The following is a 48,038-nucleotide window of genomic DNA, read 5'->3' as shown; positions in this document are numbered from 1 at the left end:
CATAACCTCAGAAGAGCAGCCCAAATGGCCAAATAAGCAACGATTAACGGATACAGTTACACGGTTGCCCCCCTGAGATTCACCACAATGAGATGCATCTGCCAAAAAACGATTTTTTCAGGAGTAACTAGCTAATGCCGGGTGGGTTTTCTTGCTATAGGAATTTTCGGATCGCCAAAATCGCAGCCAGATGCATTCCTTCGTGAAAAATGGTGCGTACCAGCACTTGTTCAAGTGTGTGCATGCCCATTTCCGTTGCAGGAAACTCTTCCTCCAGCCGATGCCCGTATTGTTCACGGATGCAGGCCGGCTGTTCGGCCAGAAGCTTTTTCAGGATATCCAGAGTAGGGGGAGCCGTTTGCCAATCGGCCGGCCGCGTGCCGTAATCAAACCATTCCCGAAATCCATTGGGGATGGGGGCGGGTTCTTTTGTCAGATGTTGAATCCACAGGTATTGATCCAGGTAGAGATGCCCCAGGTTCCATCGAATGTTGTTTGAAAAGCCCTCCGGGATGACGTCTGCCATTTCTTCGGTGATGGACTCGACTGCCTGCAAGGTTTCCTGTCTGTACGCTTCCAACTGATTGCATAGAACTTCATGCCGTTTCAACACGCAAAACCCCTCCAGATACTGTATTCTTCCATGATGATTCGAGAGTCCACACGCAGTTCCCTCTTTTTGGAATTTTGCTTTAGCGCCTTTGAAAACGCGTATGTTTTGTCCATCTGGTTCATAAAGTACGGTAGAGTCAAAATTATGCGAATAGGAGGCGTTATTTGCGATGATTTATGCACAACCCGGACAACCTGGCGCGAAAGTGAACTTTCAACCGCGCTATGAAAACTTTATCGGAGGAAAGTGGGTACCACCCGTAAAAGGAGAGTATTTTGAAAACGTGTCACCCGTGACGGGTAAGGTCTTTTGCGAAGTGCCGCGCTCTACGTCAGAAGACATCGAGCTCGCGTTGGACGCAGCCCATGAGGCAAAAGACGCCTGGGGCCGTACCTCGGTGGCGGAACGGGCTGCCATCCTGAACAGGATTGCCGACCGGATGGAGGCCAATCTGGAAATGCTCGCCGTGGCGGAGACGTGGGACAACGGCAAACCGGTCCGCGAGACGCTTGCCGCTGACCTGCCGCTCGCCATCGATCACTTCCGCTATTTCGCCGGATGCATTCGGGCACAAGAGGGCACGATCGGACAAATCGACGAGCATACCGTCGCCTACCACTTCCATGAACCGCTCGGTGTTGTGGGGCAAATCATCCCGTGGAATTTCCCCCTGTTGATGGCGACCTGGAAACTGGCTCCTGCGCTTGCAGCCGGTAACTGCGTCGTGCTCAAACCGGCTGAACAAACACCGGCCTCCATCATGGTCTTCCTTGAACTAATTCAAGACCTGCTCCCGCCAGGAGTGGTAAACGTGGTGAGTGGCTTTGGGCTCGAAGCAGGCAAACCGCTTGCCGCAAGCAACAGAATCGCCAAGATCGCGTTTACCGGAGAAACGACGACCGGCCGTCTGATCATGCAGTACGCTTCTCAAAACATCATTCCGGTGACACTGGAGCTGGGCGGCAAGTCCCCGAACATTTTCTTCGAGGATGTTTGCGACAAGGATGACGCCTTCTTTAACAAAGCTGTCGAGGGTTTCGTGATGTTTGCGCTGAACCAGGGCGAGGTGTGCACATGCCCGTCCCGCGCCTTTATCCAGGAGTCCATCTACGATCGCTTTATGGAAAAAGCGTTGGCCCGCGTAGCCGACATCAAACAGGGCAACCCGCTTGACACCTCGACGATGATCGGGGCACAAGCTTCCACGGAACAACTGGAGAAAATCCTTTCTTATATCGATATCGGCAAACAGGAAGGCGCCGAGTGCTTGATCGGCGGTTCCCGCAACTTCCTGGAAGGGGATTTCACCGACGGGTATTACGTCAAGCCGACTGTGTTCAAAGGACATAACAAGATGCGCATCTTCCAGGAAGAAATTTTTGGTCCAGTGGTGTCTGTCGCGACCTTCACCAATCAGGCAGAGGTGCTGGAGCTGGCCAACGACACCCTGTACGGCCTGGGTGCCGGCGTCTGGACACGAGACGTGAATACAGCCTACCGGATGGGCAGAGCGATTCAGGCCGGGCGCGTCTGGACCAACTGCTACCACGCCTATCCGGCGCATGCGGCATTTGGCGGCTACAAGGTATCCGGTATCGGCCGCGAGAATCACAAAATGATGCTGGAGCACTACCAGCAAACGAAAAATCTGCTCGTCAGCTACAGCCCGGATGCCCTCGGCTTCTTCTAAATCGCGGGCAGGGAAGGGGAGAGAGGATGGGCTCGATACCCAAAGTTCTGGCGACTGACGAGGCGCTTGCCTTGATTGAACGGTTGAAAAACAGGTACGGACCGCTCTTGTTCCACCAATCGGGCGGCTGCTGCGACGGGTCTTCTCCCATGTGCTATCCTCGGGGCGAATTTTTGATCGGCGATCACGATGTGCTGCTTGGGGAAATCGGCAGTGTGCCGTTTTACATGAGCGCTGCCCAGTACGAGTACTGGAAGCACACACAGCTGATCATCGATGTGGTCAAAGGAAGGGGCGGGATGTTCTCGCTGGAGGGACCGGAGGGCGTGCGCTTTCTCACGCGCTCCCGCGTGTTCACGGACGAGGAGTACCGTCTCTTGAAAGACAACGGTGAGCTTCCTTTGTAAAACCTCAATAAGTTTGGCAAGCTGATCACAATGCTTGCCAAGGTACTCTTAAAGTTTGGCAGAAGTAATCAGAAAAAGCTTGTTAAATCAACGCCAAGTCTCAGGAAGTGTGTCAAAGCACAAAATGCAACGAAACTTTGAGAGATCGTAACGAGAATGAAAGATATCGCAAATAACGGGGAGACACTAATGTCGGCTCCGTTTAACAAAAATACGGTGTCGACTTCGGGGTACGAAGAGATATGCACCTCGATACGCTTCGTCAACGCCAAGGTGGCAACTCACTTTCGCAAATGTTAAAGGATTTGAAAAAGTGATAAGAAAAAGGGCGAGTAACTTGGTTGCTCGTCTTCTTTTTCTTTACTTCAACCATTTTTTGGTAAGGTCAAATGGGGCGATTTCAATATGTTAAGGAAGGCGGAGATGGTGCTGTGAATCAAACTGCTTTTATCAGCTATAGCTGGGACAACCAAGGGCATGAAAATTGGGTTTATCAGCTTGCAAACAAACTCAGGGAAAACGGTGTAAATGCGACTTTTGACGAGTTCGAACACAAGGACAAAACAACAAATCTATATCGAATGATGATAAAGGCTATTCGAGATTTTGATCGTGTAATTGTGGTTATAACTGAAAATTATGCTTAACGCGTCGACAAAGAGTAAGGTGGGTGTGATTTCGAGACGGACCTTTCTTTGCCTGTTCTTCGAGAAAATCCTGCTAATCCGGAGGGTTGGTAAAATTGCTATTGACAACGACCATCCACGTATTGAGATGATCGACTTTGCATATGCTTTTGATTTCTTTTACCACTTTAAAGATAGAGGAATGAATCCGTTCCTCAAAGAGCATTTTTCATTAAAAAGCGTTGTTTAGAACAAGGGAGTCCAAAGGTGACTCTCTTTATTATTGGGTGTGCAAAGTCTAAGAAGGAATGTTTTCAAGCAATTCCACGAAGCTTCGCTTGAAACTCAACGACAAAGAATACGAAAGTCCATTTGTGGGAATTTTGGAAAGGATTAAAAGGCAATCAAACCCTCCAGGACATGTGCCAAGCGGGATTAATTTACATGGGGTAACTGTTGTTCGTCTTTGCTATTGTATTTTTCATAATTTTTTGAATTACTTAAAATACGAGCTTGATCCTTTTGATCAAATAAATCAAAATCAGACACTAGTGATATATCTATTCCAGTTTGTCGATTGTATAGGAAATATTTACTTGGTAAAATTGAATTGGGAGGGTTGTAAATGCATGAGTTTGAATGGTTACCAGGGATATTATCCAAAGCGGACTTGCTTCAAATTTGTCACATTTTTAATTTAACGATTGATGGATTTCGAAAGGAAAAACTATTCAGTCGACCGGAAGAACAGCTTAGAAGGCTTGTTTCTGAGGCTTTGAGGAGAGGTATAGGTGAAAAGAAAGAATCAAAAGGGAAAATTCCGATTCATGAATTCTATACTCAAATTGCAGATGGAATTTTGAAAGAAAATCCCGAACTAAAAAATACGGATATTATGGAATTTTTATTTCAATTGGAATACAAGTTAAATGTAAGACCATATCAGAAGCTAGCTTTGCTTTATCAGGTCTTTAACAATTTCTACAATAATCAATTAGAATTAATACAAAAAAATGCAATTGAAAAACAAGAAATATTTCATGGGATAGGATATCGATCAGAAAATTTCTTCGACAGAACAATTCAAATATTAAAAATTGACGATTCTTATCCATCGCTTGAAGAATATGAAGCATTTATAGAGGACTGTGGTTATAGGGAAAAATACGAACAAATTAAATCTAATATTAAAGGGATGGATGAAAGAACAATCTTTGCATTCGTAGTGAATTTGCAAAATTTCGAACGCTTTCTTGCACAAGTCGCTTTGATATACTCTTATACTGATGATTCCAGATTTGATCAACTACAATCCTCAATTTATAGATATTTTGTGAAGGAAAAAGAAAGTCAGAGTCTAGAAGCACTCCATCAATTACAGCATCAAGTAAAAAAAGCAAATGATGAAATAGAGAGTTTGAAAAAGAGGTTAGATGTGGAAGTAGCTAATAGATCTTCATTAATAGAACAAATGGAGGAATTGTTGGGAAACTTTGGAAAAATGAAAAATGAATTGAATGCTAAAGAAAACCATATAAAGGGGTTGGAGAAACAATGCAGTATCAATAAAAACAGATTAAGTGAACTGGAGAAAATTAAAGAAATATTTGAAGAGTTAATACCAGTTAACAATCAAGCCATCATTATCACGGATGTGCCAGATACTCGAATTAAAAAAGTGTTTACGAAAAATATATTTTCTAAAAGCTATCTTTATAATGCAAAACGAAAAGGGGATATTTCCCATATCAAAGAAAAAGCATTGTTAATCGATCGTCTTTCGTTCACTAATACAAGAGAATGGGTAGAATTACGAAACTTTTTTATTGAGAATGGAATTTATTACGAAGAATACAGCGATTACATAGAATTAATAAACCATTATATTAGGTTATCTAACAACGGATACGTGGAGGAATTTGAGGTATGATACAAAACGAAATTAATGAAAAAACGAAACGAGAAATAAGTAATTGTCTAATTTTAGGTCGTCTTGCGGACGAAAGCGATGCAAATAGAATTCCTCCTCTGGGGATCGAACGAAAATCGGTCACAAAGAGCCATCGTAATGAGGATATTATTGTATTCTACTTGCAGGCAATTAGTGATGAACCAAAACTCCTCAAGGAAAGATTAGGGAAAGATCAAAAGGAATGTTATGTTTCTTTTGACGAGCGAAACGGCAGGTATCTACAAAACATAAAATACTATGAACAATCTGACAAAGTTCAGTTTTTAAGAGAGCATCTAGAAGGGAAGCTTATATTATTTAGACCAAAATTATCCAAGAGGAATGATAATAGTGATCATCCCTATCATTATAATTTCGAAATAGTGCTGGTTTCCGACGATAGATTGGAATCGAGCTATTATGTAACAATTCCACAAGTGAAAAAAGGGGTTCCATGGGTACGGTTTGAAAAATCATTAACAGAGAAAGCAGCAATACAACTGCCTGATTATCCAAACCTTATGGAAGTTCCAGAATTTATCTTGTGTGATGGTCATTTATATTTCATACCGGAGCAGGATATTTTAGAGGCTAGTCCTATCAATATCAACACCTTTTATTCAAAGAAGCCACATTTAATTAAAAAGCTTCCTTTAAATGAGTTTTCCGAGTTTTGGGACAACGTTAAAAGTACTTACCGTGATTTGGGCTTCATTACAAATGATTATGCGGGAATACTAAGAGATCACTTTCATTCTCATGGTCAACAATTAATCCCACAAGACTTACCCAAAAAAGAAGAGAAAGAAAAGAATAGAATTGAGGTTAAACCAAAGAGTTCACTTTCTGAAGTAGATTTTATCGCCAGATTAAAAAGTTTTGCTGCGGAAGAGGGTTTAGTCTATCAGGAAGAAGAGGCTTTAGTAAATTTTCATACCGCGTTAAAGACCAGCAATATTGCAGTGTTGGGTGGAATGAGTGGTACTGGTAAGACTCAACTTGCTCTATTATATGCCAAAGCACTCGGGCTAAAACAAAATGAAAACCTTTTAATTGTTCCGATTTCCCCTTCTTATACGGAGCCATCCGATATCTTAGGTTATCTGAATCATCAAATCGGGATATTTATGGAAAGTGAGACAGGGTTAGTATCTTTTTTAGAAAAAGCAAATCAAAATAAAGAACAGTTATTTATGATTTTATTTGACGAAATGAATCTTGGGCAAGTAGAACATTATTTTAGCCCATTTATTTCGCTTTTAGAACTCCCAGGGGATCAGAGGTGCTTACGACTTTTTAGCAAAGATGCGACCTGCTATAATCGCCAACTTAAAGAAGGTATTCCGATTGGAGATAATGTTCTTTTCGTAGGAACAGCGAATTTCGACGAAACGACAAAGGATTTCTCCAATCGAATGTTAGATCGAATAAATATTATTTTTTTAGAAAAGCTTACTTTTGGAGAAGCTTTCGTCGGAAAAGAAAAGGATACAGAAGACTATGACAGAGCGACTGTTGTAAATCGCGATATTTATAGAAAAGAATGGACTAAAGAAGACTTTTCATTGGAGGAATCAGAAATATCATTACTTGATCGATTACATGAACTTATGCGCGAGTATGACTCTCAAACGGGAGTTAGCTTTCGCATTGCGATGGGAATCGGGAGATATCTTGCTAATATTCCGCGAGACCACGATGGAAACCCTTTCATAACAAGAAAAACAGCTTTTGATTACCAGATCAAACAACGAATTCTAACGAAAATACGTGGGCATCGTGAGCAAATTCAGGATCTAGTTGGCTTTTTTGATTTGGAAAGCAATCGATACCAACCAGGATTAATTGCGAGACTTCTATTAGAAGAACGTGATGGTGAAGACGAATTCAAGACATCGTTTAACTTTCTCGTTCAAAAAGCGAAGGAACTGACGAGGAACGGATATGCATTATAATTCTAGTGATCTGCCATTCGTGTTGGAATTATTTACTGATGATTCTGGTGCAAATAAGAAAGAATTTAAGGAATTTTGGGATCGGCACCATGTTCCTAGATCCATAAATGACTTAATTTCTATTAAAGAGGGAATTCAAATTGGTATTCGTCTATTCGCAAAGGAGGGGATGGAAAAAGATGTAAACGCGAAGGTTATTATTCAGACAAGTATATATGACGAACAAGGAAAGCAATCGGAATTAACCGTGCCGTTAACGGATAAAGAAAATCGACAATATCTTTATACCTATTACGATAATCAAGAGTTTCCTTGGCGATTGGGTGTGTACCTTTTAGAAGTATATTATCAAGAAAAGGTATACTCCTCTGCATTTTTTGTAACTCCTATACATTTATCCTTGGCACAAGTGCAGCATATGCACCTCCTTTTAGAAAAAGAAATTGAGGGAATATGCTACGAACTAATTTATACATCAAAATCGATTGGCGATGAGCAACATTTTCTTAAAGCCAAAACGTATTATGATTACGTCTTGTGGCTAATAAACGAAAAAGAAAGATTATTTACGTCCCTTTCTCAATTAGAGCGAAACTTGTTGGAACAAGTAAAAACAGAATACAGACTTGACCCATTTCAAAAAAAAGTAGATCACAAAAGTTTGCGATGGAAAGAGGTACACGCTTCACCATTCGAATTAAATAAGAGGAAAGTCTTAACTGTTGATATTCCTGTTAATCAATGGATAAAGCATGTTCTGTTATCTTGGAAAATTGAACTACACAATATTCAACAAGAAATATCACGCGATTATCAAGAAATTCTTGTAACAATTCGTGAAAAAGAAGATCAGATGCGGCGTGAAGAGGAACGAAAAAAAACATTATGGAATGAAAGGGATATCTCCCAGGAATCAAAGGATTCGATGCGTACAAAAATTTTTCGATTGGAAGGTGAGATAAAAAAAGCTGAACGCCAGCTGAGTATATTAAATCAATGGAATCTCTTAATTAAAGATGTCTTAGCACGGTTCAGCTTTCTATTGTCCTTCACCCCTTTAGAGGGTGTAAAGAGAGGACAAAAGAAACCGGCTCTTAAATACCAAAATTACCGTATAGTTACTGACCTTTACGAAGCCGGAAGAAAAATTTTATTTACTGAAGGAGTATCTAAACATATTATTCAGATACTCAAGCCTACATGGAAGATATACGAACAATTTGTGTATCTTCAAGTAGTAGATATGATTAGAAAGTATGGATTTGTACCAAGAGGTGGTTTTAAACTCGATGATTTGCAGGATATTCATTCAGGATTCTGTATGGAATTAGAAAAAGAAAATGCGTTGATTAATGTTTGGTACGACAAAAGTATTCATTTACGTGAAGACGCCCTTGCGTCAGGGGATAACTTTTTCTCTACGCGGGTGATTCAGCCGGACATCCGAATTGATTTATATAAGAAATCAGAATCAGAGGTACCAATTTTTATCTCATGCATTGTGCTGGATGCTAAGCACCGTAGATACAGGTCTTTGCATAATGAAAATTATACGAGTATTGTATATAATCAGATGACCAAATATCACCATATTTATTATTTGGGCGAAAATACGGTGCATAACCGAAGAACTACGGTCGTGGATAGTGTATTGTGTATCTATTCAAGAGATAGAGAGGCTAAGATAAAACAAGAGGTACTCCCGCTCGTGTTTATACAGTTCTTTCCGGATATTGACCAAGATAATATTCTCGGATATAAGGAGCTAGATAATGAAATTACACACTGGCTTGATGAAAAGTTCGAAGGCTATGGATTATATTAACTCAACTTTCGCACCTTGAAAAACGTCCTCCGATCATGTGGTGCATGAATAGAAGGGCAATCAAGTTGTAACCTTGACAAATCTGATTAGCAAAAAGAAATACACCACTCATTTTGGTAAAATTAGTGTGTCCAGCACTAACCCAAAAGAAAGGTGTACTAGAATATGATAATCAAAAAAGATCTCTCTCAGCAACTCCCATAAACGTTGCTCAACGCGTTTTCTCTGTTGAAAATCGGCCATCATCTCCGCAAGGCAGGGATTATCAAGGGGGTTGGCTATTCCTGTTTGGAATTGTTTCAACTTGTTTTTCTCTTGGTTTTCCAGCATAAGAACTGGTTCCGCTTGCTAGAAAGCGAACAACGTACTGATTTACCTGGAAAAGATACGATCTATCGCTTTCTCAATGATCCCCGTTACAATTGGCGAGCCTTTCTCCATTCGCTTAGCGGAACATTCATCAAAACATTGGGTTCATTGACCTCCGCCAAACGAGTACGTGTATTCATCATAGACGATTCCGTTTATTCCCGTTCTCGTAGCAAAGCACTCGAACTGCTTGCTCGTGTACACGATCATACAACAGGCAAATTTGTTAAGGGATTTCAGATGCTGACTCTTGGCTGGTCAGATGGCTTTACCTTTGTACCTGTTGGTTTTACCTTGCTCAGTTCCCGAAACGAAGCGAATCGATTGCAAAACATTCGTGAAGACATTGACAAGCGAACAAATGGATACAAGCGTCGGAAAGAGGCTTTGCAAAGCAAACCAGCAGCAGTCCTTACCTTACTCGACCATGCTCTACAGATGGGAATCCAAGCTGATTATGTGCTTATGGACACATGGCTTACCCATATTATTTGTTATGCGATGAAGTGAAAGACATTGATGTAAAAACGGCACTTGTGCAACTCTGGGCTTTCATGCAACGTCATTTGGAGAATTCGTCTCAACAAGAGGGGCTTCTTAGTCAATTACAGCAATGGATTGCCGCTCTTCCCAGCTACATCAAGAGTTGTTTGGCAATTTCGTCCTGCGAAAGTTGAGATATTAATATTTTTTCTCTTGGTTATATCCATTATTAACGTCGTTTTCTTTATTGGTACGATCGAACCGAAGAAACGGGAACTCAATGAGGTCCCGTTTCTTAACGTTTCTTCTACAATATTCATTTCAAGAACAAATCGTCCGACAAAATAATTCGGTTTCATTAATTCGTTATGAATAACAAGTTAACTCAGCGGTGAGAGAAGAGTGGCGTACTGCAATCTTACTAAAGTTTGTGAAATGTTAGGGATAACTTTGTTCTATTTTGAAGTTGGTAGAGAAAGGTATGATTATAGAGTCCCTCTATTCACGGATATGAATCTAGCTCGTTGAAAGGGAATAAGTGGAAAGATTTGTATCTGCAGTTTTTTATTCCCGAAGTGTGGATGACGTTACGAAAAGCAACGTTTTCGAGATACGGATATTCGGTAAAGTCAAATTAATATACTTGTGATGAAAGATGAAAATTGCGTCTCGTTTGAATGTCAAGGAGAAAAAACTTTGATCTTCGGAAAAAAGACATTTAAAGGTTAAAAGAATCAATCGTTTTAGCTCGCATTTAAAGTGAGGGTTATACAATAAGAGAAGCCGCGAGGGAATGTCATGTAGGAGTTCCAACCATAGAAATGGATTAAAAGTGGCAGAGTAATCGTTACTTTGAGCAGGGTTAATCAGAATGGAAGTGTCACTCGTTAAATTAGTTTAGAGCAAATCAGCCACTTTAGGGATAAGCATGTTATATAGAAAACAGCCATCTATTTAGGGGGCTGTTCTTATTATACATTCATTTTTTTACGTTTAATGCAAAAATGATTTTTTGTCATACTTCGCGATGAAAAACTTACATTTTGTCAAACATATTGATCATCATTGACACACTTTGTGAAACATCATCTAGATAAATACTGGATTTTTCGCACTTTCTTTGACAAACTACTACACTATCACGACCGGGTATCTTGGGCATCAGCCACAGGATACCCTTTTCCTTTGCAAGAAAAAAGGCGTGCAAAACCTCATCAGTTTGCACGCCATTGCTGTTTATTGAGGAATCGATACTTTTTGTCCGATAAACAAGTACTTGTTTGGATCCAGGTTGTTCGCTTTTATGATCGCATCGACAGTGGTGCCGTATTTCTGGGCAATTTTCCACAGCGTATCGCCGGCTTGCACGACGTGAACGACTGGTTTGGGCATCGATACGCTGATCAGGTATTTAGCCACATGGCCAATGTGAAACGTGCTGCCGTTTTGGTACTCGATCCAGTACCAATCGCCAAAAGATCCTTTTACCTTTACAGGAGAATTGGCAGGAATGACAACCATGGTTTCGTACTGAGTGCCAGGGCCTTTGCGCATATTGACATTCTGTCGGGCGGTGCCGGTCAAGTCCTGTGCGATCAGCGCATTGCTGCGAAGTGTAACGTACGACTTAGACACATAACCCTTCAACACAGCGGTGACCTTGCGATACTCAACTTGATACCATCCGGCTGTTTCCCCGACAATTTTTACTTCCGAACCAACAGGCACCACGGTGGTTACACCGTACTGCGTGCCCGGTGCGGTACGCATGTTGACATTGCTTGTGGTCCAGCCGAACTTGTCCGATACCACCATGATTTTGTCTTGCGCTTGAAGCGTCCCTCTGTTCCCAGCGGCGTCCATCATTTCGAGCACCGGGTAATAGCTGCCGTGGGCGACGTCAAAGCCTGTATTGGTTTTTCCGTCCCACACGACGTTATTCTCGCCCGCTTGGCGCAGTCCCAGGTCAAATCGTCGTACGCGTGATCCCTTTTCATCCACGATGTGGACGGTGACATACGCCTCTTCGCTGATTGAGAAAGGAATGCTCCATCGAGAGGTACCGTTCTCAGGAGCGAGACTGCTAATCGGTTCAACCTGTGCAGATGGAGGTGTGATATCTTTTTCAACCGCCACCATGGTGTACAACATGTTGTTCGCTTCCCGTACAAAGAGCATGCTGTCAATCACACCGACCGGAGTCACTCCTGATCCACCGGTTGCGGTCTGCAGGACAGGCGTTGCATGAAGCAGGGTGCCATTTGCCGAGTGAAAGAATTTCAGTTTGTTGTTGTTGGCCAGAACGATCTTATCGGAAGTAAGCAGCATACTGCTTCCCGAAACAATGGAGGTACGTCCCGCCTGGGTAACGAAATCGGCATAGAAAACCTCCCATTTTTTTTCGCCGGTATTTTTGTCGACCGCCATCAAATGGCCGTTCTTGTCAGCCGCGATTACCGATTCATTGTTGACGGAGAGAGGTCCTTCGAAGTAGGTGGAAACAGGATACTGCCAAAGCGTATTTCCTGTTGCAGCATCAAAAGCTGTAATGGAACCGGGGTTTGTTCGCCTTGAACTATCGTGTCGATCCAGGTATACCTTTTCATCTGTGTACACCGGAAGATTGCTTGATTGTATGCCGCTTGAACCTAAAGCAGCGGTCCACAGGACTTGACCGGTTGCTTCACTAAAGGCATACATGGTGTAGTCCATCTCGGCACGGTTTGTCATGGTTACATACACACGATTGCCGCCAGCCGATAACTTGCTAAATGACAGTTGATCCGTAGGCTTGATCGTATAACTCCATTTGTCAGCTCCCGTTTCCAAGTCAATGGCGACAATTTGCTGATCATCCTTGATAGCGAACAGAGTGTTCTGGCTAATTGCCATTCGACCGCCGACAGGTTCCCTTGACCATTTGACGATAGGAGCGCTGCCATCATCGGTTATGGCGTACAGCTTGTTTTCGCTGCGTGCATAAATCACACCGTTTTTGGCAACCAGCTCGTAGAAGGGGACGTCGCCTTCGGACGCAAATTCCCAGCGAACCGTGTTGGTTTTCACGTCGATGACATACAGCTTTTTCCCACCAATTCGTTCAATGGTGTACAATTTTCCATCCTCAATGACAAAATTGGCGGAAGCATTGTCAATCGGCTTCTGTGAGAGAGTCAGTTCAATCGGAAGGGTTGCGTTAGAGTGGTTGGTATTGCCGCTGTCAGCGTAGCGCGTGTTCCAATCCATCGGTTCACTCGCAGCCTTGAGAGGCATTGGCATGATGGTACCTGTCAAGCAGACGGCAAGAATCAAGGAAAAAATTTTCGTGCGCATCTCGTTCTCCTTTTGAGTTCAATAGTGGTTAAAACATATTCATTTTCGTTACAATGACGCTTGCCGTCAAACACAACATTTTGGTAAAAAAAAAACGAGCCTTCGAATCGGTTCGAAAGGCTCGTTTGTACAGTTTAGGCGCGGTCGGATAAGGCCGGTTGCACAGTCTGCGTCTTTCCGATGCGCATGACCATCCCGGAAGCAAACAGGCAGAAGAGTCCGGCTGTGAGGAAAGTGAACGTATAGCTGTCCAGCCACGTGTGAAGCACGCCTCCGCCAAAAGCGGCAACCCCTGCGCCCACCTGATGGGCAGCCAAAATCCATCCGTACAGGATCCCGGCCTTTTCCTTTCCGAAGATGTCGGTTGTCAGCCGCACGGTAGGGGGTACGGTGGCGACCCAGTCCAAACCGTAAAACACGATAAACAGACCCAAACTGAATGTCGACGAGTTGAGGGCGGACGGCAGCAGCAGGAGCGAGAAGCCGCGCAAGCTGTAGTACCAGAACAAGAGCCAGCGGTTGTTCCACCGATCTGACAACCAGCCGGATAGCGTGGTGCCGATGATGTCAAAGATGCCAATCAAGGCCAGCATGCTGGCCGCAGTCACTTCGGGAATGCCGTGTTCGATACAGGCAGGAATGAAATGTGTGCCGATGAGTCCGTTGGTTGACAGTCCGCAGATAAAAAAGCTGCCTGCCAGAAGCCAGAAGTCAAACGAGCGAAGTCCTTCACGCAAGCCGCCAATAGCGGCTGAAAACGGATTGGCGGAGGCAGGTCCGGTCTCCGTCGGCTGCTCCGTTGCTCCGTAGGGCAAAAGCCCCTTGTCACTGGGCTTGTTTCGCAACAGAAGTGCGACAACAGGTACCATGAAGAAAGCGGCGATGGAGGTAATCCAGGAAGCCGCCCGCCAGCCTTCGGAGACGACCAGATGGGCGAGCATCGGCAAGAAGACCAGCTGGCCTGTCGCTCCGCTTGCGGTCAGGATTCCGATTACCAGTCCCCGGTGAGCGGTGAACCAGCGGTTGGCGATCATGGCGCCGAGTACCGATGCCGTGCAGCCGGTTCCCAGTCCGACCACGACACCCCATAACAGTGTCAGCTGCCACGACGTGTGCATCTGCGTCGTCAAGGCCGTGCCGGCACCCAACAGCAGCAGGGCGATGACGGTCACCCGCCTGATGCCGAAACGATCCATGAGGGCTGCCGCAAACGGACCGACCAGACCGTACAGAATAATGTTGACTGCCAGCGCCAGGGAGACGGTGGAACGCTCCCACCCGAACTCTTCCTCGAGGGGCACCATCAACACTCCCGGAGTGGCACGGATGCCTGCTCCTATCAGAAGAATCAGAAAAGTGATGCCGAGGACAATCCACGCGTAATGAAGTGTCCGCGGTCGCGGTGATGCCGGCATTTTATGATGATTGTCCAAAGCAACAGACCTCCCTGGGGGGGCTTTTTCACCCGATAACGATCATGATATCCTTAACAAGTTACTATCTTTTTTTCGGAAACTCAAGGGCCAAATGTGCTTTTCAATATGAGCCAATCGCAGAACAAGGAGAATAGGTCCATGGTAGAACTCACACTTGAGGAACTTGAACAGAAGCTTGCAAGAGAAACACAGCCGTTCGCCGTCTTTTTCTACACACCGCTGTGCGGTACCTGCAAGCTGGCAGAGCGTATGTTGGCAGTCGTGCTGCACCTGATGCCGACGCTGTCTCTCTTTCGGGTCAACATCAATCATGTGTCCGATCTGGCTCAACAGTGGCAGATTGCCAGCGTTCCAGCGTTGGTCCTCCTCCGGGACGGCGCAGTGGCGGAAAAGCACTATGCGCTTCGTTCCGTAGACTATCTCTATCAAATACTGAAATCCTTGAAATAGACAAACACCTAACCCCTCCACGCTGAATACATGGGAGAGAGAGACAAAAGTGGAGGAGGAGGCTCATGCAGATACACGTCGTCCAAAGAGGACAAACACTGACAGGGATTGCGGAGGCGTACGAGACTACCGCCCAGGAAATCGTACGGGCCAACGAGCTGTCTGACCCCAACCAGTTGGTCGTGGGGCAGGCGCTCGTCATTCCGATCGTGGGCAGCTTCTACTGGGTGCAAAAGGGCGACACTCTTTATACGATCGGACAAAAGTTCGGAATCTCCGCGGCCCAGCTGGCACGGGTCAATCGCATCTCCCTGTATCAGCCGCTGCAGATCGGCACTCGCCTGTACATTCCGCCACGGCCCAGGCGGGCAGCCGACTTCAATGCATACGCCGAGCCGACAGCAAGACGGGTATCTCCAGCGTTGGAGGAAGATACCCGCAAAGCGGCCCCGCACCTGACGTATCTGGCTCCGTTTAGCTTTCGAATCAACCGGGACGGCTCACTGACGCCGCCGCCGCTTGACAACTTCCTGGAGATTGCCCGTGCCAATCGGGTCGTCCCTATGATGGTCATTACCAATCTGGAGGGCGGGCAGTTCAGTTCGGAACTGGGGAGTCTGGTACTGAACAACCGGGACGTGCAAAACCGACTGATCGAAAACATCATCAGCACGGCCAAACGGTTGGGATTTGGCGATATTCACTTTGACATGGAGGCGCTGCCTGCGACGGACCGGGAAGCGTACGCTCAATTTTTGCGGCGCGTACGTGACCGGATCAAACCGGAAGGCCTGATGCTGTCTGTCGCACTCGCTCCCAAGACCAGACGCGATCAGCCGGGCGTGTGGTACCCGGCACACGACTATAGAGCCATTGGGGAAATTGCTGACTTCGTCGTAATCATGACGTATGAGTGGGGGTACAGCGGAGGCCCGCCCATGCCAGTGTCGCCAATCGGCCCGGTGCGCCAGGTGTTGAACTACGCGTTGACGGAGATGCCGGCCAGTAAAATCCTGATGGGTCAAAACCTGTACGGATACGACTGGACGCTTCCCTATCGGCCGGGAACCACAGCTCGCGCCCTGAGTCCACAGGCGGCGATCGATCTGGCGAGACGGGAGAATGTCAACATTCAGTATGATTACAGGGCGCAGGCGCCGTTTTTTGATTACGTCGATGATCAGGGACGCAGCCATCGAGTCTGGTTTGAAGACGCGCGCTCCATACAAGCCAAATTCAATATGGTGAAAGAGTTGGGGCTGCGAGGAGTCAGCTACTGGAAGCTTGGGCTTCCCTTCCCGCAAAACTGGCTCCTTATCGAAGACAATTTCCGCGTGCAAAAACGCAGATAAAACCAGGAGTCTCCCCGAACAAGGGAGACTTTCACTTCGCTGGCGGGAAGTGGTATCATGAAGGGATAGAGGAGGGGATTTCTATGGGAGAATGCAAACTGGACCACAACCTGGAGGACGTACGGAAAAAAATGGCAGAACAAAGCCCGTTTTTACCAACGTCCATTGCACAGCAGCTGGAAGCGTACTTGAAGCCGGATGTAGGACAAGCGACCTTGAACGAAATCTTTCACTTGTTGAAAAAGTACGACCTCGCGTCAATGGAAGAACGCGCGGACCGCGAGCGCAAACTGCATGAGCTGCTCGGTTGATCACATATTTAGGGAATGCGTTTACGGCCGGCAAATCCTTCACTCACCCCGTGATAGTGCGTGATGGAGGATTCACCCTGCCGCCAGCAGAGCAGCACTTCGTCTCCGTTTAGCACCGCAGGGAAATCAAACAGACCGATGTCTATGTCCTTCACCTGAATGCCTTTTGCCAACATCTGGTTGATGTGCTGCTGCATTTCCATCTCCATGAAATCCAGGCGGCATTCCAGTTTAAAGATTTCATCGTCGGTTTCCGCGGAGGGCTGACGTTTTTTCAGCTGTTGCAGCTCGTAGTAGGTTCTATAAAAATTGCGCTTGATTTCCTGTAAAAGAGCGAGTTCGGTTTGTACATACGGCAGCATTTGATTTGCTTCATCGAGGGTAAAGTACTTTTTTTCCATTTTTTCGCACCTCCTCCCTTTATTATACGCAAACGGGGCAGGAGGATGGAATAGCTCATGTCATTTGCAAAAACGGAGAGTGCGTATGAACGGTCGACTGTATTACGAAGACGCCTATGTGCGTTCATTTACGGCGCAGGTCGTACATCGCGGTGTGGAGGAGGACGGTACGCCATACGTTGTGCTGAACCGTACCGCGTTTTATCCGACCGGCGGTGGACAGCCGTGCGACAAGGGGACACTGCAAGGGATAGAAGTGCTGGACGTGGAAGAGGTGAAGGATGAAATTCGGCATCGCCTCCGTTCTCCGCTTTCAGAAGACGTAGTAGAAGTGGAGGGGGAGATCGACTGGCAGCGCCGGTTTGATCACATGCAGCAGCATGCGGGCCAGCATATCCTTTCTGCGTCGTTTGTGGAGGTGGCTCAGGCGGAAACAGTAGCGTTCCACCTGGGGCGGGAGCGAGTCACGATTGATGTGCAGCTCTCCGAATTGACGGAAGATATGGCCGATGCGGTGGAAGCGTTGGCCAATCGGATCGTCACGGAAAACCGTCCGATTCAAACGCGGTTTGTTGACGAAGCAGACCTGGCCGACATCCCGCTTCGCAAACAGCCGTCGGTCACAGAGAACATCCGGCTGGTCATCATTCCCGATTTTGATACCAATCCATGCGGAGGGACGCATCCTGCCCGCACGGGAGAGGTAGGACCGATCAAAATTCTCGGATGGGAACGGCATCGCGGCAATATCCGCGTAGAGTTTGTCTGCGGATATCGCGCTATCGAGGAATTCGCCCGCAAGCAGCGCGTTCTGCGCCAGCTTATGCGCCAGCTGTCGAGCAGCGAAGCGGAACTGACGGAACAACTGTCCCGTTTGATGGCGGAGCGGAATGAGCTTCAGCAGGCACTGCAAAGCAAGGAAAAGCAGCTGTTGGCATGGGAGGCGGGCCAACTGCTGGCAGAAGCGATTCCGATCGGCGGGGTAAAAGTGGTAGAGGCTTCTTTTTCGGAACGAAGCATGCAGGAGCTGCAGCAGCTGGCTCAGCAGATTGTTGGTTTGTCGCCTGACACCATCGCTTTGTTGGCCGTTCAAAACGAGAAGCTGCAGCTAGTCTTCGCCCGTGGCGAGGCAGTCGGCGTGGCTATGAACCAACTGCTGAAAGAAACCCTTCCGCTGATTGACGGAAAAGGCGGAGGAAATCCGGCCATAGCCCAGGGCGGCGGAAACAACAGCCGTTCGGGCGGTGAAGTGCTGTCCCACGCACGGAGCCTTTTACAGTCCCAACTGGAACAGCTCGCGTAACGATCACATATCAGAGGAGAGATAGGTATGTCCCAATGGAACCCGGGCGATCTCGTCCGCGTATCGTACAAGACCGGTGAGTACATCGCCGAAGTGCTGGAAGTACAAGAACCAAAATTGCTGGTCAAAATCGTTGCCGTCCTAACCTTTCCGACACAGGGGGACCTGCACAATCCGTACGAGGTGGACGTGCCGCTTTTCCATCAGCGGCGGGCCCTCTCTTATCAGGAAAAGATTATGGTTCCCACGCAGACAGTCCGCCCGTACCACGGAAATGTTCCCGACTACAAACAATCGCTGCAGAAGGCGTTGCAGACAGAGATTGATAAATTACAGAAGATGATGAAGTGGGCGGAGCGCTCTCTGCACGAGTTGGAGCAGGTCCAAAAGGAAACCTTTACAAACCAACCATAGAGTGATAGTGTTAGATACAAGTGATCATTCACAACTGCATACGAATACCAAACGGGGGCCGAGCAGAGTCGGCTGAGATTGTAACGAATGTGTTACTGACCGTTGAACCTGACCTGGGTCATGCCAGCGGAGGAAGAGGTAGAAGTGATTCATGAAATCGCGTTGCGACGGGATGCTGTTTGCTCCCGCGACGGATTTCGGTGTTGCGCGTACAACCATCCGATGGCGGATGGTTTTTTTATCGTGTAGGAAAGTTTAAGGGCTTCACCGTGTGAAAGCGTCCTGAAATAAACTTTCCGGAACGCATAAAAAGTTTCCTCTAACGAAGAACCAGCTTCTTCGAGAGGGCTTCAATCGAAGCTTTTTTTATGCCATCCGCAAGTTTGGTGGATGGCGGCTTCCTCTGTCAGCCCTGCGGTCAGGTTTGACGGAGGAAGCCTTTTTCTTTTGATTTATGCCGAAAAGGAGGGTGCCTATGCTGCTGCAGCTGAACGGCAAACAAGTCGAGCTGGCTGATGAGATCACCACCGTCCGCGAACTCCTGAATGCTTACCAGCTTCAGGAAAAGATCGTCGTGGTGGAGCGCAACGGTGACATCGTTGATCGTTCCGCATACGAAACGACGCCGATCGCAGACGGAGACCGAATTGAAATCGTACATTTTGTTGGAGGAGGATAATACTCATGCTGAAAATCGGTTCCTATGAATTTCGCTCTCGTTTGCTCCTGGGTACAGGGAAATTCCCCAATCTGGAGATTCAAAGCAAGGCGGTAGAGGTGTCCGAAACGGAAATCCTGACGTTTGCCGTCCGGCGGCTCAATTTGGAAAACCCGCATGAGCCGAACTTTTTGGAACAATTGGACTTGAAGAAGTACACCCTTTTGCCCAACACGGCGGGTGCCTATACTGCCGAAGAGGCGGTTCGCATTGCCCGGCTGGCCAAAGCGTCCGGCTTGTGCGACATGATCAAGGTGGAAGTAATCGGCGATCCGCGTACGCTGCTTCCCGATCCGATCGGCACATTGGAAGCATCGCGAATCCTGGTGGAAGAAGGATTTACGGTTCTGACGTACACCAATGACGATCCGATCCTTGCCAAGCGGCTGCAGGAGGTGGGCGTTCATGCCGTGATGCCAGGCGCTTCCCCGATCGGCTCCGGCCAAGGAATCCAGAACGAACACAACCTGCGCTTCATTATTGAGGACGCCAAGGTTCCGGTCATCGTCGATGCCGGAATCGGATCACCGGCAGACTGCGCCAAAGCGATGGAGCTGGGCGCGGACGGCGTGCTGCTCAATACGGCGGTGGCGCTTGCAGACGATCCCGTGCTCATGGCGGAGGCGATGAAACTGGCGGTAGAAGCAGGCCGGAAAGGATTCCTGGCCGGCCGAATCCCGAAAAAGCGTTACGCTTCCGCGAGCAGTCCGACGGAAGGGATGATTGAGTAACATGGAAAGGGTTGTTGCGGCCATCGAAGAGCGAAGGGAAGAGCTGTTTTCCCTTTTGAAGACGATGATCTCGTTTCCCACGGTAAGTCCTCCTGCCCGCAATACGGACGCAGCCCAGACATGGATGGCTGAGAAGCTTCGCTCGCTTGGCTTTGAGGTGGACCGTTGGACCGTCTTCCCCGGCGACGACAATGTTGTCGGAACGCTGAAGGGAACCCGGTCATCAAAGACGAGGAGTCTGATTATCAACGGCCATATCGACGTTGCGGAAGTGGGTGACGACAGCGGCTGGACATATCCGCCATTTTCCTTGACCAGAGGAAGGGACGGACGCCTCTATGGACGGGGTGTCGCAGACATGAAGGGCGGTCTGGCCGCAAGCCTGTTTGCCATTCAAATGTTGAAAGAATACGGCGTCGAGTTGGGCGGCGATTTGATTTTCCAATCGGTTATCGGCGAGGAGGCAGGGGAGGCAGGAACCCTTTCCGCATGCGAACGGGGCTACTCTGCCGACTATGCAGTAGTGGTGGATACAAGCCGCTTGCACATGCAGGGGCAGGGCGGCGTGATCACCGGCTGGATTACGGTTGAAAGTCCAACCACTCTGCACGACGGCATGCGAGCCCGAACGATCCACGCCGGGGGAGGCGTTCACGGAGCAAGCGCCATCGAAAAAATGATGAAAGTGATTGCGGTTCTGCAGGAACTGGAACGTCACTGGGCCGTGATGAAACGGTATCCCGGATTTCCTCCTGGGACCAACACGATTAATCCGGCCGTCATTGAGGGTGGGCGTCACGCTGCCTTTTTGGCAGACAAATGCGCCCTGTGGATTACCGTGCATTTCTATCCGAACGAGTCCTATGAAGAAATCGTTCAGGAGATCGAGCGTCACGTGCTGGCTGCCGCGGCCGCCGACCCCTGGCTGCGGAACCATCCGCCGACGTTTCGTTGGGGAGGCCGCTCCATGATTGAGGAGCGTGGGGAAATCTTTCCCTCCCTGGAATTGGATGTGAATCATCCTGCGTTGAAAAAACTGAGGGATGCGTACGAGAGCCAGATGCACCGTATGCCTGACGTGGATATGTCTTCCACCGTAACCGATGCCGGCTGGTTTGCTCACGCGGGAATCCCGGCGGTCATCTTCGGCCCAGGCGAACTCTCGGAAGCTCACGCCGTGAATGAATCGGTTGACCCGGATGAGCTGGTGCGCTTCGCCCAAATCATGGCACGGTTTCTTGCCGACTGGTGCAACACCCCGAAGGAGTGAACAAGATGGCAGCCTTTACCGACCGTTTGCGGAAGAATGTTAATCCGATCTGGGAACGGACTCATCAGCATCCGTTTGTCACCGGATTGGGTGACGGAAGCTTGAATCCGCAATCATTTGCCTTTTACATGAAGCAGGATTATTTGTTTTTGATTGAATATGCGAAACTGTTTGCCGTTGCCAGCACCAAAGCGCACGATCTGGCCACCAGCGCCAGATTTGCGGCTCTTCAGGAAGCGACGCTCAACTCGGAGATGTCGCTGCACCGTCAGTACGCGGAGCGCTTCGGAATTTCGAACGAAGAATTGGAAGCAACAGAGCCCTCTTTTGCGATGCTCGCCTACACCAGCTATATGCTGAAAGTGGCGTACCAGGGGTCGCTTGGTGATTTGGTCAGTGCCTTGCTGCCCTGCATGTGGAGCTACTGGGAAATCGGCAAGCGGCTGGCCGATATCCCGGGGGCATTGGAGCATGAGCTGTATGGAGAGTGGGTTCGCACCTACAGCTCGCCTGAGTTCGGGGAGCTGGCCGAATGGCTGATCGCCATGATGAATCAGCTCGCGAATGGAAAAAGCGAGCAGGAGTTGGCCCGATTCGAAGAGCATTTCCTGACGACTTCCCGGATGGAATACCTGTTCTGGGAGATGGCGTATCGGGAGGAGCTTTGGCCTTGAGTGAAAAGCTAGCCTTTTCCGACGTCAGCTTCTCCTACGGGACCCAACCTCTCCTGCGCCGATTCCATCTGACCGTAAATCAGGGGGAATTCGTCAGCCTGATCGGCCCGAGCGGCATCGGAAAAAGTACGCTGTTTCAGCTGACGGCGGGGCTGCTGCAGCCTGATGAGGGAACCATCCGTCTTGACGGCGTGCCTTCGGGCGAACGACTGGGGAGGGTCGGTTACATGCCGCAGCGGGATATGCTGATGGCGTGGCGAACGGTTGCAGAAAACGCAGCGCTTCCTCTGGAAATTCAAGGCGTTCCGCGCAAGGCGGCTTTGGAGCGGGTACGGGCGGAACTGCCGCGATTCGGTCTGGATTCCTGGGCAGAAGCGTACCCGTCCCAGCTTTCGGGGGGCATGCGTCAGCGCGTTTCCTTTCTTCGTGCCATGCTGACCGGGGCAGACCTTTTGCTATTGGATGAACCGTTTAGTGCGCTGGACGGTATCACCCGCATGGACATGCAGGAATGGCTGCTTGATATGTGGCAGCAAACCGGGACCACCCTGCTTTTGATCACCCACGATATCGACGAGGCTATTTTGATGGCCGATCGGGTGGTGGTGCTGCTGGATTCGCCCATTACCCGCGCGGTGGAATTACCGGTGCCGATCCCGCGGCCGCGGGAGGCTGTCTGCCGTAACCACAGCAGCTTCCTTGCGCTTCGGGAGCAGGTGTGGGCACTGTTGAGGCGTCAGAAGGATCCGTTGATGGGGAGGTATGCCTGATGAAGCCTCGCAGCCAGGTCGTTTGGTTTGGCGTATCCCTGTCGCTGTTGATGCTGGGCTGGGAAGCGGTGTGCCGTCTGTTTGCCATCCCGCCGTTCATTCTGCCGCCCCCCAGTGCTGTATTGCTTTCCCTGTGGGAGCTACGCGACCTGTTTTTTGGCCTGCACCTATGGGCGACGCTGCGCGAAGTATGCATCGGCCTTTCGCTGTCGGTGGTTTTTGGGGTTTGCCTCGCAGTGGCCATGCACGGGAGCAGGAAGATTGAGCGGCTGATTTATCCGTACATCGTCATTTCCCAAACCATCCCGATCATCGCCCTTTCCCCGGTGTTCATCCTGTGGTTTGGCTACGATCTGTCGGGAAAGATCGCGGTGACCATTCTGTTCACCTTTTTTCCCATCGTGGTGAATACCTATGACGGCTTGTGTTCCGCCGATCGGGACATGATTGATTTGCTGCGGACGATGGGAGCAAACCGACGCCAGATATTTGCCAAGCTGCAGCTGCCCGCCAGTCTGCCTGCGTTTTTCAGCGGGTTAAAGGTAGCCGCCACCTACAGCGTGGCCGGCGCAACCATCGGCGAGTGGCTGGGCGCGAGCGAGGGATTGGGCTATTTTGGCCGCAGAGCATCCGGAAACTTTCAGGCACCCGCCTTGTTCGCCTCGGTCCTGCTTTTGTCGATGCTGGGCATGCTGCTGTTTTGGCTCGTAGGGGTCGTCGAACGAAAATGGGCCCCCCATGCTCGAGTCGCGAAAAACAAACAACCAAGTAAAGGAGTCCAGCCATGAAACGCTTTTGGAAATCAACCCGAATCGTATTACCCGTGATCCTGGCAGCAGGTCTCGCCGCGTGCGGCAGCCAATCGGCAGGCACCGGACAAACCGCTCCGGCCGCAAACGAGCCAACCGAACTCACGATTGCGCTGGACTGGTATCCGAACGCCGTTCATTCCTTCCTCTACGCGGCTGAGGAACAAGGGTATTTTAAAGAAGAAAATCTGAAGGTAAACCTCCAGATGCCGTCCGACAGCAACGACCCGTTGAAAATGGTGGCAGCCGGCAAGGTGGATGCCGCGATCAGCTACCAGCCGCAGGTCGTACAGGCCCGCTCCGAGGACATTCCGGTCGTATCCATTGCGGCCCTCGTGCGGCACCCGCTCAACGTGATTATGACCCGTCAGGACAGCGGCATCCGTGAAGCGAAAGACCTGGCCGGCAAAAACATCGGTTATCCGTCCATCCCGCTGGATGAATCGATCGTCCGCACCGTGGTGAAAAAGGCAGGCGGGGACGACTCCGGTCTGAAGTTTACCGACATCGGATTCGACATCGTCCCGGCGCTGACGGCGAAGAAAGTGGACGCTGTGGTAGGCGGATACATCAACCACGAGCAGGTGATCCTGGAGAAAAACGGCATTCCGGTTAACGTGATGAAGCCAAGCGACTTCGGGGTACCGGATTATTACGAACTGGTCATCGCCACCAGCGACGCCACTCTGGGCAAGAAACAGCAGGCGTTGAAAGCGTTCCTGCGTGCCGCTGCCAAAGGTCAGGACTACGTGGCGAAAAACAAGGAAAAGGCGTTGCAGCTCCTGCTCTCCAAGCAGGCGAAAGAGTTTCCGCTTGAAGAGGACGTGGAGAAGAAAAGTCTGGATATTCTGCTTCCGCTGATGGATGCGGGCAGCCAGCCGTTTGGCAGCCAAACGGCTGAATCCTGGCAGACCTTGAGCGATTGGATGAAGCAGGAACAGCTGATCAAAAAGGATGTAAAAGCCGAAGAGGTCATGAAAAATCTGGCAGAATGATGGCGACTCCCCTGCGGGGGAGTTTTCTTTTTCCATGCACACGTTTTATAATGGGAAGGTGAAAATTGGACAAGGAGAAGTTTTCATGAGGGATAATCGCGAGAGACAGCAAAACAAACTTGTCATATGGGCTTTCATCGGAACCATCGCAATCTGTGCGCTCTCCATCGCCGGTTATGCGTACTATGTACTGTCGATGCGGGGATGAATAACATGAAAATAACCCACTCGGAGTTAGCTATCGCTGAGCCGAGTGGGGTCCCTTTTTGCGCCGTTGACCAAGGGGTCAGCGGCTTTTGATTTGATAGCGGTTCAATTCTCTGTCCAGATTTCCAGTCAGCATGAGCCAGAACATGCGAAAGTCGGCGCCAAGAGACCAGAGGGGATGACCGAACGTAGCCGGTTTGTTTCCCTCGATGAAGAAGTGGCTGTACCAGGCGAATCCGTAAGCGATGATCGGGGCGAGCAGAACAGCCCACCATTGCCAAAAGATCGCGGCAAGCAGACAGAGGAACACCATAGAGGTGCCGATAAAATGGTACCGTCGCGTGACTGGTTTGCTGTGCTGTGCGAGGTAAAACGGCCAAAAATCTGCAAAGGAACGAAAAGAAGGTTTCGCCATGACATGCCTCCCGTCAGAAAGGAATTTCTTTGCATTCCTATTCTTCGTGGGCATTCAGGAATCCTCCATTGCCACGCGAGCACAGCGCCCGCCACATGAACGGGCGAGTAGGTTTGTCGGCTATGGAGAAAGGCTCTTTAATTTTTGCTGTACCTGGGAAACGGTGATGTCGTTTAACTCAGAAAAACCGGCATTCCGAAGCGCAATGGTTTTGCCTTCGTACACCGGATAGACGCCCTGCCAGAGACCAACGATACTGTGCAGGCTGGTCCCTTTGACCGGCTGCAGGAAGAGCAGGTAATCGCCTTCTGCTAGCGGACCGGGAAACGTCATGTTTAACGGGTTTTCCGGATCAGGCAGCGGTTCAACTCCTGTGCTTAACAAGTCTACCAGACGGGGCGCTGTTCCCTTCAGGGCGGTCTTGACATGAATGGATTGAACGTAGTTGACCTTGCGCCCCTCGGGAACCCGCTCCCGGGTAGGATAACTCTGATGAGCGCTGTCGGTCCATCCGAAGACAATCATGTCGCAGCGCCGGACCAGATCCTGCAGGTTAGTGGCTGGCGTGCTGTCCACCTTCAACCCGGATATGTCGGTACGCTGGGCCCCTGCCGAGCTGCATGCACCGAATAATAGCAACAGTACCAGGAAACCTTTTTTCCACACATTGCATACCTCCCATTCTTGTCAAACCCATTCTTTAGTATGGGAAGAGAAGAGGGACTTATGTATCATCTATCACATGTGATTTTAGTAATATTTTGAAAAGTAGGACAAAATGCTATCATTGTTGATAGTTTCAAATTTTATCCAAACTAAGGCAAGGAGGGTATTATGAACAGATCGGTCCATATCGCTTGGAAATGGCTGTTGACCTGTATGCTGGCCATGCATTTGGCCGCGGCTCCCGCATACGCGCACGGGGGCACGCATACAACCGATCCTCTGTCGGCTCACGTCGAGAAGCTCCTGCTCGACCTGACCAGGGACGAGAACAGTATCGGGATGCACGCCGGCATCGTAGTTTACAATTTGAACAAAAAGGAGTACTTGTACCGGCACAATGACCAGAAATCGTATGTGCCCGCATCCAACATGAAGCTTTTCACCACCATGGCCGCTTTGGACAAGCTGGGACCTGAGTACCAGTTCAAGACGGAAGTGTATGTCAATGGATCCATCCTGCCAAACGGGGTGGTACATGGAGACCTTGTGTTGAAGGGGTACGGCGATCCTTCGCTCTCTGTCGAAGATCTTCAAGGCATTGTCACAGCTCTGAAGGAAAAAGGCATTACCCAGATCAACGGCAACCTGCTGGTTGATGAAAGCTACTTCGATTCCGTTCGCCTCGGGTACGGCTGGATGTGGGACGACGAGCCGTATGGATACAGTGCCCAGTTGAGCGCGCTAGCCGTACATAAAAACAGCATCACCGTGACCATTACTCCTGACAAAAACGTGGGAGAGGCTCCAACGCTTGCGATGGAACCGGCTACATCCTACCTGCAGCTGGTCAACCGCCTGAAGATCGTCGAGGGGGCGGAAGACGACATCACGGTGACACGGGATCGCGGAAAGAACGTCGTCACCCTGTCCGGTACGATCGGAAAGCAGGCAGAGCCGTATCAGGAGGACGTGACGATGGAAGATCCGGCGATGTTCGTAGCGGATGTATGGAAGCAGCAGCTGGAAGCCGCCGGTATCAAGCTGAAACAACAGGCAGAGGTGAAAAAGACACAACTTGACACCGGTGTTCCGCTGCACACACACCTGTCTCAACCGCTTGCAGATATTTTGATGGAGCTGAACAAAGAGAGTGATAACTTTTATGCGGAAATGCTTTTAAAGACGTTGGGCGCGACGCAAAAAGGGCAGGGCAGTGCCGAGGCGGGCAGCGAGGTTGTCGCGGAGGTCCTGCGCCAGGCCGGCGTGGAGACGGGATACCGCCAGAAGGACGGTTCCGGTTTGTCCCGCTTCAACCTCATTACGGCCGGGCAGATGGTAAACCTGCTGGCCTACGTGCAGGAAAAGGACTACGGTGAAACACTGGAGAAGACACTGCCCATCGCAGGCGTGGACGGTACGCTGAAAAGCCGTTTGAAAAATACTCCGGCGGAAAACAACCTGACCGCGAAAACCGGTTCCATGGGCGGGGTAAACAGCTTGTCCGGCTACATCACCGCAAAAAACGGAGACAAACTGGCCTTTTCTATTTTGATCAACGGTATTTACAAATCCAAATACGCGCGTGATCTGCAGGATAAAATCGCGATTTTACTGGCTGCCTATCCAGAACTGACTCCACCTTCCGATTATACGCAGCCGGTGGCGAAAAGCTACAAGCTGTCCACATGGATCGATCCCATCCTCGATCAGGCGGCCGTAAAAGGGGTAACGGCTGGTGTTATTGTCAAGGCACTTGAAGACAATGGATCAGAAGCCGTCTGGTACGAGCGGGATGCCGACCGCCTGCTTACGCCGGCTTCCAACCTCAAGCTTTTGACCAGCGCAGCGGCCCTGACCGGCCTTGGAGAAGAGTACCGCTTTAAGACGGAACTGTACGCCCCATCAGAACTGCCCAAAAACGGCGTCCTCCAAGGTGATCTGTACGTAAAAGGATACGGTGATCCCACGCTGCATACGGAAGACAGCCTCAAGGTCCAGGAAGGGGTCTCGGTAGAAGAGATCGCCGCATGGTTGAAAGACCATGGTGTCAAGAAAATCAACGGCAACCTGGTGCTGGACGAAAGCTATTTTGACGCACAGCGTCTCGGTCTTGGCTGGGCATGGGATGATGAAAGCTACTACTACAATCCGCTCTTGGGGGCGCTGGCGTTGAACCGCGGAACCGTAATGGTGGAATACGAGCCCGGGGCAAAAGCAGGCGAACCGGTACAGCTCACCCTGTGGCCAAAAACCAAGTACGTTACACTGATCAACGAAGCCACGACTACGGAGCCAACCGGGGAAAATACCTTTCGCATCGAACGTGACCGGGCGACCAATACGATCCGGGTCAAAGGCAGCCTGCCGCTCGACACGACCGGTGACTATGAGCGCGTACCGGTAGAAGACCCCGCGCTTTATCTGGGTACTGTTCTGAAAGAGGAGCTTGCGGAGCAGGGGATCCATTTTGACGGCAGCAGCACCGTTGCGATCGGGCAGGTGCCAACAAACGCCGTGAAGTGGAAGGAGTTTGTCTCTGAACCTCTCAAGGAGATCATCACTTATCTGAACAAGAAGAGCGACAACTTTTATGCGGAAATGCTTACCAAGGCTATGGGAGCGGTCAAGATTGGCGAGGGAAGCACTTCAGCAGGAGTGGATACCGTGATGGAGATGATCAAGTCCATGGGCGGCAACACCAACTTCGACATGGTGGATGGCTCCGGCCTTACCCGCTACAATCTCATATCCGCCCGACACATCCAGTCCGTGCTGGAGAATCTGACAAAGCAGAAACAATTCGGCGTCTACTATGACTCACTGCCGGTTGCCGGTGTGGACGGCACGTTGAAAAGCCGGATGAAGGGCACCGCCGCCGAGAACAACGTACGTGCCAAAACCGGCACGCTAACCGGGGTAAGCAGCCTCTCCGGATACGTCACCACGAAAGCCGGCCAAAAACTTGCCTTCTCTATTATCTTGAACGGATACACAGAGGAAGCAAAGGCATTAACCGACATTCAGGACCAGATCGCCGTCGCATTGGCTTCCTATGAAGACTAACCCAGCTTGCAAGAAAACCCACCCGGCTCAAGACCACCCCAAAAAGTGAAGAGTAGCTATGCAGAGTATTCCGATTACTTTTTGGGGGCCCCGTATTTGCGCTTCGCCGGGCGGGGCCCCGAACACTTTTCTAGCGGCTGTATGGGATGTCCAAATTTATAAATTCTTATACACCAAAAAAGAGAATGTCCCTGTCCGGGGCATTCTCTTTTTGTTTGGGTCCCGCCCAGTGAAGCGTACGGTATAGCTGAGTGGTGCTATTAGGCAGTTGTACGTGTCCGTGCATAGGGCGAGAACATATCATATTCAGATCGTATCACACCCCCGGCACATTCTGATGAAAGGACGTGAAGGATTTTGAGTTCGACGCTGTTCCAGTGGAAAAAACTTGAAGATTTCTCTGCAGAAGTGTTTACCAGGGCGGGAGTTCCCCGGCAGCATGCAGAAACGGTTGCCCAGTCCCTCCTTCACGCGGACCTGCGCGGCATCGAGTCGCATGGATTGGCGCGCATGCCGATCTACGTGCAGCGAATTGAGCGGGGCCTGGTAGAACCAAAAAACGAAGCCGCGGTCGTCTCACGGAAGGAGGCTTCCACTTTATTGGACGGACAAAACCAGTTGGGGGCAGTGGTCGGGAAAAAAGCCCTTTCGTTGGCATTGGAGGGAGCGCGTAAAAACGGGACGGCAGTGATCGGTGTGCGAAAATCCAACCACTTTGGGGCCTGTTCGTTCTACGCGGAACAAGCCATTGAGCAAGGAATGATTTTGCTGGTGCTGTCCAATGCGCCGCAAACCATGGCGCCAACGGGCGGCATTCGTCCGTTCTTCGGGTCCAATCCCCTCGCGATCGGGATTCCTGCAGGTGAAGAACCCCCGTTTTTACTCGATATGGCGACCAGTGTGGCGGCACGAGGGAAAATTGCTCTGGCAGCGAAAAAGGGAGAGTCTATCCCGCATGGATGGGCGCTGGATGCCGCCGGAATGCCGACGACCGATGCGGACAAAGCACTTGAGGGGACGATCCTTCCCATTGGAGGCCCCAAGGGATATGGGATCGCGATGTTTATTGATATTCTCTGCGGAGTACTGACGGGAGCCGGATTTGGAGAGTCCGTCTGCAGCCTGTACGACAACTGGGAGCATTCGCAAAATGTCGGCCATGTCTTTTTGGCGATCGAGATCAATCGGTTTATGCCGCTTGATTTGTTTCGGCAGAGGATGGATACGTACATCCGTCAAGTGAAAGCAGTGCCCAAAGCAGATGGCATCAGCGAAATTTTGATCCCAGGAGAGCTGGAACTGCGTACCATGAAGCAGCGCAAGCTGACCGGTATCCCACTGGCGCCGCCGATCGTGCGTGAGTTGAAGGAGATGGGTTCAGCATACGGTGTAGACCTGGCCGGTGCGCGTCTGGAGTAAGGAATGGCCAATCGGGTTTCGCGGACAGACAGCAACACATAGACTGATGTGACTGTGTGCGGAAAGGAGCGGGAATATGCAACGACAGATGTGCAAGGGAAAAATTCACCGGGCGACGGTGACACAGGCGGAACTGCACTACGTAGGCAGTATTACGATCGATGCGCTGCTGATGAAAGCAGCTGACATCAAGCCGTACGAGATTGTTCAGATCACCAACGTGCGAAACGCGACACGGTGGAAGACATACGCGCTGGAAGCTCCGGAAGGGTCGGGCAAGATCTGCCTCAACGGGCCCCCGGCTCACTTGTTTCAACCGGGCGATCTCGTCATCATCCTGAGCATGGGAATGTATGACGATTCGGAAGTGGACGCGTTGGTGCCGCGTGTGGTATTTGTCGACGAGCAAAACCGTATCACCAAAATCGAAGAGCATCATCTTATTACGAATGGGGAGACGGAGCCATAAAAGTACCAAATGTGGGGAAGTGGAGCAAACATCAGCTGATGGAGCAAGATGAGCGGTTGAAGGAGTATTTGCCGCACACCAGCCTGTTTACTCCCGATACGCTTTGGGAGTACACGGACCGATATCCGATCGTGATGGTGAAACCGTCGGGGGGCCAAGGCGGTGCTGGCGTGATCCAGCTGACCAGGTTGGAAGAGGACACGTACCGGATCCACACCGGAAGCACCAAGCGAACGATCCGAGGCAAGGGACCGACGTTGTCCTATCTGCGTTCCTTGTTCATTCCCAAGCCGTACCTGCTTCAGCCGCGTATCCCGCTCGGCCGTATCAACGGACGCCCTTTTGACCTGCGCGTGATGGTTCAACGGAAAAAAGGGGAGACGTGGAGAGTAACGGGTTGGCTTGCCAAGGTGGCGGGGCCTGGATATGTCGTCACCAACATCAGAAGAAGCGGCGGCAAGGTAGTGCCGCTCCGGACTGCCATCGAGCTGTCCGATGTGAAGCAGTCTTCGGAGATCCTCCCGCATGTTCGCAAGGTTGCTTTGATGACGGCCCATCGTTTGGGAAACGTGTACAAAAGCTTGCGGCTTGTCGGAATTGACATGGGAATTGACGTGGACGGAAAGCCGTGGATAATTGAAGCCAACTTTCGCCCTGCACTTTCCCTGTTTCAAAAATTACAGGATAAAACGTTATACAACCGAATCTGTTCCTATTTAAAGCGATGATACACCAAAAAGAACCACTGCGCACAGGTGGTTCTCTTTTGTGTTAAAAAACTGAAAATTGCATCTTGTGTTTTTATACAACCGTCGTATAATGAGCAATATCAAAGCGAAAAAATGGAACAGCAGTTCCGAATTTCGGAATGGAGAGGGAAGCCATTGCCGGAGACGAACAAAACGGTTGTGAAAGCAGTAGAACTCCTGTATGTATTTCTGGATCACCCCCAGTTGACGCTGCAAGAACTTGTGAACCTTACCAGTCTGCCGAAAACGTCGGTTCACCGGATGGTGACGACGCTGGAAGAGGCGGGCTTTTTAAGACGGAGTCAGACGGGTGTCTACGAGCTTGGTTTAGCGTTTCTTCAGTTTGGACATGCCGTGACGGAGCGCCTGGACATTCGCAGGATGTCGCTTCCGGTCATGCAGCGGCTGAAAGAAGAGATCGGGGAAGCCGTCAATTTGATCATTCGCGATGGCGATGAAGCCATTTACGTGGAAAAAGTGGACACTAACGAGCCGGTCCGCGTCTATACCGCGATCGGTCGACGGGCACCGATGTACGCAGGCGCCTGCCCGCGGATTCTTCTCGCACATCTTCCGAGGAGGCAGCGGGAACAATATCTGGAAACGGTCCAGCTGGAGCCGATTGCCAACAATACCATTACGGACAAGGAAGTTTTGCGCAGAGTTCTGGAGGAAGCGCGGCAAACCGGATACACCGTCAGCCACTCCGAGTTGGCCAATTTCACGTCGGCCGTCGCATCGCCGATCTTCGACCACACGGGTCAGGTTGTTGCCGGGCTGAGTATTGTGGGGCCGGAGAACCGTTTTCAGGCCGAACACCTGCCGCGGCTGATCCTGAAGACAAAATCGGCGGCGCAGGAGATTTCCGCCAAACTGGGCTGGAACAAGCCATTGAGAGGAGGTGTGCGGTAATGCCGTTACAACTGCTTCCATTAGGAGATCAGGCAGTGCTGGTACAGTTCGGTACCGCCATACAAACGGAAACGCACGAACGGGTAAAACAACTGTCCGCGTATCTGGAAAAACATCCGCTGCCGGGTATGGTAGAATACATTCCCGCCTACACGACCGTCGCTGTTTTTTATGACGCGGTTCAGGTGTACGAGCAGCAAAAATGGAATACTACAGCGGGCGAAATCCTTCCTGCTTTTGAATGGGTTTGCAGGCGAATTCGAGAAATCGTTTCCCATCTGGGTTCCAGTGTAGCGAGCGAGGGGCGAATCGTGGAGATTCCCGTCTGCTACGGAAAAGAGATGGGACCGGATCTGGGGGACGTCGCCCGGCATCACGGAATCAGCGAAGAAGAGGTCATTTCCATCCACGCCGGCGGAGAGTATCTGGTCTATATGATCGGCTTCGCACCCGGATTTCCGTACATCGGAGGCATGTCCCCCAAAATTGCCACACCGCGCCGCACATCACCCCGTCTCAAAATTCCGGCTGGCTCGGTCGGCATCGCCGGCCAACAAACCGGCATTTATCCCATGGAGACACCGGGCGGTTGGCAGATCATCGGCAGAACGCCGCTGAAGCTGTTTCTTCCGCAACAAGATCCGCCCAGTTTGCTGCGGGCTGGAGATCAGGTGCGATTTGTCCCCATCACCCTGGAGGAGTATTTCGCCTATGAGGAGGGACGCGGATGAGCATACGTGTCATCAAGCCTGGTCTGTTGACCAGCGTGCAGGATTTGGGGCGCTACGGCTACCAGAAGCACGGGGTGATCGTCAGCGGAGCGATGGATCCGTTTGCCCACCGCATCGCCAATCTGCTGGTCGGCAACCAGGAGAGCGAAGCGACACTGGAAATGACACTGTTGGGGCCGACGCTGCAATTTGAAGCTGACGCTCTGATCGCCATCTGTGGCGCTGATCTTTCGCCATCCGTTGGCAGCATCCCACTGCCTCTGTGGAAGCCGATCCTGGTAAAAAAGGGAGAGACGGTACGGTTCGGCGGCTGTCGCAATGGCACCCGGGCGTATTTGGCTGTGGCGGGCGGCTTTCCACTGCCGAAAGTGATGGGTAGCCGCTCCACCTATCTCCGGGCAGGATTGGGGGGATTTAACGGCAGGTCGCTTTTGACAGGAGATGAACTTCCGATCGGAATCCCGTCAGAGCAGGGGCGTCTGTTGATCGGACAGCTTCAATCGCAACGGGGGGAAGGCGCTTTTTCCGCCGCTGAATGGGGAGCTGCACCGGAGCTTATGCCAGCCTACCGGGCACAGCCCGTCATTCGTGCGATGCGCGGAAACCAGTTTGAGTGGTTTTCCCCGGAAAGCAGGGAAGCGTTTTTTACCCGGCCGTTTCGTGTCACGCCGCAGTCGGATCGCATGGGCTACAGGCTGGAAGGACCGACATTGAACCTGGCGGAGAAAAAGGAACTGATCTCTGAGGCAGTCGCTTTCGGCTCCGTGCAGGTGCCGGCAGAAGGCAATCCGATCGTCCTTCTGGCTGACAGACAAACGACCGGCGGCTACCCCAAAATTGCACAGATTGCAACCGTTGATTTGCCCGTAATCGCGCAGACCAAACCGGGAGATACCCTGCGTTTTGAGGAAATCAGCAGGGAAGAGGCAGAGTATTTGTATGTGGAGAGGGAGAATCACATCCGCCAGCTAAAGCTGGGAATCATGTTGAAACAAAGGATAGGAGGCAGATCGCATGTACCAAGTGGATTTGAACTGTGACATGGGGGAGAGTTTCGGGGCGTACCAGATCGGATGTGACGAGGAGATCCTGCCTTACATCACTTCGGCTAATATCGCCTGCGGGTTTCATGCCGGAGATCCTGCTACCATGCGGAAAACGGTCCAACGAGCGCTGTCCCACGGAGTGGAAATCGGGGCACATCCGGGATTGCCGGACCTGATGGGCTTCGGTCGGCGCAACATGGCGATTTCACCTCAGGAAGCATACGACATGGTGGTGTACCAGGTTGGTGCACTGAACGGCTTTATTCAGGCAGAAGGGGGAGTGATGCAGCATGTCAAACCTCACGGTGCGTTGTACAACATGGCTGCTACCCGGGAAGACCTGGCTCGGGCCATTGCCGAGGCCGTCTATCGGGTGAATCCGGAACTGATTTTGGTCGGCTTGGCGGGAAGTCGATTGATTGAGCAGGGCAAAGCGGTCGGACTTCGGGTCAGGAACGAAGTCTTTTCTGATCGCACCTATCAGCAAGACGGCACGCTCACCCCGCGAACACAGCCGGATGCGCTGGTCACAAGCGACGAACAGGCAGTCCGGCAGGTCATCCGCATGGTAAAGGAAGGCAAGGTCTTGTCCCAACAGGGAACAGACATCGCCATACAGGCAGAAACCGTATGCATTCACGGCGACGGAAAACACGCCTTGATGTTTGCTCGTCACATCCGCGAAGCCCTAAAAGCGGCCGACATTGCGGTGCAGGCGATGAAACATAAAAATAACGAATGACGCAGAAGGGGGTTATGTTGTGAGAAAAGAGTCAACCATGAGCCTGCTGTTGGGAGCGGCATTCCTGATGGCCACGTCGGCCATCGGCCCCGGGTTTTTGACCCAGACGACCGTGTTTACCCAAAAGCTTGCAGCCAGTTTCGGATTTGTCATCCTGATGTCGATCATCCTCGATATCGGGGCGCAGATGAACGTCTGGCGGATCATCGCCGTATCGGAAAAACGGGCCCAGGACATCGCCAACATGGTACTTCCCGGCTTGGGATACTTCGTCGCGCTGCTCATCGTGTTGGGCGGTCTCGCTTTCAACATCGGGAATATCGCCGGCGCCGGCCTGGGCATGAACGTCATGTTCGGAATGACTCCGGAGATGGGGGCTTTATTCAGTGCGGTGATTGCCATTGGGATCTTCCTCGTGCGCGAAGCTGGCAAAATGATGGACCGCTTTGCGCAGGTAATGGGCTTTGTGATGATCATCCTGACCGTATACGTTGCGATTGTCTCCGCACCGCCCGTTGGTGAAGCCGTCGTCAAAACGTTCGTTCCGGATCAGATTGACATGCTGGCCATCGTCACCCTGGTGGGAGGAACCGTTGGTGGGTATATTACCTTTGCGGGTGGACACCGTCTGCTTGACGCCGGGGTAAAAGGGGTCTCCGCCCTGCCGGAAGTGACGAAAAGCTCCGTATCCGGGATCGCGATTGCGTCCATCATGCGAATTGTCTTATTCTTGGCAGCATTGGGAATTGTTGCGCAGGGGCTCGTTTTGGACAAGGCCAATCCGCCGGCATCGGTGTTCCAGCTGGCTGCGGGTGAAGTAGGCTACCGGATTTTCGGCGTGGTGATGTGGGCTGCGGCTATTACATCCGTTATCGGCGCTGCCTACACGTCCGTTTCCTTTATTCGGACCTTCCATGAAAAGATCGAATCCGCCCACAAGTGGATTATTGTCGGCTTCATTGCGCTTTCTACGCTTGTCTTTGTTCTGGTGGGCAGACCGGTGAAAATCCTGGTTCTGGTAGGATCCGTGAACGGGTTGATCCTGCCGATTTCACTGGGGGTCATGCTGGTCGCAGCCTACCGCAAAAATATCGTCGGGGATTACAAGCATCCGCTGTGGATGACCATTTTCGGGGGGATCGTGGTCGTTGCCATGGCCATCATGGGTGCCTACACGTTGATCAATGAGATTCCCAAACTGATGCAATAATCGTTTCGTTCCCTGCTCACCGCAGGCTGTAGCCGGCCTGCGGTCTCATATACTCCAAAGAAGAGGTAAAAGGAGGCTGGAAACATGAACAATGTCGAACGTTTGACACCGCAGGAAGCGCGTCAGCTGATGAGAGACAACCGTTGGCAGAAGCCTACTTCAGGGATGGCCAACGGGTACACGCAAGCCAATCTCGTCGTACTGCCGCAAGAGCTTGCCTTTGAATTTCTGTTGTTTTGTCAGCGCAATCCCAAACCTTGCCCCGTGCTGGATGTCACCGAACCCGGTTCGCCTGTTCCGTCGCTGGTGGCACCGGAAGCGGATCTGAGAACCGATTTGCCCAAATACCGGGTCTATCGAAACGGGGAGCTGGCGGAAGAGGTGTCAAGCATCGAGCATCTCTGGCAGGATGACCTGGTTGGGTTTTTGATCGGCTGCAGTTTTACATTTGAACAAGCCCTCCAGGACAACGGTATTCCTGTCCGGCATATAGACCAAGGGTGCAACGTCCCCATGTACGTTACCAATATAGACTGCCAAAAGGCCGGCCGATTCGCGGGGCCGATGGTGGTCAGCATGCGACCCATCCCTCGTGAACAGGTGGTGCGGGCGGTACAGGTGACATCCCGCTTTCCGGCCGTACATGGAGCTCCTGTCCACATTGGAGATCCGCAGGCGATCGGCATACATTCCCTGGAACGACCCGACTTTGGCGATCCGGTTCCAATCAATCCGGGGGAAGTTCCTGTATTCTGGGCGTGCGGCGTCACTCCTCAGGCGGTCGCCATGCACGTCAAACCGTCACTGATGATCACTCACGCACCCGGACACATGTTTATCACTGACTTGCGTGACGAGCAGTTCGGGGTATTGTAAACATGCGTACTGCGCTATCGGCTGTCCAATGGGCCATGTTTATCCTGGCGGGCAGTGTCGTTGCGCCGCTGGCCATCGGTCAGGCCTACGGGTTGACACCACAGGAGATCGCCGAATTTGTCCAACGAACCTTGTTTGTGCTGGGCATTGTTTCGATCTTACAAGCGCTATTCGGTCATCGCCTTCCCATCATGGAGGGACCGGCCGTTCTTTGGTGGGGCGTGTTCCTGCTCTTCGCCCAGCTGTCCTCCGGGATGGGTATGGGCCTTTTGGACATTTTGAAGGCATTTGAACTGGGATTACTGGCCAGCGGTGTCATTTTCCTGCTGATGAGCTTTTTCAAGTGGATGGAGCCCGTTCGCAAGTTGTTTACGCCTACGGTGATCGGAACCTATTTTCTGCTGCTGGTGGCTCAGATGAGCGGTCCCTTTCTCAATGGCATTCTCGGCACTTCGTCACAGACCGTCAACTGGTCGGCGTCAGCGATCTCTCTGGCAACGCTGATCGTCGCAATCACGCTGGCGAGGAGTCGGAACGGACTGCTTCGAAGCTTCTCCGTCCTCATTGCCATTGTCTTCGGCTGGTCGTTGTTTGCATTGGCCGGATTGTACCACCCCTTCGACTCGCAGACGGGCGGGTGGTTTTCTCTTCCGAAGCTCTTTGTCTGGGGATGGCCGGAATGGAACGGCGCCATTTTGTTCACCTCCTTTCTGGTTACGCTGCTTCTGTTAAGCAATTTGATGGCCAGTGTGGAAGCGGTGGAAAAGGTCGTCAAGACGGATGAAACCGCAGACCGCAACCGTTCCGTTCTGGTAATGGGGGGGAGTCAGATGCTGTCCGGCGTCTTCTCCACGGTTGGCTTCGTGCCGCTCTCTTATACCGCCGGGTTTATCCTGACCACCAAAATGAAAGAAAAGCTGCCGTTTTTGCTTGGCAGTCTGCTGCTTCTTCTCATTAGTTTTTTTCCGCCGGTAACCATGTGGTTCGCATCCATTCCCGTACCGGTAGGTTATGCCAGTGTGTTTCTTTCCTTTGCCAACATGATCGGGATGGGCCTAAAAGAACTTGCCGACACCGGCCTCGATGAGCGGAACCGCTATGTGGTCGGGATTTCGTTGATGACAGGGATGGGCAGCATGTTTCTTCCCGCTGCGTTCTTGTCGCAGCTTCCGGCATTCATCAGTCCGCTTGCGAGCAACGGGCTGCTGGTAGGAGTGTTCACCTGTATCCTGCTGGAGCAAGCCACAAAGGTGAGAGATGATGCTGGAGCGGGAGTGAAAAGAACAAAGCCGACGGTTTACCGCTCTGGCAGCGAATGGCTGGATCGGGTGGAGGAGACTAGGAACAAATGGTCGAGATAGCCGGAATTCATTTGCAATTGCGAATACCTCAAATCTACTAGTAGCTTGCATGGAAACCTGCTAGAATCTGTTTCTAAAAAGGGAGAAAAACCATGCAGGGCTTGTCAATAAAACAGCTTGTCTTTATCAGCTTCATGTTGTTTTCCATGTTTTTCGGGGCAGGAAATCTGATTTTCCCTCCGTTTCTCGGGTATAACGCCGGCGAAAACGTCTGGCTGGCCTTGGCCGGATTTATCGTCTCCGCGGTCGGGCTGCCGATCCTGGGGGTAGCGGCAGTTGCCAAAGCCGGCAGTTTCCAGGCGATGGCGCGTCGCGTCCATCCATCCTTCGCTGTCCTGTTTCCGATGCTGATCTACGTATCAATCGGGCCAGGTTTGGCCATCCCGCGTGCGGGAAGTTTAGCCTTTGAAATGGGGATGGGCCCGTTTTTGCCTGCGGAGTGGAGCGGCAGTCCAGTCGCCTTGTTTCTGTACACGGTCGTTTTTTTCAGCTTCGTTTGGTGGTTGAGCCTGTCTCCGTCCAAATTGGTGGACCGGTTCGGGAAAATGCTCACACCCCTATTATTGGCACTGATCATGGTGATTTTTGTGAAAAGCTGGTTCTCACCGTTGGGAGCTGCCGGGGAACCGGATGAGAATTACCTGTCACACCCCGCATTTCAAGGATTTTTGGATGGCTACCTGACAATGGACGCGCTGGCTGCTCTCGTGTTCGGGATCGTCGTGGCGGATGTGCTTCGATCAAAAGGTGTACAGAACAGCAGCCAACTGTCGAGATACATGATGGCAGCCGGTCTCGGTGCAGGGCTGCTTCTTGCCGCGATCTACATCATACTGGGGTACCTTGGCGCATCGAGTGGAGCTTTACCTGATGCGAAAAACGGTGCAAACATCCTTACCTACGCAGTACATCAGTTGTTTGGCACGAGTGGCGCCTTGATTTTGGGGCTGGTCTTTACACTTGCCTGCTTCTGTGTATCCATCGGGCTTGTCACCTCGTGCAGCCAATACTTCACGGCAGTCTTTCCACGCATATCCTATGCGACATGCGTAAAGCTCCTTTGCGCAGGCAGCATGCTGATCGCCAATCTGGGATTGACGCTGATTCTTCAGGTGTCAGTACCGATTTTAGGTGCGATTTATCCCGTTGCGATCGTGCTGATCGTACTAGCCTTACTGGATCGCTCCGGCAATAAATCATCAGCAGTCCACCGGGTAACGGTGGGATTCGTCGCCCTGTTCAGCGTAGGGGACATGATCAATGCGATGTTTTTGTCCCGCGCTTGGGACCCGTTCTTTGCAACCATGCCGCTCCATGAAAAAGGTGTAGGCTGGTTGATGCCCGCTCTTGTCGGGATTGTCCTGGGTTACGGGTTGGACAAATGGACAGACAAACGAAAGCCGGAGGAAATTCGACCGGCACAAACGATGTAAGAATGGAAAGAGGGACTCTTCACTCAGGGTCCCTCTTCTTTCGTTAACCGGAGGTCTGCAGGATGTAAATGTGGCTCTCCTCACTGTAACGGTATATCTGGTAGAAGCTCTGTCTCGTCATGGGAACTGACAGGTTTTTTCGATGGTACGTTTCCCGCAGTGTCGTATAAAGCAACCTCCGCCCGTCCTGATCCAACAGGACACTGCCCGTTTCATAAAAGAGCGGGGGAACCTCGGGGAGCATTTTCACATAGGTAGCCATGCCGTTCCATACTTCTTTGTATCCAGAAGGCGTCTGACGAATGATAAAATGTTCGTCGCGCAAAATTCCTGGACTGCTGCCAGCCCGTCCGCTCACTACAATTGCCAAGTCGCCATAGACCTGAACGAAGTGGACTGGGATTTCTTTCACATACACTTCGCGGTAGGTGCCGTCGATCCGTTTATACAAGATAAAGACACCCTGTTTGTTGAACTCATTGACATAAGCCGCCACCAATGGAAAACGTTCTCCACGCAAGGATACGACCATGACCTTGATATCCTCGTGTTTGACCTTACTGGCGGGCGTAACTTTTGACTGAACCGAACCATATAACCAGTCGGGGATCAATGGCTGAAGGTGCTGATTGACGGTTGGCCTTCTCAAAAAGCCGAACATCCGAAGGAACCTCCTTTCCCGCTAGGCTTGGAAGAGAAGATCGTCTGTGTATGAATTCTCCTCCTTTTTGTCTGTATCAGGAGCAGGGTATTCAGTCAGATAGGCAAATGTGCCTGACAGCTAATGGTCTGCAGACCGCTGCAAAAGAATCTTCAACAAAAAGGCTTGCCGCAAGTGGGCAAGCCTTTCGATCATCTTTACTGAACGTTGCGCTGTTCAACGTCTTTCACAGCTCGGTAGATCAGTTCAAACAATTCGTCTATGTCCTGTTCTTCGATGCAGGAGAAGGCCACGCGAAGGTCCGTCTCGCCCAGGGCAATCGTCCCTACGCCGTATTGCTGCAAGAGGTGAACGCGAAGCGACTCGGCATCGACGGTTTTCAATTTCAGGCACATGAAATAGCCGGAATTGAACGGGTAGTATTCCCAGGCATCGTCGAATTTGCCGCTGTCCAGCAAGTTCTTGACCCGGTTGGCGCGGGCTTTCATGATGTTGAATTTCTCCAGCTTTTGATCGTGGAATTCCGGTGATTTCAGGGCTTGGAGGACAAAGGTTTGTGACGGATGCGGTCCGCTCGAGATCGTGGCACGGATGATACCCAAAGTCTTTTGTTCCAGTGCCTGCAAGAGAGCGTCGCTTTTTCCAGCATAGGTGATGAAACCGACGCGGAATCCCCAGACGTATTCTTCCTTGGTTGCCCCGTCCACCTTGATTGCCAGAACGCGAGGGTGCAGGTCGCTCAATGCGCCAAACAGGGATTCGTGCAGTGAACCTTCAAAGAACAGTCCGAAGTAGGCATCGTCAGTTACGGCCACGACATTTATACCCGCTTCCGCTGCATCTTTTATCGCCGCAACGATTTGCTTCCCTTCCTCGAGTCCAGGAGTATAGCCGGTTGGGTTATTGGGGAAGTTCAGCACGACGATGGCTTTTCCTTTTTCCTTTTGGGAGAGAATGGCATCACGCAGCCCGTCTGCATTGAATGTGCCTTCGGCGTTGTATAACGGGTAGTTGACGATTTCGGCCCCTCTGCGAACGCCGAAGGTCAGCTCGTAATTCTCCCAGTTTTTATCCGGGATAATGACGGAGTCGCCAGCGTCCGCAAACAGATCTGCGACGATGCTGAGTCCATGCGTAAGCGCATTGGTTACGATGGGGTTTCCAAATGTTTTACCCTTAAGGGACGGGTTCTCTTGAATCATCTTTTCCCGCCATACGCTGCGCAGTTCCGGTTTGCCCGCCGGTGGAGCGTATTCGTAAATGTCTTTTGGAGAATACGCCGACAGAGTGTCCTGGATGACCTTCAGATGCATGGGCTGACCGTTTTCCAAAGCGATGCCGATCGTTGCATTGTACTTGTGGGCCTTTGCCTTGGCTTCGGCGGATTGGCTCAAAATGCCTTCCTTCGGGAAGTAGATCAGTCTGCCAAGGTCGGACAACATTTCGTACACATGTGCGTTTTCGCGTTGAAGCGTTTCGTTGAGTTGTTTGGCTAGTAGGTGCATAGTGAATTTCCTTCCATTCATTGAGAATTCATATCTTCTATCATACCATGTTGAACCAAAAGTGATAAAAAATATGTCGTTGATCGGGAAAAAATTCTTTGTTTGTTATAATGGTTCGTACATATCAGGACTATTGCTACGACAAGCCTCGTTTGATCGGTGTTCGTATCGGAAACAAAATGTTTGCAGTCGATGTTTATTACAGGTTTGAGCCGATTCAAACGGGTACCCGATTACAGTACGAGTGTCATCTCACCTATTCCAACTGGTTTGCAAAATTCATGGGGCGTATGTTTGGCTGGTTAACCCGAAGAATTTTAACAAAGCAGATGACCATGTTAAAGGCATTGGCAGAACGAACCTCGGGTACCAACAGAACTTGACGATGGTCGAATACAAGGTTAACATGATTTTGGGACATCTCTTTTATGATCGATGTCCATCTTTTATTTCAATGGTTACTTACTTATTCAATAATATTTGGATAATACAGAAAGTTTACATTTTTTAATGAGGTGAAGTGATGGAAAACATAACTATTGAAATTGTGAAGGATGGAAACATTGAGCAGTGCAGAGAGTTGTGCAACGAACTCATGGCCTTTCAAAAATCAAAGGCTACGATCGCACCAGAGAAATTTGACACGATGAACTTTGACACAAGAATGAAAAAAAGCTATGAAAGTTCGTTAGAAAGCCAGGTTATTGTTGTGAAGGACGATGGTATTCCTGTTGGGTATGTTTTCTCTACCATAGATAATATTGAAAACAGTAGTAAGAACACTTATCCAGAATGGGCTCCCGTAGAAAATATTGAAAACTGTATAGGCTTTTATCCAGATTGGGTTAATCTCCCCAAAAAGATTGGTTGCTTAAATAACTTGTATGTACGTGATCAATATCGTGGCATGGGACTTGGCTCCAGACTGTTTGAAATGTCTATGGACTGGCTTGAGAGCTTTCCCGATGTTGATTTAGTATTTATTTATGTTTCAAATGGCAACGATGAAGCGCTTGATTTTTACCTCAGTCGTGGTTTCATCTTTAGTCACGATGTTTTTGGCGGCTTTATCAAGGCTGTCTATAAGTTTAAAAAATAAAAGACTTGAGTAAGCGATCATTATAAACTCATGCCAAGTCGGGTATGAGTTTTTGTTTTATCATTGGGCTATGATAAGGTAGAAAATGCATTTGACATAACACCAAAAGGTGTTATATTCATTTATGACACCAAATGGTGTTATAAAAATATTTGGAGGCATGGTTATGCAAACACAGGGAACATTGCCAGAAATCCGGAAAACAGTTATACTCAATGCTCCGATTGAAAAAGTATGGAATGCTGTTGCAACAGCAGAAGGTATTGCCGCATGGTGGATGCCAAATACTTTTGAACCTATTTTGGGACGAGACTTCATCCTTCATGCAGGTCCATTCGGTGATTCACCTTGTAAAGTAACGGAACTCGACCCTCCGAACCGTGTCGGTTTTGACTGGGGGAAGGATTGGCACCTTGTTTTTGAATTAAAAAAATTAGAAGATGGAAAAACAGAGTTCACCCTGATTCATTCTGGCTGGGATACAGAGAAAGTCACAGAGTTTGGGCAACCACACTCAGTCGTTCGTGGCATGATGGACGGCGGGTGGGAGAAAATTGTCAAAGAGAAACTCCCCGCATTTATCGAGGCATAAATTGGTCGCATCCCCGTCCAAGCACGATGTATTTCAGGCAATTGCCGACCCAACTCGCCGCAGTCTGTTAAAATTGCTTGCTGACAAGGAAATGCCCATTACCGCCATTACGGAATGCTTCCCGATTAGCCGTACTGCTGTGAACAAGCATCTGCATGTTCTTTCCGAAGCGGGCCTTGTCAGTAGTCAGAAGGTCGGACGGGAAACTCGGTACAAACTTCAGCCAGAACCTCTGGTCGAACTAAAAGAATGGCTTGCCTTTTTTGAACAATATTGGGATGAAAAACTGTCTGCTCTCAAAAACTTTGTAGAGGCGGATAACGATTCGTGATGAGAAGAACATTCCCTGCTTGAACCATATATCGAATATGGCTAAATGGCACTAACACGCATTCGTTAGTGTCTTTTTTCTTCTCGATTGGGTAAGATTAACATTAATGTGAACAAGTAATGGAGGATTACATAATGGTGGTGAAAGAAGGACAGCAGCCTAACAGATTGATAAATGAAAAATCTCCATACCTGCTGCAGCACGCCTACAACCCGGTAGATTGGTTCCCATGGGGAGAAGAAGCTTTCAACAAAGCCAAACAGGAAGATAAACCGATCTTCCTCTCCATCGGCTACTCTACCTGCCATTGGTGTCACGTCATGGAGCGGGAGTCGTTCGAGGACGACGAAGTCGCCCGTCTGCTCAATGAAAAATTTGTCTCAATCAAAGTGGACCGGGAAGAGCGGCCGGATGTGGACCACATCTACATGACCGTCTGTCAGGCGATGACCGGACAGGGAGGATGGCCGCTCACCGTGATCATGACGCCCGAGAGCAAGCCGTTTTTTGCAGGCACGTATTTTCCCAAGGAATCAAAGTGGGGACGTCCCGGCCTGATGGACATCCTCCGTCAGGTTTCCGCGGTCTGGGAGCATGAAAGGGATCAGATCACTAAACGGGTGGAGTACATACACGAGAAACTGACGCCCCATATGACCCGCACGGATCCTGGCACCCTGACAAGCGAAACGCTGCAGGAGGCGGTAGAGCTGTACCGACGCCAGTTTGATCACGTATACGGCGGTTTCGGTGACGCGCCCAAGTTTCCGACACCGCACAACCTGCTGTTTCTGTTGCGTCAATCACGGGCGACAGGCGATTCAGAGGCCCTCTCGATGGTGGAAAAAACGCTCTCGGCGATGCACCAGGGCGGCATTTACGACCACGTAGGCTTCGGATTCGCCCGGTACTCCGTGGACAGGGAGTGGCTGGTTCCCCACTTCGAAAAAATGCTGTATGACAACGCGCTTCTCGCCTATACCTACCTGGAAGCCTTTCAGGCGACGGGAAAGCCGGCCTATGCCAAGGTGGCGAAAGAGATTTTCACCTATGTTCTGCGGGATATGACAGACCCTGCCGGCGGGTTTTACTCGGCGGAGGATGCCGATTCAGAAGGGGAGGAAGGAAAATTCTACGTTTGGGAGCCTGACGAAGTTCTTGAAGTGTTGGGGGAGGAACTGGGTTCCCTCTACTGTGACGTGTACGATATTACGGTTCACGGCAACTTTGAAGGACACAGTATCCCCAATCTGATTCGCTCCGGCAGCGTCAGCGAAAAGCATAGAGAAAAGCTGGAAGAGGCAAGGGTGAAGCTGTTCGAGCATCGGGAAAAGCGCGTGCACCCAGGCAAGGACGACAAGATCCTCACAGCCTGGAACGGCTTGATGATCGCCGCTTTGGCCAAAGGCGGGTTGGTTTTGGGGGAAGAGAAGTACCTGCATGCGGCGAAAAAGGCGGTCGGTTTCATCCTTGACCATCTGCAAAACGAACAGGGAAGACTGCTGGCCCGCTACCGGGGTGGCGAGGCCGCTTACCTGGGGTACGTGGATGATTACGCCTTCTTCATTTGGGGACTGCTGGAGCTGTTTGACGCGACACAGGAGCCGACCTATCTGCAAGAGGCGCTCCGCCTGAATGATGACCTGCTGCGATTGTTCTGGGACGATCAGGCTGGAGGGCTGTTCTTCTACGGCAGCGACGGTGAGCAGCTGATCGCCCGACCGAAGGAAATTTACGATGGGGCGACGCCCTCCGGAAACGGCGTCTCAGCGTATAATTTCTTGCGGCTGTTCCATCTGACGGGTCGGACTGAGCTGGGTGAAAAAGCCGAGCAATTGCTTAAAGCCTTTGCCGGAGGGATCCAACACTACCCGATTGGCTACAGCTTTTCGCTGTTGGCGCTGCAGCTTGCCACGGGACGAGTGCGGGAAATCGTAATCGCCGGCAAGGCGGAAGACGAGTGGACCCAGTCGTTCCTGCAGGTTGTCCGACGAGTGTACGATCCGTTCGCTCTCGTCATCTTGCATGACCCTGCCGGCCCGCTTGGAACCGTAGCGGAAGCGGTGAAAGACAAACAGATGCAGGCGGGAGAAGTGACTGCCTACATCTGTGAACATTTCGCTTGTCAGGCGCCGGTAACCTATCTGGAACGGTTTCGTGAACAGGTGTCTCAACGGTAGAGACGCTGAGGCAGGGAGATGCGCACCATCGTGGCCAAACCGAGGTATCCGAAAAGCGGATAGAGGAACAGCAGCAGCTGTGAATAGCCCACGAGGCAAAACAGGAAGCTTGCCAAAAACAACGCCGTGTAGATGCGCTGCTCCGATATGGGCAGCAGTTCGCGAAGCTGTTGGGTGATGCCGAATACATTGGAGATCAGTGTGGTGAAGATTTCCGAGTACAGGACGAAGACGAAGAACAGCTGCAGCCAATCGTTCCATTGGTCTGTGATGTAGACGATCGGAATGTCCATCAACCGGACATCATCCCAATTCGCCAGCATCGCGGCATGGGCGATCATGAGCAAAAGGCCGAGGCTGCCTCCGCCGATGACGGCAGCCCGCTTCAGTACCAGTCGCTCGCGAATCGTACAGCCGATGGGAATCAGAACAGATTGCGCCATCGCCAGATTAAACGAGACGTACAGGACGGCTTTCCAGAGAAAGGTATAGGTCGTTGGAGCGGTTACCGGCAGGGGAGACTCGGCTTGGCCGGTAAACAGGATGAGACAGGAAAAGAGCAGCATCGTCGGCACCACAACGGAGTTTACCGCAAGCAGCCGCTCGAGCCCCTGTCTCAGCACGAAGTAACCAAACAGGGCGGTCAGCGACGTCCCTGCCACATAAGGCAATTGAAACTGTTCTTCCAGGACGGACCCTGCGCCGGCGAGCATGACGGTGGTGACGCCGAACAACGTGAGGAAGACGAGCAAGTTGATGGCCCGGCCAATCGTCGGTCCGAACAACCGCTGATTGAACGATTCGTACGAGGGTGTTTTCATGCAGGAGGAGAGCCACATCATTTTATAGCCCAGCCATACAAACAAAATGGTGGAAAGGAGGATTCCCAGCGTCCCCCAGTGTCCGTACGAAGTGAAAAAGGCGAGGATCTCCTGTCCGCTGGCAAAGCCTGCACCGACAATCGTGCCGATGTAGGTGGCGGCGATTTGAAAGCTTTTTCCCCACAGCTTCATCCCATGCCAATTCCTTTCCCGCAAGATCTGCTAGTACAAGTGTATGAGGCATGGCCGAAAACAGAAGGGGAATTGATGGAGAAACGGGCGGATATCTCACCGCCCGTGAGACTGTCGAAAAAGGGATTGTGTCTATTCGGGATCGATTTCTCCGCTTCGCTCGGCCCTCCTCCCCGCAGGGATGTGTCACTGTCCGCTCCGCGGCGATTCGCGGGGGCAGCGTCAAAGTAGCGTCGCTACGATATCGTTTCAGAGGTGACGCTGCGGATCCCCGCGCCCACCCCGCTCCGCTAGCGGGTCGTCACAGCTCGCGGGTAGCTGGAGAAATCGGTCCCTCACACATACATACGGGTTTGTCGACAGACTGACGGGCGGATATCTCACCGCCCGTCTTATTTTAGTGTATAAGCGTACTATGTCAATTAGTTTTTTCGCCCTTTTTGAGAATGGCAAACACACCTAACGTAATTTT

At 50.6% G+C, this 48,038-nt stretch carries 45 protein-coding genes, 1 pseudogene and 1 riboswitch; of the genes and pseudogenes, 37 read left to right on the top strand and 9 right to left on the bottom strand.

What is annotated here, in order from left to right; translation table 11 throughout:
• Window positions 1–154 precede the first annotated feature (154 nt).
• Window positions 155–613 (bottom strand): DinB family protein, encoded by a 459-nt coding sequence (locus ACE99V_RS14995; protein WP_400492039.1) that lies wholly within the window; start codon window positions 611–613, stop codon window positions 155–157.
• Between the two features lie 169 nt (window positions 614–782).
• Between ACE99V_RS14995 and adh the strand changes: the two genes are divergently transcribed.
• From adh to ACE99V_RS14960, 7 genes and pseudogenes are all read left to right on the top strand, one after another.
• Window positions 783–2,303, top strand: a complete 1,521-nt coding sequence (gene adh, locus ACE99V_RS14990) for an aldehyde dehydrogenase (protein WP_400492038.1) — start codon at window positions 783–785, stop codon at window positions 2,301–2,303.
• A 26-nt stretch (window positions 2,304–2,329) separates the two neighbouring features.
• Entirely contained in the window at window positions 2,330–2,710 is a 381-nt protein-coding gene (locus ACE99V_RS14985) for a DUF779 domain-containing protein (RefSeq protein ID WP_400492037.1), read from the top strand.
• 431 nt (window positions 2,711–3,141) lie between these two features.
• The gene (locus tag ACE99V_RS14980) at window positions 3,142–3,357 is read left to right on the top strand and encodes a toll/interleukin-1 receptor domain-containing protein (protein ID WP_400492036.1); all 216 of its coding nucleotides are present in this window, start codon (window positions 3,142–3,144) and stop codon (window positions 3,355–3,357) included.
• A 604-nt stretch (window positions 3,358–3,961) separates the two neighbouring features.
• Entirely contained in the window at window positions 3,962–5,266 is a 1,305-nt protein-coding gene (locus ACE99V_RS14975; protein ID WP_400492035.1) for a cell division protein ZapB, read from the top strand.
• Window positions 5,263–7,242: an McrB family protein gene (locus ACE99V_RS14970; RefSeq protein ID WP_400492034.1), complete on the top strand. Its 1,980-nt coding sequence runs from the start codon at window positions 5,263–5,265 to the stop codon at window positions 7,240–7,242. The genes ACE99V_RS14975 and ACE99V_RS14970 overlap by 4 nt, the downstream gene beginning before the upstream one ends.
• Window positions 7,232–9,067: a hypothetical protein gene (locus ACE99V_RS14965; protein WP_400492033.1), complete on the top strand. Its 1,836-nt coding sequence runs from the start codon at window positions 7,232–7,234 to the stop codon at window positions 9,065–9,067. Before ACE99V_RS14970 ends, ACE99V_RS14965 begins: the two co-directional genes overlap by 11 nt.
• 207 nt (window positions 9,068–9,274) lie before the next feature.
• Window positions 9,275–9,919: pseudogene (locus tag ACE99V_RS14960) on the top strand (IS4 family transposase); the annotation flags it as partial.
• Window positions 9,920–11,155: 1,236 nt separating this feature from the next.
• Here the strand turns inward: ACE99V_RS14960 and ACE99V_RS14955 are convergent.
• Together ACE99V_RS14955 and ACE99V_RS14950 are read right to left on the bottom strand one after the other, a co-directional pair.
• Window positions 11,156–13,252, bottom strand: a complete 2,097-nt coding sequence (locus tag ACE99V_RS14955) for an outer membrane protein assembly factor BamB family protein (RefSeq protein ID WP_400492031.1) — start codon at window positions 13,250–13,252, stop codon at window positions 11,156–11,158.
• A 134-nt stretch (window positions 13,253–13,386) separates the two neighbouring features.
• On the bottom strand, window positions 13,387–14,667 hold the full coding sequence (locus ACE99V_RS14950) for an MFS transporter (RefSeq protein ID WP_400492043.1): 1,281 nt from the start codon (window positions 14,665–14,667) through the stop codon (window positions 13,387–13,389).
• Between the two features lie 159 nt (window positions 14,668–14,826).
• On the opposite strand from ACE99V_RS14950, the gene ACE99V_RS14945 reads away from it, so the two are divergent.
• From ACE99V_RS14945 to ACE99V_RS14935, 3 genes are all read left to right on the top strand, one after another.
• Window positions 14,827–15,138, top strand: coding sequence for a thioredoxin family protein (locus tag ACE99V_RS14945; RefSeq protein ID WP_400492030.1), 312 nt, complete (start codon window positions 14,827–14,829; stop codon window positions 15,136–15,138).
• Between the two features lie 65 nt (window positions 15,139–15,203).
• On the top strand, window positions 15,204–16,490 hold the full coding sequence (locus tag ACE99V_RS14940; protein WP_400492029.1) for a glycosyl hydrolase family 18 protein: 1,287 nt from the start codon (window positions 15,204–15,206) through the stop codon (window positions 16,488–16,490).
• Window positions 16,491–16,573: 83 nt separating this feature from the next.
• The gene (locus ACE99V_RS14935; protein WP_400492028.1) at window positions 16,574–16,801 is read left to right on the top strand and encodes a hypothetical protein; all 228 of its coding nucleotides are present in this window, start codon (window positions 16,574–16,576) and stop codon (window positions 16,799–16,801) included.
• Between the two features lie 8 nt (window positions 16,802–16,809).
• Here ACE99V_RS14935 and ACE99V_RS14930 read toward each other — a convergent pair whose 3' ends face one another.
• Complete coding sequence (locus ACE99V_RS14930; protein ID WP_400492027.1) at window positions 16,810–17,202, bottom strand: DUF2203 domain-containing protein; 393 nt, start codon at window positions 17,200–17,202, stop codon at window positions 16,810–16,812.
• 85 nt (window positions 17,203–17,287) lie between these two features.
• Here ACE99V_RS14930 and ACE99V_RS14925 point away from each other — a divergent pair, with 85 nt between their 5' ends.
• The 10 genes from ACE99V_RS14925 (at window position 17,288) to ACE99V_RS14880 (ending at window position 25,094) form a co-directional block, all read left to right on the top strand.
• A complete protein-coding gene (locus tag ACE99V_RS14925) occupies window positions 17,288–18,505 on the top strand; it encodes an alanyl-tRNA editing protein (RefSeq protein ID WP_400492026.1) in 1,218 nt (405 codons plus the stop codon).
• Window positions 18,506–18,532: 27 nt separating this feature from the next.
• Window positions 18,533–18,919 carry a kinase-associated lipoprotein KapB gene (kapB, locus tag ACE99V_RS14920; protein WP_400492025.1) on the top strand — a complete coding sequence of 129 codons (387 nt, stop codon included), beginning with the start codon at window positions 18,533–18,535 and terminating at the stop codon, window positions 18,917–18,919.
• Window positions 18,920–18,960: 41 nt separating this feature from the next.
• Window positions 18,961–19,071: riboswitch (TPP riboswitch) on the top strand.
• A 323-nt stretch (window positions 19,072–19,394) separates the two neighbouring features.
• A complete protein-coding gene (thiS, locus tag ACE99V_RS14915; RefSeq protein WP_400492024.1) occupies window positions 19,395–19,598 on the top strand; it encodes a sulfur carrier protein ThiS in 204 nt (67 codons plus the stop codon).
• Window positions 19,599–19,603: 5 nt separating this feature from the next.
• Window positions 19,604–20,368, top strand: a complete 765-nt coding sequence (locus ACE99V_RS14910) for a thiazole synthase (protein ID WP_400492023.1) — start codon at window positions 19,604–19,606, stop codon at window positions 20,366–20,368.
• 1 nt (window position 20,369) lies between these two features.
• Window positions 20,370–21,638, top strand: coding sequence for an acetylornithine deacetylase (locus ACE99V_RS14905; RefSeq protein WP_400492022.1), 1,269 nt, complete (start codon window positions 20,370–20,372; stop codon window positions 21,636–21,638).
• Between the two features lie 5 nt (window positions 21,639–21,643).
• Complete coding sequence (gene tenA / locus ACE99V_RS14900) at window positions 21,644–22,312, top strand: thiaminase II (RefSeq protein WP_400492021.1); 669 nt, start codon at window positions 21,644–21,646, stop codon at window positions 22,310–22,312.
• Window positions 22,309–23,082, top strand: a complete 774-nt coding sequence (locus ACE99V_RS14895; protein ID WP_400492020.1) for an ABC transporter ATP-binding protein — start codon at window positions 22,309–22,311, stop codon at window positions 23,080–23,082. The genes tenA and ACE99V_RS14895 overlap by 4 nt, the downstream gene beginning before the upstream one ends.
• The gene (locus ACE99V_RS14890; RefSeq protein ID WP_400492019.1) at window positions 23,082–23,870 is read left to right on the top strand and encodes an ABC transporter permease; all 789 of its coding nucleotides are present in this window, start codon (window positions 23,082–23,084) and stop codon (window positions 23,868–23,870) included. The genes ACE99V_RS14895 and ACE99V_RS14890 overlap by 1 nt, the downstream gene beginning before the upstream one ends.
• Window positions 23,867–24,886 (top strand): ABC transporter substrate-binding protein, encoded by a 1,020-nt coding sequence (locus tag ACE99V_RS14885; protein WP_400492018.1) that lies wholly within the window; start codon window positions 23,867–23,869, stop codon window positions 24,884–24,886. The genes ACE99V_RS14890 and ACE99V_RS14885 overlap by 4 nt, the downstream gene beginning before the upstream one ends.
• A gap of 85 nt (window positions 24,887–24,971) precedes the next feature.
• Window positions 24,972–25,094: a hypothetical protein gene (locus ACE99V_RS14880; RefSeq protein WP_400492017.1), complete on the top strand. Its 123-nt coding sequence runs from the start codon at window positions 24,972–24,974 to the stop codon at window positions 25,092–25,094.
• A 78-nt stretch (window positions 25,095–25,172) separates the two neighbouring features.
• Here the strand turns inward: ACE99V_RS14880 and ACE99V_RS14875 are convergent, their stop codons facing one another.
• Window positions 25,173–25,508, bottom strand: a complete 336-nt coding sequence (locus tag ACE99V_RS14875; protein ID WP_400492016.1) for an Mpo1-like protein — start codon at window positions 25,506–25,508, stop codon at window positions 25,173–25,175.
• 120 nt (window positions 25,509–25,628) lie between these two features.
• Window positions 25,629–26,174 carry a hypothetical protein gene (locus ACE99V_RS14870; RefSeq protein WP_400492015.1) on the bottom strand — a complete coding sequence of 182 codons (546 nt, stop codon included), beginning with the start codon at window positions 26,172–26,174 and terminating at the stop codon, window positions 25,629–25,631.
• Window positions 26,175–26,342: 168 nt separating this feature from the next.
• Here ACE99V_RS14870 and dacB point away from each other — a divergent pair, with 168 nt between their 5' ends.
• The 12 genes from dacB to brnQ all read left to right on the top strand — a co-directional run bounded on the left by dacB (window position 26,343) and on the right by brnQ (window position 40,185).
• The gene (dacB, locus tag ACE99V_RS14865; protein ID WP_400492014.1) at window positions 26,343–29,237 is read left to right on the top strand and encodes a D-alanyl-D-alanine carboxypeptidase/D-alanyl-D-alanine endopeptidase; all 2,895 of its coding nucleotides are present in this window, start codon (window positions 26,343–26,345) and stop codon (window positions 29,235–29,237) included.
• 357 nt (window positions 29,238–29,594) lie between these two features.
• Window positions 29,595–30,656, top strand: coding sequence for an Ldh family oxidoreductase (locus ACE99V_RS14860; RefSeq protein WP_400492013.1), 1,062 nt, complete (start codon window positions 29,595–29,597; stop codon window positions 30,654–30,656).
• Window positions 30,657–30,732: 76 nt separating this feature from the next.
• On the top strand, window positions 30,733–31,125 hold the full coding sequence (gene panD / locus ACE99V_RS14855; protein ID WP_400492012.1) for an aspartate 1-decarboxylase: 393 nt from the start codon (window positions 30,733–30,735) through the stop codon (window positions 31,123–31,125).
• An 11-nt stretch (window positions 31,126–31,136) separates the two neighbouring features.
• Window positions 31,137–31,853 (top strand): YheC/YheD family protein, encoded by a 717-nt coding sequence (locus tag ACE99V_RS14850; RefSeq protein WP_400492011.1) that lies wholly within the window; start codon window positions 31,137–31,139, stop codon window positions 31,851–31,853.
• A gap of 114 nt (window positions 31,854–31,967) precedes the next feature.
• Entirely contained in the window at window positions 31,968–32,786 is an 819-nt protein-coding gene (locus ACE99V_RS14845) for an IclR family transcriptional regulator (RefSeq protein WP_400492010.1), read from the top strand.
• Window positions 32,786–33,517, top strand: a complete 732-nt coding sequence (pxpB, locus tag ACE99V_RS14840; protein WP_400492009.1) for a 5-oxoprolinase subunit PxpB — start codon at window positions 32,786–32,788, stop codon at window positions 33,515–33,517. Before ACE99V_RS14845 ends, pxpB begins: the two co-directional genes overlap by 1 nt.
• On the top strand, window positions 33,514–34,557 hold the full coding sequence (locus tag ACE99V_RS14835; protein ID WP_400492008.1) for a 5-oxoprolinase subunit C family protein: 1,044 nt from the start codon (window positions 33,514–33,516) through the stop codon (window positions 34,555–34,557). The genes pxpB and ACE99V_RS14835 overlap by 4 nt, the downstream gene beginning before the upstream one ends.
• Complete coding sequence (locus tag ACE99V_RS14830; RefSeq protein WP_400492007.1) at window positions 34,532–35,305, top strand: LamB/YcsF family protein; 774 nt, start codon at window positions 34,532–34,534, stop codon at window positions 35,303–35,305. Before ACE99V_RS14835 ends, ACE99V_RS14830 begins: the two co-directional genes overlap by 26 nt.
• A 37-nt stretch (window positions 35,306–35,342) precedes the next feature.
• Window positions 35,343–36,515 (top strand): NRAMP family divalent metal transporter, encoded by a 1,173-nt coding sequence (locus ACE99V_RS14825; protein ID WP_400492042.1) that lies wholly within the window; start codon window positions 35,343–35,345, stop codon window positions 36,513–36,515.
• Window positions 36,516–36,599: 84 nt separating this feature from the next.
• Window positions 36,600–37,391 carry a putative hydro-lyase gene (locus tag ACE99V_RS14820; protein ID WP_400492006.1) on the top strand — a complete coding sequence of 264 codons (792 nt, stop codon included), beginning with the start codon at window positions 36,600–36,602 and terminating at the stop codon, window positions 37,389–37,391.
• A 2-nt stretch (window positions 37,392–37,393) separates the two neighbouring features.
• Window positions 37,394–38,752, top strand: a complete 1,359-nt coding sequence (locus ACE99V_RS14815; RefSeq protein ID WP_400492005.1) for a purine/pyrimidine permease — start codon at window positions 37,394–37,396, stop codon at window positions 38,750–38,752.
• A 92-nt stretch (window positions 38,753–38,844) separates the two neighbouring features.
• A complete protein-coding gene (gene brnQ / locus ACE99V_RS14810) occupies window positions 38,845–40,185 on the top strand; it encodes a branched-chain amino acid transport system II carrier protein (RefSeq protein ID WP_400492004.1) in 1,341 nt (446 codons plus the stop codon).
• Between the two features lie 43 nt (window positions 40,186–40,228).
• Here brnQ and ACE99V_RS14805 read toward each other — a convergent pair whose 3' ends face one another.
• On the bottom strand, window positions 40,229–40,846 hold the full coding sequence (locus tag ACE99V_RS14805) for a hypothetical protein (RefSeq protein ID WP_400492003.1): 618 nt from the start codon (window positions 40,844–40,846) through the stop codon (window positions 40,229–40,231).
• A gap of 197 nt (window positions 40,847–41,043) precedes the next feature.
• The gene (locus tag ACE99V_RS14800) at window positions 41,044–42,351 is read right to left on the bottom strand and encodes an aminotransferase class I/II-fold pyridoxal phosphate-dependent enzyme (RefSeq protein ID WP_400492002.1); all 1,308 of its coding nucleotides are present in this window, start codon (window positions 42,349–42,351) and stop codon (window positions 41,044–41,046) included.
• Window positions 42,352–42,461: 110 nt separating this feature from the next.
• Here ACE99V_RS14800 and ACE99V_RS14795 point away from each other — a divergent pair, with 110 nt between their 5' ends.
• From ACE99V_RS14795 to ACE99V_RS14775, 5 genes are all read left to right on the top strand, one after another.
• Entirely contained in the window at window positions 42,462–42,734 is a 273-nt protein-coding gene (locus ACE99V_RS14795; RefSeq protein WP_400492041.1) for an SRPBCC family protein, read from the top strand.
• A gap of 140 nt (window positions 42,735–42,874) precedes the next feature.
• Window positions 42,875–43,450, top strand: a complete 576-nt coding sequence (locus ACE99V_RS14790; RefSeq protein ID WP_400492001.1) for a GNAT family N-acetyltransferase — start codon at window positions 42,875–42,877, stop codon at window positions 43,448–43,450.
• A 166-nt stretch (window positions 43,451–43,616) separates the two neighbouring features.
• Entirely contained in the window at window positions 43,617–44,042 is a 426-nt protein-coding gene (locus ACE99V_RS14785; RefSeq protein ID WP_400492040.1) for an SRPBCC family protein, read from the top strand.
• Window positions 44,005–44,373, top strand: a complete 369-nt coding sequence (locus ACE99V_RS14780) for an ArsR/SmtB family transcription factor (protein WP_400492000.1) — start codon at window positions 44,005–44,007, stop codon at window positions 44,371–44,373. Before ACE99V_RS14785 ends, ACE99V_RS14780 begins: the two co-directional genes overlap by 38 nt.
• Before the next feature lie 134 nt (window positions 44,374–44,507).
• Entirely contained in the window at window positions 44,508–46,553 is a 2,046-nt protein-coding gene (locus ACE99V_RS14775; protein WP_400491999.1) for a thioredoxin domain-containing protein, read from the top strand.
• Here the strand turns inward: ACE99V_RS14775 and ACE99V_RS14770 are convergent.
• Window positions 46,544–47,566 (bottom strand): YkvI family membrane protein, encoded by a 1,023-nt coding sequence (locus tag ACE99V_RS14770; protein WP_400491998.1) that lies wholly within the window; start codon window positions 47,564–47,566, stop codon window positions 46,544–46,546. The two genes, ACE99V_RS14775 and ACE99V_RS14770, sit on opposite strands and share 10 nt — an antisense overlap.
• Between the last annotated feature and the right edge of the window lie 472 nt (window positions 47,567–48,038).

Origin of the sequence: Brevibacillus soli, from assembly GCF_044759095.2 — a bacterium.
GTDB lineage: Bacteria > Bacillota > Bacilli > Brevibacillales > Brevibacillaceae > JBIYSM02.
The sequence above is the reverse complement of the archived record's forward strand: the minus strand, read 5'-3'. Positions and strand labels throughout refer to the sequence as shown.

Bases quoted from the DNA above. Each gene is read 5' to 3' on its own strand.
- adh (WP_400492038.1), top strand. From the start codon at position 783: ATGATTTATGCACAACCCGGACAACCTGGCGCGAAAGTGAACTTTCAA.
- ACE99V_RS14985 (WP_400492037.1), top strand. From the start codon at position 2,330: ATGGGCTCGATACCCAAAGTTCTGGCGACTGACGAGGCGCTTGCCTTG.
- ACE99V_RS14975 (WP_400492035.1), top strand. From the start codon at position 3,962: ATGCATGAGTTTGAATGGTTACCAGGGATATTATCCAAAGCGGACTTG.
- ACE99V_RS14970 (WP_400492034.1), top strand. From the start codon at position 5,263: ATGATACAAAACGAAATTAATGAAAAAACGAAACGAGAAATAAGTAAT.
- ACE99V_RS14965 (WP_400492033.1), top strand. From the start codon at position 7,232: ATGCATTATAATTCTAGTGATCTGCCATTCGTGTTGGAATTATTTACT.
- ACE99V_RS14955 (WP_400492031.1), bottom strand. From the start codon at position 13,252: ATGCGCACGAAAATTTTTTCCTTGATTCTTGCCGTCTGCTTGACAGGT.
- ACE99V_RS14950 (WP_400492043.1), bottom strand. From the start codon at position 14,667: ATGCCGGCATCACCGCGACCGCGGACACTTCATTACGCGTGGATTGTC.
- ACE99V_RS14945 (WP_400492030.1), top strand. From the start codon at position 14,827: ATGGTAGAACTCACACTTGAGGAACTTGAACAGAAGCTTGCAAGAGAA.
- ACE99V_RS14940 (WP_400492029.1), top strand. From the start codon at position 15,204: ATGCAGATACACGTCGTCCAAAGAGGACAAACACTGACAGGGATTGCG.
- ACE99V_RS14935 (WP_400492028.1), top strand. From the start codon at position 16,574: ATGGGAGAATGCAAACTGGACCACAACCTGGAGGACGTACGGAAAAAA.
- ACE99V_RS14930 (WP_400492027.1), bottom strand. From the start codon at position 17,202: ATGGAAAAAAAGTACTTTACCCTCGATGAAGCAAATCAAATGCTGCCG.
- ACE99V_RS14925 (WP_400492026.1), top strand. From the start codon at position 17,288: ATGAACGGTCGACTGTATTACGAAGACGCCTATGTGCGTTCATTTACG.
- kapB (WP_400492025.1), top strand. From the start codon at position 18,533: ATGTCCCAATGGAACCCGGGCGATCTCGTCCGCGTATCGTACAAGACC.
- thiS (WP_400492024.1), top strand. From the start codon at position 19,395: ATGCTGCTGCAGCTGAACGGCAAACAAGTCGAGCTGGCTGATGAGATC.
- ACE99V_RS14910 (WP_400492023.1), top strand. From the start codon at position 19,604: ATGCTGAAAATCGGTTCCTATGAATTTCGCTCTCGTTTGCTCCTGGGT.
- ACE99V_RS14905 (WP_400492022.1), top strand. From the start codon at position 20,370: ATGGAAAGGGTTGTTGCGGCCATCGAAGAGCGAAGGGAAGAGCTGTTT.
- tenA (WP_400492021.1), top strand. From the start codon at position 21,644: ATGGCAGCCTTTACCGACCGTTTGCGGAAGAATGTTAATCCGATCTGG.
- ACE99V_RS14890 (WP_400492019.1), top strand. From the start codon at position 23,082: ATGAAGCCTCGCAGCCAGGTCGTTTGGTTTGGCGTATCCCTGTCGCTG.
- ACE99V_RS14885 (WP_400492018.1), top strand. From the start codon at position 23,867: ATGAAACGCTTTTGGAAATCAACCCGAATCGTATTACCCGTGATCCTG.
- ACE99V_RS14880 (WP_400492017.1), top strand. From the start codon at position 24,972: ATGAGGGATAATCGCGAGAGACAGCAAAACAAACTTGTCATATGGGCT.
- ACE99V_RS14875 (WP_400492016.1), bottom strand. From the start codon at position 25,508: ATGGCGAAACCTTCTTTTCGTTCCTTTGCAGATTTTTGGCCGTTTTAC.
- dacB (WP_400492014.1), top strand. From the start codon at position 26,343: ATGAACAGATCGGTCCATATCGCTTGGAAATGGCTGTTGACCTGTATG.
- panD (WP_400492012.1), top strand. From the start codon at position 30,733: ATGCAACGACAGATGTGCAAGGGAAAAATTCACCGGGCGACGGTGACA.
- ACE99V_RS14845 (WP_400492010.1), top strand. From the start codon at position 31,968: ATGGAACAGCAGTTCCGAATTTCGGAATGGAGAGGGAAGCCATTGCCG.
- pxpB (WP_400492009.1), top strand. From the start codon at position 32,786: ATGCCGTTACAACTGCTTCCATTAGGAGATCAGGCAGTGCTGGTACAG.
- ACE99V_RS14835 (WP_400492008.1), top strand. From the start codon at position 33,514: ATGAGCATACGTGTCATCAAGCCTGGTCTGTTGACCAGCGTGCAGGAT.
- ACE99V_RS14830 (WP_400492007.1), top strand. From the start codon at position 34,532: ATGTACCAAGTGGATTTGAACTGTGACATGGGGGAGAGTTTCGGGGCG.
- ACE99V_RS14825 (WP_400492042.1), top strand. From the start codon at position 35,343: ATGAGCCTGCTGTTGGGAGCGGCATTCCTGATGGCCACGTCGGCCATC.
- ACE99V_RS14820 (WP_400492006.1), top strand. From the start codon at position 36,600: ATGAACAATGTCGAACGTTTGACACCGCAGGAAGCGCGTCAGCTGATG.
- ACE99V_RS14815 (WP_400492005.1), top strand. From the start codon at position 37,394: ATGCGTACTGCGCTATCGGCTGTCCAATGGGCCATGTTTATCCTGGCG.
- brnQ (WP_400492004.1), top strand. From the start codon at position 38,845: ATGCAGGGCTTGTCAATAAAACAGCTTGTCTTTATCAGCTTCATGTTG.
- ACE99V_RS14805 (WP_400492003.1), bottom strand. From the start codon at position 40,846: ATGTTCGGCTTTTTGAGAAGGCCAACCGTCAATCAGCACCTTCAGCCA.
- ACE99V_RS14800 (WP_400492002.1), bottom strand. From the start codon at position 42,351: ATGCACCTACTAGCCAAACAACTCAACGAAACGCTTCAACGCGAAAAC.
- ACE99V_RS14795 (WP_400492041.1), top strand. From the start codon at position 42,462: ATGGTTCGTACATATCAGGACTATTGCTACGACAAGCCTCGTTTGATC.
- ACE99V_RS14790 (WP_400492001.1), top strand. From the start codon at position 42,875: ATGGAAAACATAACTATTGAAATTGTGAAGGATGGAAACATTGAGCAG.
- ACE99V_RS14785 (WP_400492040.1), top strand. From the start codon at position 43,617: ATGCAAACACAGGGAACATTGCCAGAAATCCGGAAAACAGTTATACTC.
- ACE99V_RS14775 (WP_400491999.1), top strand. From the start codon at position 44,508: ATGGTGGTGAAAGAAGGACAGCAGCCTAACAGATTGATAAATGAAAAA.
- ACE99V_RS14770 (WP_400491998.1), bottom strand. From the start codon at position 47,566: ATGAAGCTGTGGGGAAAAAGCTTTCAAATCGCCGCCACCTACATCGGC.